At 64.5% G+C, this 54,888-nt stretch carries 58 protein-coding genes, 1 other RNA gene and 1 pseudogene (1 of these 60 only partly in view); 32 read left to right on the top strand and 28 right to left on the bottom strand.

Going from position 1 to position 54,888, the window contains the following annotated elements:
- Together QP996_RS08490 and QP996_RS08485 are read left to right on the top strand one after the other, a co-directional pair.
- On the top strand, nt 1-268 hold the 3' portion of the coding sequence (locus tag QP996_RS08490) for a DMT family transporter (protein WP_034666342.1). 62 nt of this gene lie to the left of the window's left edge; 268 of the gene's 330 nt are visible here — the last part of the coding sequence; its start codon lies off the left edge, out of view; it ends in the stop codon at nt 266-268.
- Between the two features lie 105 nt (nt 269-373).
- Nucleotides 374-688 carry an NIPSNAP family protein gene (locus tag QP996_RS08485; protein WP_230208643.1) on the top strand — a complete coding sequence of 105 codons (315 nt, stop codon included), beginning with the start codon at nt 374-376 and terminating at the stop codon, nt 686-688.
- A gap of 263 nt (nt 689-951) precedes the next feature.
- Here the strand turns inward: QP996_RS08485 and QP996_RS08480 are convergent.
- From QP996_RS08480 to merA, 6 genes and pseudogenes are all read right to left on the bottom strand, one after another.
- Nucleotides 952-1,102 (bottom strand): annotated as a pseudogene (locus QP996_RS08480) (IS481 family transposase); the annotation flags it as partial.
- A gap of 375 nt (nt 1,103-1,477) precedes the next feature.
- On the bottom strand, nt 1,478-2,434 hold the full coding sequence (locus tag QP996_RS08475) for a cytochrome c biogenesis CcdA family protein (RefSeq protein WP_034666335.1): 957 nt from the start codon (nt 2,432-2,434) through the stop codon (nt 1,478-1,480).
- A complete protein-coding gene (locus QP996_RS08470) occupies nt 2,431-2,913 on the bottom strand; it encodes a TlpA family protein disulfide reductase (protein WP_141745922.1) in 483 nt (160 codons plus the stop codon). Before QP996_RS08470 ends, QP996_RS08475 begins: the two co-directional genes overlap by 4 nt.
- Nucleotides 2,914-3,032: 119 nt before the next feature.
- Nucleotides 3,033-3,356: a mercuric ion transporter MerT gene (gene merT / locus QP996_RS08465; RefSeq protein WP_500683253.1), complete on the bottom strand. Its 324-nt coding sequence runs from the start codon at nt 3,354-3,356 to the stop codon at nt 3,033-3,035.
- Nucleotides 3,357-3,374: 18 nt separating this feature from the next.
- Complete coding sequence (gene merB, locus QP996_RS08460) at nt 3,375-4,028, bottom strand: organomercurial lyase MerB (RefSeq protein WP_101733959.1); 654 nt, start codon at nt 4,026-4,028, stop codon at nt 3,375-3,377.
- Between the two features lie 34 nt (nt 4,029-4,062).
- Nucleotides 4,063-5,487 (bottom strand): mercury(II) reductase, encoded by a 1,425-nt coding sequence (gene merA / locus QP996_RS08455; protein ID WP_284806782.1) that lies wholly within the window; start codon nt 5,485-5,487, stop codon nt 4,063-4,065.
- Between the two features lie 108 nt (nt 5,488-5,595).
- Between merA and QP996_RS08450 the strand changes: the two genes are divergently transcribed.
- From QP996_RS08450 to QP996_RS08440, 3 genes are all read left to right on the top strand, one after another.
- The gene (locus tag QP996_RS08450; protein WP_004601215.1) at nt 5,596-5,985 is read left to right on the top strand and encodes a heavy metal-responsive transcriptional regulator; all 390 of its coding nucleotides are present in this window, start codon (nt 5,596-5,598) and stop codon (nt 5,983-5,985) included.
- An 87-nt stretch (nt 5,986-6,072) separates the two neighbouring features.
- On the top strand, nt 6,073-6,783 hold the full coding sequence (locus QP996_RS08445; RefSeq protein ID WP_284872219.1) for an IS6-like element ISCef5 family transposase: 711 nt from the start codon (nt 6,073-6,075) through the stop codon (nt 6,781-6,783).
- 677 nt (nt 6,784-7,460) lie between these two features.
- Nucleotides 7,461-8,267, top strand: coding sequence for a hypothetical protein (locus QP996_RS08440; protein WP_284872218.1), 807 nt, complete (start codon nt 7,461-7,463; stop codon nt 8,265-8,267).
- A gap of 90 nt (nt 8,268-8,357) precedes the next feature.
- Here QP996_RS08440 and QP996_RS08435 read toward each other — a convergent pair whose 3' ends face one another.
- Nucleotides 8,358-9,041, bottom strand: a complete 684-nt coding sequence (locus tag QP996_RS08435; RefSeq protein ID WP_284872217.1) for a type 1 glutamine amidotransferase domain-containing protein — start codon at nt 9,039-9,041, stop codon at nt 8,358-8,360.
- Between the two features lie 41 nt (nt 9,042-9,082).
- Here QP996_RS08435 and QP996_RS08430 point away from each other — a divergent pair, with 41 nt between their 5' ends.
- Nucleotides 9,083-10,534, top strand: coding sequence for a purine-cytosine permease family protein (locus tag QP996_RS08430; protein WP_284872216.1), 1,452 nt, complete (start codon nt 9,083-9,085; stop codon nt 10,532-10,534).
- A gap of 24 nt (nt 10,535-10,558) precedes the next feature.
- On the opposite strand, the gene QP996_RS08425 is transcribed toward QP996_RS08430, so the two are convergent.
- The 7 genes from QP996_RS08425 to thiO all read right to left on the bottom strand — a co-directional run bounded on the left by QP996_RS08425 (nt 10,559) and on the right by thiO (nt 15,279).
- Nucleotides 10,559-11,029 carry a hypothetical protein gene (locus QP996_RS08425; RefSeq protein WP_284872215.1) on the bottom strand — a complete coding sequence of 157 codons (471 nt, stop codon included), beginning with the start codon at nt 11,027-11,029 and terminating at the stop codon, nt 10,559-10,561.
- 98 nt (nt 11,030-11,127) lie between these two features.
- The gene (locus QP996_RS08420; protein WP_284872214.1) at nt 11,128-11,682 is read right to left on the bottom strand and encodes a hypothetical protein; all 555 of its coding nucleotides are present in this window, start codon (nt 11,680-11,682) and stop codon (nt 11,128-11,130) included.
- Between the two features lie 9 nt (nt 11,683-11,691).
- Nucleotides 11,692-12,126: a hypothetical protein gene (locus tag QP996_RS08415; RefSeq protein ID WP_284872213.1), complete on the bottom strand. Its 435-nt coding sequence runs from the start codon at nt 12,124-12,126 to the stop codon at nt 11,692-11,694.
- 17 nt (nt 12,127-12,143) lie between these two features.
- A complete protein-coding gene (locus tag QP996_RS08410; protein ID WP_502870217.1) occupies nt 12,144-13,205 on the bottom strand; it encodes a ThiF family adenylyltransferase in 1,062 nt (353 codons plus the stop codon).
- A gap of 39 nt (nt 13,206-13,244) precedes the next feature.
- A complete protein-coding gene (locus QP996_RS08405; RefSeq protein ID WP_269951474.1) occupies nt 13,245-14,027 on the bottom strand; it encodes a thiazole synthase in 783 nt (260 codons plus the stop codon).
- Between the two features lie 2 nt (nt 14,028-14,029).
- A complete protein-coding gene (thiS, locus tag QP996_RS08400) occupies nt 14,030-14,224 on the bottom strand; it encodes a sulfur carrier protein ThiS (protein ID WP_284872211.1) in 195 nt (64 codons plus the stop codon).
- Nucleotides 14,221-15,279 (bottom strand): glycine oxidase ThiO, encoded by a 1,059-nt coding sequence (thiO, locus tag QP996_RS08395; RefSeq protein WP_284872210.1) that lies wholly within the window; start codon nt 15,277-15,279, stop codon nt 14,221-14,223. Before thiO ends, thiS begins: the two co-directional genes overlap by 4 nt.
- A 94-nt stretch (nt 15,280-15,373) precedes the next feature.
- On the opposite strand from thiO, the gene QP996_RS08390 reads away from it, so the two are divergent.
- The gene (locus QP996_RS08390; RefSeq protein WP_284872209.1) at nt 15,374-15,748 is read left to right on the top strand and encodes an ectoine synthase; all 375 of its coding nucleotides are present in this window, start codon (nt 15,374-15,376) and stop codon (nt 15,746-15,748) included.
- On the opposite strand, the gene QP996_RS08385 is transcribed toward QP996_RS08390, so the two are convergent.
- The 3 genes from QP996_RS08385 to QP996_RS08375 all read right to left on the bottom strand — a co-directional run bounded on the left by QP996_RS08385 (nt 15,745) and on the right by QP996_RS08375 (nt 17,791).
- Nucleotides 15,745-16,392, bottom strand: coding sequence for a thiamine phosphate synthase (locus QP996_RS08385; RefSeq protein ID WP_284872208.1), 648 nt, complete (start codon nt 16,390-16,392; stop codon nt 15,745-15,747). The two genes, QP996_RS08390 and QP996_RS08385, sit on opposite strands and share 4 nt — an antisense overlap.
- Complete coding sequence (locus QP996_RS08380; protein WP_284872207.1) at nt 16,385-16,636, bottom strand: DUF7218 family protein; 252 nt, start codon at nt 16,634-16,636, stop codon at nt 16,385-16,387. Before QP996_RS08380 ends, QP996_RS08385 begins: the two co-directional genes overlap by 8 nt.
- Nucleotides 16,637-16,864: 228 nt before the next feature.
- A complete protein-coding gene (locus QP996_RS08375) occupies nt 16,865-17,791 on the bottom strand; it encodes a cation diffusion facilitator family transporter (protein WP_502870212.1) in 927 nt (308 codons plus the stop codon).
- A 91-nt stretch (nt 17,792-17,882) separates the two neighbouring features.
- Between QP996_RS08375 and QP996_RS08370 the strand changes: the two genes are divergently transcribed.
- On the top strand, nt 17,883-18,050 hold the full coding sequence (locus QP996_RS08370) for a glycerol dehydrogenase (protein WP_284872206.1): 168 nt from the start codon (nt 17,883-17,885) through the stop codon (nt 18,048-18,050).
- Between the two features lie 29 nt (nt 18,051-18,079).
- A complete protein-coding gene (locus QP996_RS08365) occupies nt 18,080-19,822 on the top strand; it encodes a BCCT family transporter (RefSeq protein ID WP_284872205.1) in 1,743 nt (580 codons plus the stop codon).
- 32 nt (nt 19,823-19,854) lie between these two features.
- Here the strand turns inward: QP996_RS08365 and QP996_RS08360 are convergent, their stop codons facing one another.
- The 3 genes from QP996_RS08360 to QP996_RS08350 are packed head-to-tail and all read right to left on the bottom strand — an operon-like array spanning nt 19,855 to nt 22,746.
- Complete coding sequence (locus tag QP996_RS08360) at nt 19,855-20,286, bottom strand: GNAT family N-acetyltransferase (RefSeq protein WP_284872204.1); 432 nt, start codon at nt 20,284-20,286, stop codon at nt 19,855-19,857.
- Nucleotides 20,261-21,514 (bottom strand): DUF418 domain-containing protein, encoded by a 1,254-nt coding sequence (locus QP996_RS08355; RefSeq protein WP_284872203.1) that lies wholly within the window; start codon nt 21,512-21,514, stop codon nt 20,261-20,263. The genes QP996_RS08360 and QP996_RS08355 overlap by 26 nt, the downstream gene beginning before the upstream one ends.
- Before the next feature lie 17 nt (nt 21,515-21,531).
- Nucleotides 21,532-22,746, bottom strand: a complete 1,215-nt coding sequence (locus tag QP996_RS08350) for an amidohydrolase (protein WP_284872202.1) — start codon at nt 22,744-22,746, stop codon at nt 21,532-21,534.
- A 98-nt stretch (nt 22,747-22,844) separates the two neighbouring features.
- On the opposite strand from QP996_RS08350, the gene QP996_RS08345 reads away from it, so the two are divergent.
- Nucleotides 22,845-23,702 (top strand): chymotrypsin family serine protease, encoded by an 858-nt coding sequence (locus QP996_RS08345; RefSeq protein ID WP_070844848.1) that lies wholly within the window; start codon nt 22,845-22,847, stop codon nt 23,700-23,702.
- A 15-nt stretch (nt 23,703-23,717) separates the two neighbouring features.
- Here the strand turns inward: QP996_RS08345 and QP996_RS08340 are convergent, their stop codons facing one another.
- Nucleotides 23,718-24,518 (bottom strand): inositol monophosphatase family protein, encoded by an 801-nt coding sequence (locus QP996_RS08340; protein ID WP_284872201.1) that lies wholly within the window; start codon nt 24,516-24,518, stop codon nt 23,718-23,720.
- Nucleotides 24,519-24,525: 7 nt separating this feature from the next.
- Nucleotides 24,526-26,358, bottom strand: a complete 1,833-nt coding sequence (thiC, locus tag QP996_RS08335; RefSeq protein WP_284872200.1) for a phosphomethylpyrimidine synthase ThiC — start codon at nt 26,356-26,358, stop codon at nt 24,526-24,528.
- 163 nt (nt 26,359-26,521) lie between these two features.
- Between thiC and prfB the strand changes: the two genes are divergently transcribed.
- Nucleotides 26,522-27,622, top strand: a complete 1,101-nt coding sequence (gene prfB, locus QP996_RS08330) for a peptide chain release factor 2 (RefSeq protein WP_284872199.1) — start codon at nt 26,522-26,524, stop codon at nt 27,620-27,622.
- A 5-nt stretch (nt 27,623-27,627) separates the two neighbouring features.
- Here the strand turns inward: prfB and QP996_RS08325 are convergent, their stop codons facing one another.
- Nucleotides 27,628-28,932, bottom strand: a complete 1,305-nt coding sequence (locus QP996_RS08325; RefSeq protein WP_284872265.1) for an MFS transporter — start codon at nt 28,930-28,932, stop codon at nt 27,628-27,630.
- Nucleotides 28,933-29,322: 390 nt separating this feature from the next.
- On the opposite strand from QP996_RS08325, the gene QP996_RS08320 reads away from it, so the two are divergent.
- The 4 genes from QP996_RS08320 (at nt 29,323) to QP996_RS08305 (ending at nt 33,821) form a co-directional block, all read left to right on the top strand.
- Nucleotides 29,323-30,879 carry a pyruvate carboxylase subunit B gene (locus QP996_RS08320; protein ID WP_284872198.1) on the top strand — a complete coding sequence of 519 codons (1,557 nt, stop codon included), beginning with the start codon at nt 29,323-29,325 and terminating at the stop codon, nt 30,877-30,879.
- A 3-nt stretch (nt 30,880-30,882) separates the two neighbouring features.
- Nucleotides 30,883-31,428 (top strand): acetyl-CoA carboxylase biotin carboxyl carrier protein, encoded by a 546-nt coding sequence (gene accB / locus QP996_RS08315; protein ID WP_284872197.1) that lies wholly within the window; start codon nt 30,883-30,885, stop codon nt 31,426-31,428.
- A 7-nt stretch (nt 31,429-31,435) separates the two neighbouring features.
- Nucleotides 31,436-32,821, top strand: coding sequence for an acetyl-CoA carboxylase biotin carboxylase subunit (accC, locus tag QP996_RS08310; RefSeq protein ID WP_284872196.1), 1,386 nt, complete (start codon nt 31,436-31,438; stop codon nt 32,819-32,821).
- 76 nt (nt 32,822-32,897) lie between these two features.
- Nucleotides 32,898-33,821 carry a DMT family transporter gene (locus QP996_RS08305; RefSeq protein ID WP_284872195.1) on the top strand — a complete coding sequence of 308 codons (924 nt, stop codon included), beginning with the start codon at nt 32,898-32,900 and terminating at the stop codon, nt 33,819-33,821.
- Here the strand turns inward: QP996_RS08305 and QP996_RS08300 are convergent.
- Complete coding sequence (locus QP996_RS08300) at nt 33,818-34,939, bottom strand: PDR/VanB family oxidoreductase (RefSeq protein WP_284872194.1); 1,122 nt, start codon at nt 34,937-34,939, stop codon at nt 33,818-33,820. The genes QP996_RS08305 and QP996_RS08300 overlap by 4 nt on opposite strands.
- Nucleotides 34,940-35,185: 246 nt before the next feature.
- Between QP996_RS08300 and QP996_RS08295 the strand changes: the two genes are divergently transcribed.
- From QP996_RS08295 to ssrA, 8 genes are all read left to right on the top strand, one after another.
- Entirely contained in the window at nt 35,186-36,565 is a 1,380-nt protein-coding gene (locus QP996_RS08295) for an oxygenase MpaB family protein (protein ID WP_284872193.1), read from the top strand.
- Nucleotides 36,566-36,603: 38 nt separating this feature from the next.
- The gene (locus tag QP996_RS08290) at nt 36,604-37,830 is read left to right on the top strand and encodes an oxygenase MpaB family protein (protein ID WP_284872192.1); all 1,227 of its coding nucleotides are present in this window, start codon (nt 36,604-36,606) and stop codon (nt 37,828-37,830) included.
- Nucleotides 37,831-37,887: 57 nt separating this feature from the next.
- A complete protein-coding gene (locus QP996_RS08285; protein WP_284872191.1) occupies nt 37,888-39,261 on the top strand; it encodes an NAD-dependent succinate-semialdehyde dehydrogenase in 1,374 nt (457 codons plus the stop codon).
- Between the two features lie 224 nt (nt 39,262-39,485).
- A complete protein-coding gene (gene ftsE / locus QP996_RS08280) occupies nt 39,486-40,178 on the top strand; it encodes a cell division ATP-binding protein FtsE (protein WP_284872190.1) in 693 nt (230 codons plus the stop codon).
- A 2-nt stretch (nt 40,179-40,180) separates the two neighbouring features.
- Complete coding sequence (gene ftsX / locus QP996_RS08275; protein WP_284872189.1) at nt 40,181-41,083, top strand: permease-like cell division protein FtsX; 903 nt, start codon at nt 40,181-40,183, stop codon at nt 41,081-41,083.
- Nucleotides 41,084-41,099: 16 nt separating this feature from the next.
- The gene (gene smpB, locus QP996_RS08270) at nt 41,100-41,597 is read left to right on the top strand and encodes an SsrA-binding protein SmpB (protein ID WP_063937186.1); all 498 of its coding nucleotides are present in this window, start codon (nt 41,100-41,102) and stop codon (nt 41,595-41,597) included.
- A 27-nt stretch (nt 41,598-41,624) separates the two neighbouring features.
- Complete coding sequence (locus QP996_RS08265; protein ID WP_284872188.1) at nt 41,625-42,275, top strand: SDR family oxidoreductase; 651 nt, start codon at nt 41,625-41,627, stop codon at nt 42,273-42,275.
- A 65-nt stretch (nt 42,276-42,340) separates the two neighbouring features.
- Nucleotides 42,341-42,732, top strand: a transfer-messenger RNA (tmRNA) gene (gene ssrA / locus QP996_RS08260).
- Nucleotides 42,733-42,780: 48 nt separating this feature from the next.
- Here ssrA and rhuM read toward each other — a convergent pair.
- Both rhuM and QP996_RS08250 read right to left on the bottom strand, forming a co-directional pair.
- The gene (gene rhuM / locus QP996_RS08255; protein ID WP_284872187.1) at nt 42,781-43,848 is read right to left on the bottom strand and encodes a RhuM family protein; all 1,068 of its coding nucleotides are present in this window, start codon (nt 43,846-43,848) and stop codon (nt 42,781-42,783) included.
- Between the two features lie 107 nt (nt 43,849-43,955).
- Complete coding sequence (locus QP996_RS08250; protein ID WP_284872186.1) at nt 43,956-45,023, bottom strand: LLM class flavin-dependent oxidoreductase; 1,068 nt, start codon at nt 45,021-45,023, stop codon at nt 43,956-43,958.
- A 231-nt stretch (nt 45,024-45,254) separates the two neighbouring features.
- Between QP996_RS08250 and QP996_RS08245 the strand changes: the two genes are divergently transcribed.
- The 3 genes from QP996_RS08245 to QP996_RS08235 all read left to right on the top strand — a co-directional run bounded on the left by QP996_RS08245 (nt 45,255) and on the right by QP996_RS08235 (nt 47,351).
- Nucleotides 45,255-45,920: a hypothetical protein gene (locus QP996_RS08245; protein WP_284872185.1), complete on the top strand. Its 666-nt coding sequence runs from the start codon at nt 45,255-45,257 to the stop codon at nt 45,918-45,920.
- A gap of 105 nt (nt 45,921-46,025) precedes the next feature.
- Nucleotides 46,026-46,583 (top strand): META domain-containing protein, encoded by a 558-nt coding sequence (locus QP996_RS08240; protein WP_284872184.1) that lies wholly within the window; start codon nt 46,026-46,028, stop codon nt 46,581-46,583.
- A 171-nt stretch (nt 46,584-46,754) separates the two neighbouring features.
- Entirely contained in the window at nt 46,755-47,351 is a 597-nt protein-coding gene (locus tag QP996_RS08235; RefSeq protein ID WP_284872183.1) for an META domain-containing protein, read from the top strand.
- 77 nt (nt 47,352-47,428) lie between these two features.
- Here the strand turns inward: QP996_RS08235 and QP996_RS08230 are convergent, their stop codons facing one another.
- On the bottom strand, nt 47,429-48,067 hold the full coding sequence (locus tag QP996_RS08230) for a CoA transferase subunit B (RefSeq protein WP_284872182.1): 639 nt from the start codon (nt 48,065-48,067) through the stop codon (nt 47,429-47,431).
- A complete protein-coding gene (locus tag QP996_RS08225) occupies nt 48,067-48,810 on the bottom strand; it encodes a CoA transferase subunit A (protein WP_284872181.1) in 744 nt (247 codons plus the stop codon). The genes QP996_RS08230 and QP996_RS08225 overlap by 1 nt, the downstream gene beginning before the upstream one ends.
- 75 nt (nt 48,811-48,885) lie before the next feature.
- On the opposite strand from QP996_RS08225, the gene QP996_RS08220 reads away from it, so the two are divergent.
- From QP996_RS08220 to QP996_RS08195, 6 genes are all read left to right on the top strand, one after another.
- On the top strand, nt 48,886-49,668 hold the full coding sequence (locus QP996_RS08220) for an IclR family transcriptional regulator domain-containing protein (protein ID WP_284872180.1): 783 nt from the start codon (nt 48,886-48,888) through the stop codon (nt 49,666-49,668).
- Nucleotides 49,668-50,888, top strand: coding sequence for an acetyl-CoA C-acetyltransferase (locus QP996_RS08215; protein ID WP_284872179.1), 1,221 nt, complete (start codon nt 49,668-49,670; stop codon nt 50,886-50,888). Before QP996_RS08220 ends, QP996_RS08215 begins: the two co-directional genes overlap by 1 nt.
- Nucleotides 50,889-50,973: 85 nt before the next feature.
- Nucleotides 50,974-52,017 carry a siderophore ABC transporter substrate-binding protein gene (locus QP996_RS08210; RefSeq protein WP_284872178.1) on the top strand — a complete coding sequence of 348 codons (1,044 nt, stop codon included), beginning with the start codon at nt 50,974-50,976 and terminating at the stop codon, nt 52,015-52,017.
- Nucleotides 52,018-52,027: 10 nt separating this feature from the next.
- Nucleotides 52,028-53,002: an ABC transporter permease gene (locus QP996_RS08205; RefSeq protein WP_284872177.1), complete on the top strand. Its 975-nt coding sequence runs from the start codon at nt 52,028-52,030 to the stop codon at nt 53,000-53,002.
- Entirely contained in the window at nt 52,995-54,008 is a 1,014-nt protein-coding gene (locus QP996_RS08200; protein ID WP_284872176.1) for an iron chelate uptake ABC transporter family permease subunit, read from the top strand. The genes QP996_RS08205 and QP996_RS08200 overlap by 8 nt, the downstream gene beginning before the upstream one ends.
- Nucleotides 54,005-54,760 carry an iron ABC transporter ATP-binding protein gene (locus QP996_RS08195; RefSeq protein ID WP_284872175.1) on the top strand — a complete coding sequence of 252 codons (756 nt, stop codon included), beginning with the start codon at nt 54,005-54,007 and terminating at the stop codon, nt 54,758-54,760. Before QP996_RS08200 ends, QP996_RS08195 begins: the two co-directional genes overlap by 4 nt.
- The last annotated feature ends 128 nt before the right edge of the window (nt 54,761-54,888 follow it).

Genomic DNA, 54,888 nt, shown 5'->3' with positions numbered 1-54,888 from the left:
AGCCTCCGACGGTGGCCGGGTGAAGAAATGGTTCATCGGCGTCATCGCGGGGTATCTCGTGGCGTTCGTCGCCTTAAGTCTCGCCTTGGCCGACGGCATGGCCCTTGGCGTCGCCTACGGCATCTGGGCAGCATCCGGCGTAGCTCTCACCGCGATCCTCGCCCGGGTCATCTTCCACGAACCCCTCACCCGAACCATGGCCCTCGGCATCCTCTTCATCGCCGTCGGAGTTCTCACCGTTGAAATCGGCGCCAACTTGGCGAACTGACGCATTTCCGCAGGTAAACCAGGCAGATTGGTGTGCCCCAGGTGCACCACGAGGCGCACAGACAAAGGCTCCCCAATGAGCGCCTGTGGGCCTAGCGTTGTGGATGTGATCACCTGTGTCGTCCACTACACCATCGACCCCGACCAGATCGCGGCCTTTGAACAGTTCGCCCGCGCTTGGATGCGGCATGTCGACGAACACGGCGGCACCCACCACGGGTACTACCTACCCGCGGAAGGTGTGAGTGACCGTGCGGAATCCCTGTTCAGCTTCCCCAGCCTGGCTGCCTACGAGCAGTACCGCACCTTGTTCGGCACCCACCCGGACTTCATCGCCGCTGACCGGATTCGAGACGAGTCCGGGTGCGTCCTGCGGTACGAGCGCACCTTCATGCGGCCGCTCCTACCCCAGGGACACTGAAAGGGACTCCGGCAGCACGCTCGGCACAACCCACAACGCCGCAGGTCAGCGCGTACAGATGGGTGTACCCCAAAAGCCTCATGTCTCGATTATGCCTCACAAACCCCTACCGAGCACCACCCTGCGACAACTTAGGGCGAGACGCTTTAGTGAGACGGGGAGGAGGCCAATTGCCCCATGAAACGGTCTCACATTCCAGTTCCTGCCGGGTGTCTCATAAAACTTTAGGTTTTCAGGACGCTCCGCGACCGCTAGTGGGCCATATAAGCGAGTCGGGTGTGGTCATCGACAGCGGCATGGACGTGGTCGAACCCGATCGGGTCTTCCGGTCGCGGATCGGTCGTGGACTCGCCAACCGCCGCTGTCGGGGATGCGGCTGAGTTTCTTCACATCGATATGGATGAGCTTGCCTGGCCACCAGCAACGCTCTCGCATGCGTGGTCAAGCGGGCGTTACCGTTGGGCATAGAGGCCTCCGGCAGTGAAGAACTAGACAGCTCCACTAAGCCAGGAGGCCTAACTATTTCACAAGACCGAAAGTGCCACCAACGTCACGGTCGAGTACAACTAGTGGGTGTCACTGTGGCTTTCCGAAGTCCACCACACTGACGTTCCCGTCATTGCGGGGGCGGTACAGAGGGCTCCTGACGGATTGCCCGAAGTCCTCTGCACGAATTGACTTCCGGCCTGATGCCGCTGTACCAACCTGTCCTGATAGGCGGGCGCCTCGTTTGCCAGAAGATGGGGCACGGTTCCCTCTCCCCCTTGCTTTTTGGGAGTCCTCGGCCAGCTACGGGATCGTGCCTGGCCGGTCCTCGGTCGAGTTGTTGTCCGGAGTTGGTGCGCAGCAGTCGGGTTCCCCGCTTTGCCCGGGGCCCTCGCCTGTGGGCGGCGTTCCCTGTCTGATGCGCAGTCTCCTGCGCCGGTTGAGGGCGGCCAATGCCGATGCGAGCACCACGGCTGCGGCGAGGGCTGCGATCAGGGTGCTGTTGTCGCTGATCCAGGCGCTGGCGGCGGCTGACCATACGGCGAGGCTGTTGGCCTGTGCGGTTCCGCCGGTGGCGGCGGGATACCAATACCAGCTGAGGTAGGCGCCGGTTATGGTGAGGATGAAGGCGGCGATGCGGTTGCTGTGCTTGGCCAGGCCGGTGATTCTTCGCCCGAGGGCGGCCCCGGCGATGGACGTGCCTGCCGAAACGAGCACCAGGACAGTGGCCGAGCCTGCGGCGTAGGCGGCGAAGACCGCGAGCAGCCCGGCGTAGCTGGCGACGGCCTGGGCTTGGGCGATCACGGCCAGGAGCACCCCGAGGGTGCAGCCGAGGGATGCTGCGGCGTATCCGACCCCGAAGGCCACCATGCGCCCGGTTTTGTGCCCTGCCCCTGCGGCTTCTTGTGTGCGGGGTTTCGTGGCCCAGGCCGGCAGACGGAGCCGTGGTGTGAGTCCGGTGAGCATGGCCAGGCCCAGCAGGAGAAGGATCACCCCGGTGGCCATTCCCAGCCAGGGCGCTGCGCTGATCAGGGTCCTGGCGCCCGCGCTGACGATCAGCCCGAAGGCTGCCAGGGTCCCGGCGAAGCCGAGGCTGAGCGCGAGCCCGGCCCGGAGCCCGTGGGCCAGACGCAGCGCGAGCGGGCGCGTCCGGGCGTCCCCGATGGTCTGGGCTATCCAGGCGGGCAGGAGGGCGAAACCGCAGGGATTGACCGGGGCAATCATTCCAGCGGCGAAGGCCAGGGCAAGCAGGGCTGTCATTGGGCACCGGCCTTGGTGAGTTCTTCTTGGATCTTTTCCGCAGACGGGTCGGTGGCCCGGAAGGTAACGTCACCCTTCGCGTCGACCACCACCAGGGTGCTCATGGAGGTGACCTTGTACCGGGTGGTCAGTGTGGCCCCGGTGTCGATGACGGCAGGGAGCTCAGGGGCCTTGATGTAATCGCGGAATCCGTTGATGGTCTCCTTCGGTTCTCGGGGGTCCACGTCCACCAGGAGGTAGTCGGCCGAGCTTCCCAGGGCCGTGGAGGCCTTGTTCAGGGAATCGGCCCCTTCCACACACTCACCGCATCCGACAGAGAAGAAGAACAGTGCTGCGGGCTTACCGTCCGGGATGGTCCGGGTAGTGCCGTCAATGTCGGAGACCGTAACAGCAACGGCACCGGCCGCGTCGGGCGACGAACCGCCTGGCGCGGCCGACGGGCCGCTCGGTGAGCTGGCGCAGGCGGTTGTCAGTGCCATGACCGCTGTCAGAAACAGGGCGGAGGCGAGGTGCCTGGGCCGGGGAACGGACAGAGAACGGCGGGATCTCGGGTATGTCATGGTGTCTGGTGGTTCCTTCCAGGAATGGGGATGGGGACTCAGGCGGTGCCGTGGTCGGTGCGGTGGTGCTCGGGGGATGCGGGAGGGCAGCAGTCGTCGGACCTGCGGCGTTTTCGCTGCCTGGTGACGGCGATGATCCCGGCCAGGAGCACCGTGGCGGCCGCGAGTAACACGAGGGGATTTGAGAAGAATCCGGCGATCGCGCCGAGGGCTCCGGCGGCGATGAGGATGGGTCCTGCGCAGCACAGGATCATGGCCGCTGCTATGCCGATTCCTGCGGCCAGTGTGTGGTATCGCCCGGGGCGACCGGTCTGCCGGACGGGTTGATGGCCGGTGTCTGGCTGTTCTGGGTGCTGGGTCATGTCATGTCCTTTTAAAGCTCAGCAGCAGGAGTCCTGCGCCGCGGGGGCCCGCGTGGCGGCCGCGGCGAGGAGGGCGGCGGCCATGGCGGCACCGGCCCGGTGTGCCGCCTCGATGTCCAGGACTTCGCCGTCGGGATGGGAATCCAACCACGGCTGGGCGTCCTCGCGGGAGGCGAAGTAGTGGACCTGGTTGCAGAACGATGACCGCACCGGCCCCGTGCCCGGGTGGCTGATGATGGACACGACGGCGGTGGCCGGCTGCACGGAGGTCACCGTGCCGTCCGCGCCCGTCATCACCCGGATGAGGGTCCCGCTACCCGGGGAGGTCGACTCAATGGTTGCGGCCTTCCCGATCAGGGCCGGGAAGAAGAGGGTGTCCAGGGCGCACCAGGTGTAGAGCTGTTCCCCGGCCAGGGTGAAGCGATGCGGGGTGGGCCGCATCGTCAGGGCCAGGCCGATGATGCGGCCCTCGTCGTCGTACTCGGTGTCCGGGACGGCGGCCAGTCCCTGCCGGACCGTGTCTTCGCTCCGGCCACTGGCGGTGGCCAGTTCGGCGACCGTGACGGGCTCGCCCTCGGCCAGGAGCCGCAGCAGCGGCACGAACAAGTCCGGGTCTATTCCGGAGCGCGCGGGGGACAACAGATAGGTGAGGGCCTGGTCGGTGGCGGTCATGGCATTCCTTTGCTTCGGTAGTGGGGGCTGCAGCTCAGGCGCAGCAGGAGAGCTTGGAGACGTCGGTGGTGAAGGCCTTGGCGGCGATCCTGATGCCCTCGGCCATCGTCAGGTAGGGGCTCCAGGCGGCGGCGACCTGCGCGGTGGTCATGCCCGCTTCGAGGATGTAGACGCCGGCGGCGGCGATTTCCCCGGCGTCCTTGGCCACCGCGGAGAGGCCCAGGATCCGTCCGGTGTCGCGGTCCGCGACAACCTTGATGAAGCCGCGGGTGTCGCGGTTGACCACGGCTCGCGGCACGTACTCCAGGGGGAGGACCCCGCACTCGCAGCTGATCCCGGCGGCGACAGCTTCCTTTTCCGTCATCCCGACCGCCCCGATGGCGGGACTGGTGAAGGTGACCCGGGGCAGGTGCCGGTAGTCGACCTCGGCCAGGGCATCGGTGAACGCATTGTCCACGGCCAGGGCGCCGTGGGCCGCTGCGACGTAAACGAACTCCCGATGGCCGGTCGCGTCCCCGGCGGCCCAAACCCGCGGGTTGGACGTGGCCAGGCGGGAATCGACCACGATCTCGCCGGATGCGCCGGTCTTCACCCCGACGGCGTCAAGGTCCAGTCCCTCGGTCACTGGGCGGCGGCCCAGTGCCACGAGGATGTGGGAAGCGCGGAACACCTCCTCGTCCCCGGCCACGTTTGCCGTCACCGAGACCCCGTCCGGGCCGGAGGCCACGGAGTCGGCCATGGCCCGCCGGACCACCCGGATCCCCTCGTCGGCGAACACCCCCGCCAACGCCTTGGATGCCTCCGGTTCCTCCTGCGAGGCCAACCGGGAACGGACCAGCATGGTCACCCGGGAGCCCAGCCGGGAGAAAAGCTGTGCCATCTCCAGGGCAACATAGCCTCCGCCCAGGATCAGCATTGATTCGGGCACCTCGTCCAGTTCCATCGCCGTCGTCGAGGTCAGGTACCCGGCCTCGGCCAGTCCGGGAACGGGGGGCACGTAGGGTGCGGAGCCAGTGGCCACGAGGTAGTGCCCGGCCTCGATCGTTCTCACTGCACCATCCGGGGAGATCACCCGGAGCAGCGGTGCGTCCTGGGTTCCGGTGAACGACGCGTCCCCCGAGATCATCGTCCACCCGTAGTCCGCGGCCAGATCGACGTACTTCTCCGTGCGCATGCTTTCAACCAGCGCGGCCTTGCCCTGAATCAGGGCCGGCATGTCCACCGGGCCCGCCGAGGCCGCCACCCCAGGGAAGCGGGCCGAATCCAACGCCACGTGGCGGGCCTCCGCGGCAGCCAGGAGCGCCTTCGACGGGACGCAGCCCGTGTTCACGCATGTCCCGCCCACGGTGCCGCGCTCCACCATCACGACGCGCTTGCCCAGCCCGGTGGCCCGGATCGCGGCCGCAAACGCTCCGCCGCCGGAACCAATAATCGCCAGATCGAACTTTTCGTTTGTCATTCCAGATGTCTCTTCCCTGTGGTTCAAAAGTTCCTATGGAACCATTGTGAACCTTCCAGTACAATGGAAGGTCAAGTGTGGTGGCCATTGGAAGGGGAATCGGCGAACATGAGGATCGGACAGCTTGCGGAAGCAACCGGAACCACGACCAAGACCCTGCGGTTCTACGAGGAGTCGGGGCTGCTCCCTCCGGCCGAGCGATTGGCCTCCGGCTATCGGGACTACGCCGAGGATGCCGTGGGTCGGGTCGGGTTCATCCACCGGGGCCAGGCCGCCGGGCTGACCCTCGCCCAGATCCGCCAGATCCTCGACATCCGCGACGGCGGCCAGGCGCCCTGCGAGCACGTGCGCGACCTGCTTGACGTGCGCCTCGCTGAGATCGAGCAGCAGATCGCGCAGCTCTCCGTGCTGCGCGACACTATCGCGGACCTCAGACAGGACGCCGCACACCCGGACCCTGAAACGTGCAGCACCGATCAAGTGTGTAGGTACTTGTAATCCAATTGGGCACACCTCCTGGACCGCCAAAAGGGTGCTGTTGCAAAGTTCGGGCGACAGGAAGACCTGCGTGAAATAATCACAGCCATGGGCATCTTCTCCGGTCGTCATTTCCCCCGTGAAATCATCCTGTGGGCGGTCCGGTGGTACTGCCGCTACGGGCTCAGCTACCGCGATCTGGAAGAAATGATGACCGAACGCGGCGTACCGGTCGATCACAGCACCATCTACCGCTGGGTCCAGAAATATGCTCCTGAGCTGGACAAGCAGACCCGGTGGTACCGACAAGTCCCGGATTGGCAGGCCCGGTCCTGGCGGGTGGACGAGACCTATATCCGGGTCGGGGGAAAGTGGTGCTACCTCTATCGGGCCATCACCGCGGGTGGGCATACCCTGGATTTTTACCTGTCCCCAAAGCGTAATGTCGCCGCAGCGAAGCATTTCCTGGCCAAGACCCTGAGGTCGAACACGATAACCGGGTTCCCGCGGGTGATCAACACCGATAAAGCACCCTCGCTGGCCAGGGCAATCGCCGAGTTGAAGTCAGAGGGAATCTGCCCGCAGACCGTGGAACACCGGCAGGTGAAATACCTCAATAACGTCATTGAAGGAGATCATGGGCGGCTGAAACGGATCCTCGGACCGAAGGGGGCGTTCAAAAACCGGACCTCGGCGTACCGGACGTTGAAAGGGATGGAAGCGATGCACTCATTACGGAAAGGCCAGGGCGCGATGTTTGCCTACGAGCAACCGAACCCGGATGCGGTGATCGTCAGCCGGGTGTTCGAGGCTGCCTGAGAACGCCGACCCGCAGCGAGCATCAGAGGATGAAGACTGGGTCGTCACGGCTCTCCGCCTGAAGTTTGCAACAGCACCGAATGTGTCACGAACCCCGAATCCAAATCTCGTGGTTAATCGGAGCCATGACGGGTGTAATAACGCGCGGTGTCAAAAGTGCGGTAGAGGAGTGCACTATCGCGCGAAAAAAGAGGTTTTGAACAGGAGTTTTGCTGGTTCCGTGATGGATGTTGCGCGGTGACAAAAGGCGTTCCAAGAGATCCGCCTCAGTTCAGCGCTCTACGTCGTTGTCTTTAGTCTTCACGGTGTAGAAGCGTCCTTTAACCTGCATGGATACAGGGGTCCGTACGCTGACTTGATGTAGTTGTTGTTGGAGTAGTCATTCGCGTGCATCAGTTGCATCATCTCCTGGATCTCGTTGTAGGTAGAGGATGTTCTGCGCGTTGGGCTGGATGTGCGCACCGGCGCGGGCGAAGCGATGCGGGGTTGGGTGGGGCCAAAAGTGATTCCGACGAACAAGTGTGTCTTGGTCGCCTGCTAAGGTTACCTGAATTAAACTCGCCCATATCCTGAAGGAAGCCTTGAAAAATCGAAGAATTGCGGTCGCTCTTGTCCTGGGAGTGACTGTCGGTACTACCGGGACGGTTCAACCCCTCGCCTTGGGCGCCGATCGCACAATGGCAGAACGCTTCGATCCTGTGATTGAGGCCGCTCCGAAACCATTCGGTTTGAAAGATTCTGCCGAGTGGGTAACCGTCTCAGGTTTGCCTGAAGGAACCGTGTACGAGATTCACGACCAAAACAGGGGAAGCGGAATCAAGCAGGATGGTCTTCTTGTGCAACCTGCATGGGGGGCACGTTACGAAGAACTTCTGTTGCAGATTTTCCCAAAGGAGCACGCCTCGAAAGAGAATAATCCGTACTCGAAAGGGAAAAACTCTAACAAGGTCAGATTCCACGTCACCTATCCAGATGGGTCAGAAGAGATCTACACGCACAACTTCGTCGTGTACCCAGCGCAGCGATATGTGCATAACCCGCACCTTTACTCAAATTTGGTTGACACCAACTCGTGGAACTCTCTCACATTTAGTGATTTGCCTAGTGGCACCACTGTTGTGCCGATGGATGTTCCCAACGGATGGGAGGCACAGTCAGCCGTGACCTCTCTCGATGTAAAACCCTCCAAGGCTGGCAACGCAGAGATCGTGGTCCGTTTCGATTACTCTGACGGGAGCTCGGAGCTCTCCACACTTCAGCTGCAGGCTCGAAGTGTCACACCCGAAACGGCTCAGCCCCCCTCAATTGCTACCGAAACTTTGGCTCCTACAAAGACCCCGGCCATTTCTCAGACGCCGAAGCAGGATAGCGGAAGCTCCACGGGTGCGATCATCGCGATCGTGATCGGCCTTCTTGGCCTTATCGGTGGTATTGGCGCTGTGTTGGTCAGTAACCCGCAGCTGCAAGCGGCATTGCCGTTCTAGCACCTTATCTACCTTCCCCAGATTTTCCATGGGGAGGGTTCTTCATGCGTCGAACCGGGTCATTGAGTTCAATCAACAAGTGCTGAAGGCCTATTTGCCAAGCGCCTCCAGCACCGCCTCGCCCACACCGGCGGCCGATGTCGGGTTTTGTCCGGTGATGAGTTTGCCGTCCACGACGACGTGCTTGGTCATTGGGATCTTGGCGGTGGTGTATTCGCCGGCTTGGTCGCGGAGTTTCTCTTCCAGGCTGAAGGGGACTTCCTCGGTGCGGCGGGCGAGTTTCTCTTCGGTCCAGGAGTAGCCGGTAACGGTTCGGTCGTCGAGAAGCTTGCTCCCGTTAGCCAGCGTGACGTCGAGCAGGCCGCACGGGCCGTGGCAGACCGCGGCAACGATCTTGTCTGCGTTGGCGAAGTGTGCGACGGCCTGTTTCACCTCGTCAGCCGCGAAGTCGAACATGGTGCCGTGGCCGCCGATGAGGTAGGTGCCGGCGAATTCGTCGAGGTTCACATCCGTGATGGCCGGGGTGTCGTCGAGCTGGTCCATGAACTCTGGGTCCTCGTAACGCTTGTTCGTGCCGCCGAGCTGAATCACCGGGGTTTTCAGGCTCACCGGGTCGATGGGTACGGCGCCGCCGTCGACGCTGGCGAGGGTGACCTCGTGGCCGGCCTCGGTGAGCACGTCGTAGAAGTGCGTGTACTCGCCGAGCCACATGCCGGTGTGGATGCCGGAGTCGGTGTAGCGGTGGACGCTGGTGGAAAGCGCAAGAAATTTCATAAGACCATTATGCGGGCTTGGCTGCGACGTATAGTCCATGTATGTCACACAGCATACCCACAGCGAATAGTGCGCCAGTAGTAGAAACCCTGGGCATCGACATCGTTCCCGAATCCGAGCGCACCGCGAAACCCTCCGATTTGTTCTGGCCCTGGTTCGCTGCGAACATCTCAGTCTTCGGTATCTCCTACGGCTCGTTCGTGCTCTGGTTCGGGCTGTCGTTCTGGCAGGGCGCGCTTGTGACCGCGCTCGGGGTGACCTTCTCGTTCTTCCTCTGCGGGCTCATCGCCGTGGCAGGCAAGCGCGGGTCCGCGCCGACGATGGTGCTTTCGCGCGCGGCGTTCGGCGTGCAAGGGCAGAAGGTGCCTGGCATCGTCTCGTGGCTGACGTCGATTGGTTGGGAGACGTTCCTGTCGATTATGGCGGTGCTGGCCACCACTACAGTGATCCGCGAGCTCGGCGGCAACCCGGGCACCGCCACCAAGGTCATCGCTACCGCGATCGTTGCCGGGCTGATCGTGGCGGCGTCGGTGCTGGGCTATCACACGATTATGAAGCTGCAGTCGGTGCTGACCTGGATCACCGGCGCGGTGACCGTGCTGTACATGGCGCTGACTATCCCGCGCATCGACTGGGCCGCGGTCCAAGCCATCCCCGCCGGCTCCACTGGCAGCGTGGTCGGCGCACTGGTGATGGTGATGACGGGCTTCGGCCTGGGCTGGATCAACATCGCCGCCGACTGGTCGCGCTACCAGCGCCGCGACACCCCGGATTCCGCCATCATCTTCTGGAACACCTTCGGCGGCGCCATCGCTCCTGTGATTCTGGTGGTCTTCGGGCTGTTGCTCGCCGCGTCCGACGAGACGCTGGCGGAGGCGATCGCGGATGACCCGATCGGCGCGCTCGCCGTGGTGCTGCCCACCTGGGTGCTCGTGCCGTTTCTGATCACCGCGGTGCTCGCGCTGGTCTCTGGCGCGGTGCTGGGCATCTACTCCTCGGGCCTGACGCTGCTCACCCTGGGCATCAACATCCCGCGCCCCGCAGCCGCCGCCATCGACGGCGTCATCCTCACCCTCGGCACCATCTGGGTGGTATTCTTCGCCCAAAGCTTCCTCGGGCCGTTCCAATCCTTCCTGATCACCCTCGGGGTACCGTTGGCCAGCTGGGCGGGCATCCTCATCGCGGACATCTACTCCCGCACGCAGGATTATGACGAACCCGCGCTTTATCGCGCCGAAGGCCGCTACGGCGCCGTCGACTGGATCTCTATTGGCATCCTGGTGGGCTCCTCGATAATCGGTTGGGGCCTAGTGGCCAATCTCTTCGCGGAAGAAGCAGCTTGGAACAACTGGCAGGGTTACCTCCTGCCACTGGTCGGCGAACACTGGGCGGACGCGAACCTCGGTGTCCTCGTTGCGCTCGTGCTCTCGTTTGTGGCGGCGTGGTTTGCGCGCCGGGGCCGCATCCGCCGGCAGGAGGGGAGTGCGGCCTAGCGCGCTCGGGCCGGCGCAGCGGGCCTAGGTGGCCGGGTTGTGGACCAGCAGGCGGTCCACCTGGTCCGCCAGGTCCGGGACTTGCCCGTCGAAGTCGCCGGGCAGCTCCCGGTCGGCCTCCGCGATTCCGTCCGCATCTGGCTGGCCGGTGGCCATCGCTGCCTCAGCCGCGTCGAGCAGCCGCTGCAGGCGAGGCACGTTGAGCTGGTACGCGCCGTCGTGCTCCGGGCCTTCCACGGGTTGGATCCAGCCCGTGGCGGTGAAGATGAACATGCGAGTTTCCAGCAGGTTCGCCTTCAGCCCGAGTTTGTCCTTCGGATCTCCCAGGCCTCGCACGTAACCCCTGCGGGCCTCGCGCACGGTGCCGTCGGTGCCCAGGACGGGTCCTGAGTGATCGTCAGCGTTCCGCGCGATATCGGCCAACATATGCAGTTCTCGGGGGAAGAGCGACGGCGCTTTTGCGCAGTACACGGCGGCTCTCAAAATCTCGCCCAAGGGCGCCTCCTTTATGCGGTTGTGGGGGAACAGGCCGACATTATAATTTTCCGCCCGATCCCGGAGGCGACGGAATCGAACGGATGTGTGGGTGAGGGTTATATGGACGACATGGCCGGGATGGACGAGCCGCGCAGCTTCGAGTTGAACGCGATGATGCGGCCGCGGTCGGCGTAAATGTCGTTGATCTCGCCGACGCGGATGATGCGGCTGAGCTCCCGGTCGCCGATGAAAAAGTTGCCCTTGGTGTCACTGGCGACGAACGTGGTGCCGTAGCGGCGCAGCTGCAGATTGCCCATCTTTGGGGCGCCGGCGAAGGCGTTGGTGTCGGCACAGTCCCACGCGTCCCACTTGCCCAGGTTCATGGCGTTGGCCTTGCCCTGGCCGGCGCACATGTGACCCGGCATGGTGTCCACCAGGCTGAGGCAGTGGATGAAGTCCTGGCCGCCGATGGCGTAGACACCGCAGCGCACAGTGTTCTGTTGGTTGGCAAACGTAGCGTACGGCGGTTGCGCGGGCAGTGCGCCGTGGGCGGCGGGCCACTCCACGCCCCGGGGGTTGAAGCCCTCGTTGGCGGAGGCGGACGTTGCGCCGGCGGATAGGGCGGCGGTGGCGGTGAAAGCAGCGACGGCGCCGCGGAGAAGAGTGCGCATGAGATTCTTCTAGAGCTTGAACAGCACCTGGTTGGTGGCACCGGCGCGGATGACCGCGCGGGTGGCAATGTCCGCCACGTACAGGTTGCCGGAGAAATCCGGGGCGATGTACGCGGAGCCGAGCTGCTTGACCTGCAGCGGGTTCAACTTCTGGGGCGGGTTGGTAAAGCCCTGGTTCCAGCAGTGAACATCGGCGGACCCACCACCAACGCTTACGGCCGGGGCGAGCTGCTCCGGCGGGTTGCACTCCGGCTGTGCCTTGCGCGCGGGGTCGGACACACAGATGGTTTTCGTGGTGCCCTGGACCTGGTAGATCTCACAGCGGACGTCGCCTGCGGTGTTGGAGTAGGCGGCGCTGTTGGCGGATGCAGCCGGCGCGAGCGTGGCAGCGGCGACGATGAGAGTGGCGGTGGCAACAATGGGGGCGGGTTTTGTGATCTGCATGACAAGAGTATTGCAATTTATGCCCAGCGTTGCACGCCTCCGGGCAAAGATTTCAAAGAAATCCCCAATGTTTCGGCTAGTTCGGCGTGGTCGTTGACAAACCGATCCGAGCGCACACCACCAGCGCAATACACAACAACCTCGTCGCCGGGTGAGAACTGCTCGAGCGCCCTCGATACCGCCTCCGGGTCTCGCTCCACCTCGCTGAGCGGGAGGTTTATCCCCGGCGCGGGTAGATCCGCGATCGCCTTCTCGTGCGGTTCGCGGACGTCGAGGGAGGGGAGGCGGTGGGCCGTGAGGGCTCTGAAAAGCTCTTGCCCTTCGGTGCTTGCCGAACACGCTTTGGTGTAGGTGCCCAAGTGCGTGGCGAGCTCGCGCGCCGGGTCGCGGGTGACGGTGAAGCGGCGGATGGTGGCGGACAGTGCGTCGTACATGTGCAGACGGCCGATGTGCACCTCGCCGATGCCGGTGAGGAACTTCACCGCCTCGGTGGACATGAGCGAGCCGACCACCGACGTGGTCACGCCGAGCACGCCGGCGGTGGCGCAATCCGGCACGGAATCCGCGTCCGGCTGGGTGGGGTAGAGGTCGCGAAGCCCCACCCCGTCCGCGGGCGCGCCGGGGCCAGACCACCACAAAGCAATGTCGCCGCGGTAGCGCAGCACCGAACCCCACAGCAGCGGCGTGCCGGTGACCTCGGCGGCGTCGGCGGCGAGGAATTTGGTGGCAAACGTGTCGGAGCCGTCGATGAGCAGGTCGATGCCCTCGAGCGCCCCAATGAAGTTGTCGGGGGTGAGACGGTCGAACACGGTGTTCACTTCAATGTCCGGCTGGAGGGCGCGTAACCGCTCGGCGACCACGTCGATCTTCCTGCGGCCCACATCGTCCGCGCCGAAGAGGATCTGGCGGTGGATGTTGGTGATGTCCACCGTGTCGTCGTCCCACACCGTGATGTGGCCGACGCCGGTGGCCGCCAGCGTCTGCATGATCGGGCAGCCCAGGCCGCCCGCGCCGATGACCAGCACGTGGGCGTCGTAAAGCCGCTGCTGCTGCTCCGGGCCGAAGCCGGGCAGGTTCATCTGGCGCGCGGTGCGCTTAAGTTCTCGCTCGGGCAGCACTTACAAAACCTCGTCCGCCCAGCTGGCCAGGCCGTCGAAGGTGGAGGATGCCACGGCGTGCTCACGCTTCGGAATCCGCCCGGCGGCGCGGGCCAGTCTGCCGGCCTCCACCGCGTGCCGCATGGCCTGCGCCATCGCCACCGGGTCCTGGCAGCGGTTCACCGCACTCGCCAGCAGCACTCCGGAGCAGCCCAGCTCCATGGCGAGCGAGGCGTCGGAGGCGGTGCCCACGCCGGCGTCGATAAGCACTGGCACCTCCGCGCGCGAGCAGATCAGCTCGATGTTGTGCGGGTTGAGGATCCCAAGCCCGGTGCCGATCGGCGAGCCCAGCGGCATCACCGCAGCCGCGCCCAGGTCCTCGAGGCGCTTGGCGGCCACCGGGTCGTCGGAGGTGTAGGCCAGCACGGTAAAGCCCTCGTCGACGAGCATCTCGCAGGCGTCCACCGTCTCCACCACATCGGGAAGCAGGGTGCGGTCATCCGCGATGACCTCCAGTTTCACCCAATCGGTGCCCAGCGCCTCGCGCGCCAGCTTCGCGGTGATCACCGCGTCGCGCGCGGTGCGGCAGCCGGCGGTGTTCGGCAACGGCGCGATGTCCAGGCGCTTCAGCAGGTCGAACACGCTCTCGCCGCCGCCGGTTGTGGCGGAGTGGCGGCGCATCGCCACCGTGGTCAGCTCCGTGCCAGAGGCTTCAAGCGCCTGCTCCAGCATGTCAAAGGAGCTCGCCCCGCCCGTGCCCATGATCAGGTGCGAGCCGAACTGCTTTCCGGCAATCTCCAGCACGTTTAGCCTCCTTGCACTGCGGTGAGGATGTCGGCGGAGCAGCCGTCGATAAGCTTTTGTGTCCACTGTGATCGCGGCACGACCTCGCCGTCGATGGCCACCGCGGTGCCGTCCGCGGGCGCGCCGACCTCCGCCACCAGTTCCTCTACCGTCGTGGCGGCGGTGGTGGTCGCTTCTCCGTTGAGCGTGATGTTCATGAATGCCTCCTCGGGTCGCACGCAGTCAAGTCTATTGAGGGCTCATGCCTATCGACGAGCTCCGCCCCAACCCGCGCCCCCAACCCCGCAAGCAGAATCCCGTGCCGGAAGTAGCCGGTGGACACGACCGTGCGCTCGTCGATGCGGCCGAGGTAGGGCAAGTCGTCCGGCGTGCCCGGGCGCGCGCCCGCGGTGGCCTCGACGAAGTCGCACTCCTCCAGCGCCGGCACGAGCTCGATCGCGTCGCGCAGCAGCTGGTGGATGCCCTGGACCTGGGGCGTATCGCGGCCGTCCTCGCGGGTGGTCGCGCCGATGGTCAGCGTGCCGTCCTCTCTAGGGATGAGGTAGACGGGGCGGTCCTCCACGAACCCGCGGACCACGCGCGTGAGCAGCGGGTACTGGTGCTTCGGTACGCGGACGTGCAGCACGTCGCCGTAGACCGGGCGCAGGTCTAGGCCTGGGACGAGCTCTTGGGCGCCGAGCCCGTTGGCGACGACTACCTGGTCGGCATCGTCGAGCTGGTCAAGACTGTCGATGCGGTCGGTGGTGAAGGTGACGCCCGCGGACCGGCAGGCGTCGAGAAGCGCACGCGTAAACAGGCGGGGCTGCACCTGGTGGTCGCCGTCGATGCTGACCGCGCCGTTGATGGCGGGGGAGAGCGCCGGCTCGAGCTTCCGGGCTTCGCGCGTGGTGAGCTTGTCCACCGCCATGCCGTGGCGGGACTGGTAATCGCGCAGGTCGTCCAGGTGGGTCTTGTCCGCGATGTCGCGCGCGACCACGAGGGTGCCGTCCGTGCGGTAGCCCGTGGGTAAATCCGAGTACTTGGCGGTGAGTTTGATCAGGTCCGGGTACCACTCGGCGGAGGCGCGCATCAGCGGGAAGAGCGGGTCCTGCTTGTACACCACCTCCGCCGTCGGGGCGAGCATGCCGCCCGCGTGATGGGAGGCCCCGGAAGCGGGATCTGGGTCGTGGATGGTGACCGTGTGGCCGCGATCCGCGAGGGTAAGCGCGGTGGTCAAACCAATAATTCCTGCGCCGACGACCGAGATAATCACACCAAAGAGGGTAGCGCTTTCTCGGCGGTGATTCCGGGAATTTCGATACCGTGGCAGGTGAACATGTGAGAGACGAGATTCAAGGAGAGTGCAAATGTTCATCCGATCCCGCGAAGACGTAGAAACCGTCGAATGGGGCGGCGGCACCAGCGAACGCCTGCTCACCGCTCGCGACGACATGGGGTTCGCCGTCGCCCACACCGTGGTCCGTGCTGGCACCGAATCCAAGCTGGAATACCGCAACCACCTGGAAGCCTGCTACTGCATCGCCGGCTCCGGCGAGGTGGAAGACACCAACGGCAACGTCTACCCCATCACCCCGGGCACCATCTACGTGCTGGACAAGCATGACCCGCACTACCTGCGCGGCGGCAAGAACGAAGACCTCGTGCTCGTGTCCGTGTTCAACCCGGCCATTACCGGCGACGAGGTGCACGAACTGACCGGCGACGGGTTCAGCTCGTACTAGGTGGCGCGGTCGAATTCCGCGACGACGCGCTCGCAGTAGGTCTTCGGATCGTCGGCGTGCATGATGCCGCGGACGATCGCCAGGCCGTCCACGCCCGTCCGGGCCAGGTCGTAAGCGTCGTCGGAGGTGACGTCGCCGATGGCCACCAGCGGCAGCTCCGAGGCGGCGACCAGCTCCGGGTAGCCGTCCAGCCCGATGGGGGCGCGGCCGGAATCCTTCGTGGGCGTGGCGCGAAACGGCCCGCAGCCGATGTAATCGATAACGCCCTTGTGCTCGTTGGCGGCTTGGACCAGCTCCAGGGTGCCGGTGGTCAGGCCGATGATCGCGTCCGGGCCAAGCAGCTCGCGCACCACACGCACATCCAGGTCGTCCTGTCCGACGTGGACGCCGGAGATGCCCTGGTTGCGGAGGGCGGCGGCGACGTCGGCGCGGTCGTCGATAAGCACATGTGTTTGTGGGTTGACGGAGTGGACAGCCTCGGCGACGGCGCAGGAGAGCGCGTAGAGCTCGCGCGCCGTGATCGGTTTCGAGCGGACTTGGATCACGCCCGCGCCGCCGGCCGCAGCCTGGCGGGCGCGCTCCACGACGTCCGGGCCCTGGCCAGTGACAAAATAACAGCGCAGGTCGAGGGGCGGCTTAGTCACGAAGGGCCTCGATCAACTCATCTTTGGTCATCTCGGAGCGGCCCTCGATGTCGAGCTCCTTGGCGCGTTCGTACAGCTCGTCTTTGGTCCAGTCCTCGTAGGAGCCGGACTCGCCGCCGCGCTCGCCGACTGTGGAGCGGCCGTCGCGCGCCGCCGCATTCGCGATGGCGGCGGCCTTGGACTTGGAGTTGCCCTCGCGCAGCAGGGCCTCGTAGAGCTCGGGATCCTTAATCGAATCAGCCATGGCCGCCAGCCTATGCGTTTTCGAGGTCCAGGTGGGGCGGGTTGCGGGCGGTGATGTGAGGATCTGCTAGTTGCTCGAAAACGGAACTAGCAGATGATGCTGTTGCTGAAACCGGGTTCCAATATCACCTGGGGAAACGAAAAGTTGGACACTTGATCTGCTAGTTGCCCAAAAACGGAACTAGCAGATCCGCGCGGGGGCTGGAGGGGCACCCGGCAGAAGGGATCCCTAGACCGTCATCGGGCCGGTGCGGGTGGGATGCCCCAGCGGCTCCACGTGGACGATCGTCTCCGCGCCGCCGAGGGCTTCGGCCACGCCGACCTCCACCTCGTCGGCGTGGTCGTGGGCGCGGGCAACGGACCAGCCGCCGGGGACCTGCATGACCAGGTTGACCATGCGCTCGCGGCCGGCCGCGGTGGTGCGCACCGAGGTGAACTTCACGCCGTTGGCGGCGGCGTACTCGTCCAGGTAGGCGTGCACGATCTGGTTTTCTTCCTTCGGCAGCGACTCCGCCAGCAGGCCCAGGATTGCGCCCTTGAGCAGCTTGTAGCCGGTGAACATGATGTTCGCGCCCACCACCAGCGCCACGATCGGGTCCAGGGGCTGCCAGCCCGTCAGCCACACCAGCGCCATGCCGACGATGACTCCGACGGTGGTCCAGACGTCTGTAAGCACATGGTGCCCGTCAGCATCCAGCGTGGTGGAGCGGTACTTCTTGCCCGCGCGGATAAGTAGCACACCCACTGCGCCGTTGAGCACCATCGCGGCCACAGAAAACGCAAGGCCGATGCCGAGCTGCTCTACCGGCACGGGGTTGATCAACCTGCCGATGGCGGTGTAGATGATCGCTACAGACGCCAGCAGAATCAGCGAACCCTCCACCTGCGCCGAGAAATACTCAGCGCGGGCGTGGCCGAAGTGGTGGTTGGCGTCCGCAGGTTTGGCGGACAGTTTCAGTGCCCACAGGCCCACAGCGGCGGCGACGAGGTTGATTCCGGATTCGATGGCGTCTGAAAGGAAGCCCACGGAGCCCGTCACAAGCGCTGCAGTCGCTTTCAGCGCGATGGTCAGTGCTGCTGCGGCGATGGAAAGCCACATGAATCGCTCGAGGAGTTTTTGTTCGTTGTTTTCCACGGTGTTTGCCACGGTTTTCATTCCTTTCAAGCCCGCGTTGCAGAGGCTGAGCCTAGCAAATCGGTACCGTGGTGCGGACAGACCATCAAACGCTAAAGGGAAGGTTTTCACCATGGGCCGTTGGGTCGTCGCAATCGCGGGCGCCGTTATTGGCGCGCTGTTTTTCGGTTGGCTGCTGCAGATGCTGGGGGTGACCGGGATCCTCTACACCATCGGCGTGTTGGTGGGCTCCGCCGTCACGTCGTCCCTCGCCGGCACGCTGATCAAGCCCGGGCGTTAACGCTGCCAAAAATATAGTTAGGACTAAGCATGGCGCGCACACGCCGTTTGCAAACTGATCCCCTGATTTTCTTCTCCGCGCTGGGTTTCATCCTGGTGTTCGTCGCAGCCACCTTGGCGTTCGGCGATCGGGCTCGCCAAACCTACGCGGACATCTCCGGCTGGCTGATGGACCACTTCACGTGGCTTTACGTCGGCGGTGTGTCGGCCACGCTGGTATTCCTCATCGTGGTGTTCGTCTCCCGCTATGGCAACCTGCGCTTGGGCGATGATGACGACGAGCCGGAGTATTCCTACCCCGTCTGGTTCGCCATGCTGTTCGCCGCCGGCATGGGTGCCACGCTGATGTTCTGGGGTGCGGCCGAGCCGCTCAACCACGCCTACAACCCGCCGCGCGGAGGCTACGACTCCATGAGCCGCGAGGCGATTATCCAGGCGTTCCAGTTCACCTACTACCACTTCGGCATCCACATGTGGGTCATCTTCACGTTGCCGGGTCTGGCCGTGGGGTACTTCGTCTATAAGCGAAAGATGCCCGCACGTATGTCCTCGATGTTTTCGCCGCTGCTTGGCGGCAAGGTGTACGACACCCCGGGCAAGCTGCTGGACGCTCTGGGCATCATCGGCACCGTCTTCGGCCTCGCCGTGTCCGTGGGCTTGGGTGTACTGCAGATTTCTGCGGGCATGAACATTCTTTGGGACGTCCCACTGGTCACCCCCGTGCAGATCGCGGTCATCTGCGGCATCACCCTGGTCGCCTCGATCTCCGTGGCCACCGGCCTGGATAGAGGCGTGAAGATCCTGTCCAACCTGAACATCGTCGGCACGATCGCGTTGATGATCTTCGTGCTGCTCACCGGCCCCACGCTGAAGCTGCTTGGCCAGATCACCGAGTCCTTCGGCATCTACGCGCAGTCGCTGCCGGAGCTGATGTTCTGGGTGGACTCCTACAACGACAACCCGGGCTGGCACGCCACCTGGACCGCCTTCTACTGGGCGTGGACGATTTGCTGGTCGCCGTTTGTGGGCATGTTCTTCGCCCGCATCTCCCGCGGCCGCACCGTGCGCGAGTTCATCGGCGGCACGCTGCTTTTGCCCACCACCTTCGACCTGATCTGGTTTTCCATCTTCGGCCGCGCCGCCATCGACATGGAAGAGCAGGACCCGGGCGTATTGACCAAGCCAGTCGTCGAAGACGGCGACACCCCGCAGGCGCTGTTTACCCTGCTGGCGGACTACCCCCTCTACGCCGTCACCGGCACCGTGGCGCTTGTGGTGATCGTGTTCTACTTTGTCACCTCCATGGACTCCGCCGCGGTGGTTATGGATATGTTCGCCTCCGGCGAGGAGAACAAGTCGCCCACCTACTACCGGGTCGGCTGGGTCGTCGCCGTCGGTTTGGTCACAGGCGCCCTGCTGTTCATCAACGACTCCGGCATCGACGCGCTGCAGCAAGTCGTGATCATCATCGCGCTGCCGTTCTTCTTCATGTACTTCGTCATGATGTACTCGCTGACGAAGGCGATGAACGACGACTCCGCCGCGGCGCGCAAGACCCGCTCCCGCACCTGGGAGAAGACCGACACCGCGGAGAAGCTCGAGGAGGGCGAGAACAAGCCCGCGCCGGGCTACGACTCGGAAGGCAAAGAGGTCGAGCGCCCCGAGCTCGAGTACGACGCGGAGGACGATTCCTGGAAGTTCCCGGAGGGCTTCAGGTTGGATCGCAGAGGCGAGAACGACACGCTTGTCGACGACCGCAGGTCCGACACGTAGCAGTTTTACCTGCAACGATGCGGCTGATCCCCCTAGCGGGCCAGCCGCATTTTTCTGTGCGGGACGCCGGTGTCGAGGAACTCGTCGCCCTCTGCAACGAGCCCGAACTGCTCGTAGTAGCCCACCAGGCCGGACTGCGCCTCGACGATGAGGTCGCCGGGGAAGCGCTCGGTGTAGGCGATGCCGGTGCGCACGATCTCCGGGCCGAGGCCGGACCCGCGGTGGTCGGGGTGGACCACAAACCGGCCGAACCGGGAGCCGTCCTCGGTGGGGAAGACGCGGGCGCACCCGGCCAGCGTGTCGCCGTCGAAGGCGAGGATGTGGCGGGTGTCAGGGTTCGCGTCCTGGTCGTCGATCTCGTTGAAGGGGCAGTTTTGCTCCGCCACGAAGACGTCCACACGCAGCTTGTACAGCTGGTGGACTTGCAAAGGCGTCATCTCATGCAGTGATTTGAGGCTGATCATATTTCGGCTCAATCCTTCCCGTCTTGCCGTAGGAGAGGTGGCGGTGCGCCCACTCGAACGGGCCCTGCTTGCCCGCACGGTCCAGTGCAACCGCTAGCAGCAGCGTAATCAACCAGACCACGAAGCCAATGAGCAGCTTGCCGGTGACCGAGGTGTCCAGGCCGATGCCCAGAAACGCCGGGGTGCAGATCGCGATGAAGAGGAACGACTGCGCGAGATACCCCGACATCGAGCGCTTGCCTAGCGCCACGAACGCGCGCGCCCAACCCGGGACCTGGTTGTTTAGCTCGTGCGTGGCCAGCGCGAGCAGCGCCAGGATGCCCGGGCCGGTGAGGTAGCCCAGCGCCTGGTTGAGCACGAACAGTGGCAGCTCCCACTCGTCCGGCAGTACGCCGGCGGCGGCTAAGCCCCAGGGTAGGCCGACGCAGAGGACGATTAGCCCGGCGATGACACTCCAGGTGATGAGGGTGCGGCGGTGCGCGTGGACGTCGGTAAGCACCTGCTCCCGCGCCCACACGTACCCGATGATGGCAAGCGCTAACAGCTGCACCGCAGCGAACGGCTGCGCGACCAGCATCCCAAGCGCCATATCCAGGTTTGAGGCAAAGTACGCGCCGGGAGTGTCGAAGGTGGCGGTGGGGTCGGACTGGTTGAAGCCGCCGGAGGCGTCGAAGAAGAACGACGCGATGCCGCCGGCGACGCCGAAGGCCGTGAACAGGCCGAGGATGGTGTAGGCGATGATGCGCAGCGTTTTTGAACTGAGCGTGAGCATCGCGGCGAGCAGTATGCCCACCAGCCCGTAGTTGAACATGATGTCGCCGTAGAACAGCAGGAACATGTGCGCCACACCGAACAGCGCCAGCGCGCCGTAGCGGCGGTACAGCACGCGCCGGGCCTGCTTGGCGGGGTAGTGCTTGCGGTACAGGCTGGCCGCCACCAGCCCGAAGCCGAAGCCCAGCAGCGTGGAGAACATCGGCAGGCCGCGCACGTGGATGAACATGGCGGCGAAGACGGCGCTTACCTGGTCGATCACGCTGTCCGGGCGCACGCCGCCGACGGACCAGCCGACGCGGGACTGGTCCTCCGACCAGTCGTTGATCACCCAAGCCTGGGCGGCGTTGGCCATCGCGATGCCCAATAGGGCGGTGCCGCGCGCCAGATCCGGGACGATCAGGCGGGGGCGTTGCTGCTGGGGTTCGTGCTGTTCGGCGTTGACGGCTTCGTGCATGCGCTCAAGGTACCGCCTCAGCCGCGCATCAGCCACGGCGAGATGCCGGCGATGATCGCGCGGGTGGACAGGTCCAGCACAGGGTCGAGGTCGGGCGCGAACTTGGGGGAGTGGTTGTAGGGGGCGTCCGGGTCGGCGTTGCTGCCCACGACCCAGTAGAAATACGGCACACCCCACGCGTTGGCGATGGTGGGGAAGTCCTCCGAGCCGGACAGGCGCCCGAAGTCGCGCGCCTGGTCGCCGAACTGCTCCGTAAACGCCGCCATGACCGTTTCGGTGGTGTCCTCGTCGTTCCAGAACTCCGGTGCGGAACCGACGATCTCGAATTCCGGCTCGCGCTCGCAGCCGGCGATCTCGCACTCGCCGCGCACGATGCGCTCGATGTCCGCGTTGATCTTTTGGGACATCGCTTCGGTGTAGGTGCGGGTGGAGACCTTCAGCTCCACCGAATCCGGAATCGTGTTCGGAGAGTCGCCGCCGTGCACCGCACCGACGGTGAGCACCGCCATCTCCTGGGGGTCCACGTCGCGGGAGATGATGGTCTGCAGGCTCAGGATGATCTTGGCCGCAATCACTACCGGATCAATGCCGGTGTGGGGCATGGAACCGTGGGAGCCGGAGCCGTAGATCGTGATTTTCGTCTGCACGCACGTGGCCAGCACCGGGCCAGACAGAGCACCCACGCCGTAGCCGTCCATCATGGTGCCCACGTGCTGGCCCAGCACCACGTCGGGTGTCTGGATCTTGTCGGCCAGGCCGCTGTCCTTCATGTCTCGAGCTCCGGCGCCAGTTTCTTCGCCGGGCTGGAACAGCGCGATGAAGGTCCCGGACCACGCATCGCGGTGCTGCGCCAGCACCTCCGCCGCGCCCAAGAGTGCGGCGGTGTGCATGTCGTGCCCGCAGGCGTGCATGCGGCCTATCGACGGGTCCGCAGAGTAGTCCAGGCCCGTGGCCTCGGCAATCGGCAGCGCGTCGAAGTCCGCGCGGAAGCACAGTGTCGGGCCGTCGCCGTTTTCCAGCACGCCGACCTGGCCGGTTGCACCCACCGGCGTGACGTCGAAGCCGATGGCGGCGAGCTCATCCGCAATCCGCTTGGATGTCTCCACTTCCTGCATCGCCAGCTCCGGGTGCTGGTGAAACCACTTGTAGAGCTCTTCGCGCTTCTCGCGGGTGGCGTCGATGGCGGGTTCAAATTTTGCGAGGTGTCCAGTTAGTTTCGGGGATTGCGTCATGCGTTCACTCTAACTGCGCGCAATGCTTACCGCGGGCGAAAAAGATGTGATTGAATATCTCTGTTGATACTCATGTTGCCAATGTGATTGGGGTTGCTATGCGCCGCTCGTCCGCCGCCCGCCTGCTTACCGCCGCGTTTTTGCTCGTCACCTCGGCGGTTGTGGGCAGCCCTGCGGCGCACGCGCAAAACGCGGAGGCGCCGGTAGGCGACCTGGTCAACTACGTCTGGCGCACCGACCCAGTATCCAAAGCTCTGGCGGGAAAGCCCATGGCGGACAAGGTCCTGCACCGCGTCCCCGGCTCCTTCTTCGATGCCCCGCGCACTCCGGCCGAATCCGACGAAGCGATGCGTCGCGGCCGCGCCCTCTACGGCCCGAGCACCCCGCTCTACGTCGGGTCCGAGCCCGGCAAGGAAGTGATGTGTACCACCACCGCCGCAGGTTTCAACGACCGCGGCGAGAAGATCGCCGTCACCGCCGGCCACTGCGGCAACGTGGGCGACGCGGTGCGCTCCGCGGATTCCTGGCAGCTCGGCCGCACCGGCACGATCACCCACGTCAACCGTGAGCTGGACTACGCGGTGATCACGCTCGCAGACAACACCGAGGTCACCCGCTCCTACAACGGCGTGACCGTCAACCACCTGGGCGGCGCGCCGGTCAAGCCCGGCGGTGTGGTGTGCAAGACCGGCGTGGCCTCCGGCACCACTTGCGGCTACACCTACTCCGACTGGGAGGCGCGCAACACCAACCAGGTCTGCGCCATGCAGGGCGACTCGGGCGCGCCGCTGATGGTGGGCGACCGCGTGATCGGCATGATCAACGGCGGCATCTGGGGCCCGCCGTTCAACGTGGCCTGCCGCACCCCGCTGCAGGGCCCGCTGCACGCGCCGACGGGCGCGCTGCGCATGGACGCCGTGCTCGGCGACATCCCGGGCGGGTTCCGCTTGCCGTAGGGAAGGCTAGCCCCGCTACCCCCGCAGGCGCTCGGCGATCTCGCCCACGATCTGCGGATTTCCGGCGACGCACCAGGTCACCCCACCGGCGTCGACCTTGACGCAGCGCCCGCCGGCGGCCTCGACCAGCGCCTTGCCCGGCAGCCAATCCCAATCCGGCACGGTGTGCTGCAGCCACGCGCCCATCTGCCCGGAGGCGAGATTCGACAGGTCCACAGACCCCGCACCCATCATGCGCATCGTCGCTGCGCCCGACACCACGCGCAGCCACGACTCGCGCACATCGTCGTTAGCCATAAACGTTGGGTGCAGGTAGGTCACCACTGCGCTTTCGCCTAGCGACGACTCCGCCAACCCCCCAAGCTCCACCCCGTCACGCGTGGCCACACCGTCCGCCGCGATCCACGTGGTGTCCGTGGCGGGGCGGTGCACGGCGCCGATGGCGGGGGAGTGGGCGGAGTTGTCGTCTACAAGCGCGAGCGCCGAGCAGAAGTAATCCGAACCCTGCGAGAAGTTGTAGGTGCCGTCGACCGGGTCGATCACCCACGTGCGGCCGGTAGAAGAGGCGCGGGAGGCGCCCTCCTCGCCGATCACGCCGTCGTCGCCGCGCAGCGCCTCGAGCACGTCTGCCACGAACTTCTCGGTCGCGCGGTCCGCCTCCGTGACCACGTCGGAGACGGAGGTTTTCACCTCCGCGTCCAGGCCGCTCGCGCGCATACGCAGCGCCAGCTGGCCGGCGTGGCGCACGAGCGCCGCGGCGAGCTCGGCGTCGGAATCGTTGCGGTGGTCGGAAATAAACGCTTGGGTGTCAGTCACGCGGCCATTATTGCGCAGACGGGGCGTCCGTGCCGGAGCCTGCGGCCGCGGCGCCGGAGACCGTGTCCTCGCTTTCCTGCAGATACACGTTCGAGCCCAAGTCGCGGAATTCGCGCGCCATCTCCTGTTCGCCCTCGCGCGCGTCGGAGGGAGCGGCATCCACGTCGAAGTCGAAGGACGGCATGCCAAGGTCCGCGATCTGGTCGCCGAACTCGTCGCGGATGTCCTGCGAGATGCGCATGGAGCAGAACTTCGGGCCGCACATCGAGCAGAAGTGCGCCGTCTTTGCGGGCTCCGCCGGCAGCGTCTCGTCGTGGTAAGACTGCGCCGTCTCCGGGTCGAGAGAGAGCGCGAACTGGTCGTGCCAGCGGAACTCGAAGCGGGCCTTACTCATCGCGTCGTCCCAGTCGCGCGCGCCCGGGTGGCCCTTGGCCACATCGGCGGCGTGGGCGGCGACCTTGTAGGTGATCACGCCGGTTTTCACGTCGTCGCGGTTGGGAAGCCCCAGGTGCTCTTTCGGGGTGACGTAGCACAGCATCGCCGTGCCGCCGGCCGCGATGTTGGCCGCGCCGATGGCAGACGTGATGTGGTCGTAGCCCGGCGCAATGTCGGTGACCAGGGGGCCGAGCGTGTAAAACGGCGCCCCGCCGCACCACTCCTGCTCTTTGTCGTTGTTCACCTGGATCATGTTCAGCGGCACATGCCCCGGGCCTTCGATCATGACCTGGACGTCGTAGTCCCAGGCGCGCTTGCACAGCTCGCCGATGGTTTTCAGTTCCGCGAACTGCGCGGCGTCGTTGGCGTCGGCCACGGAGCCGGGGCGGAGCCCGTCGCCAAGCGAGAATGCGACGTCGTACTGGGAGAAGATCTCGCACAGCTCGTCGAAGTTCTCGTACAGGAAGGATTCCTTGTGGTGGGCGAGGCACCAGCCGGCCATGATCGAGCCGCCGCGGGAGACGATGCCGGTGACGCGCTTGGAGGTCAGCGGCACGTACGGCAAGCGCACGCCGGCGTGCACGGTCATGTAGTCCACGCCCTGCTCGCACTGCTCGATCACGGTGTCGCGGAAGATCTCCCAGGTCAGGTCCTCTGCGATGCCGCCCACCTTCTCCAGCGCCTGGTAGATCGGCACGGTGCCGATGGGGACGGGGGAGTTGCGCAGGATCCACTCGCGGGTGGCGTGGATGTCGTCGCCGGTGGACAGGTCCATCACGGTGTCCGCGCCCCAGCGGGTGGCCCAGCGCAGCTTGTCCACCTCCTCGCGGATGGAAGATGTCACCGCGGAGTTGCCGATGTTGGCGTTGATCTTGGTCAAAAATGCGTTGCCGATGATCATCGGCTCGCTTTCCGGGTGGTTGACGTTGTTCGGGATGATGGCGCGGCCTGCGGCGACCTCTTCGCGCACCTTCTCCACGTCGCAGTGCTCGCGCAGCGCCACGAACTCCATCTCGCGGGTGATTTCCCCGCGGCGCGCGTAGGCCATCTGGGTCACGCGCTGGCCGTCTTTCGCCCGCAGCGGTGTGCGGGACTCGCCGCGCCACTCCTCGCTGGCGGCGCCGCGTTTGACGGCCGCGCGGCCGTCGTCAAGCAAATTGCGCTCGCGGCCTGTGTACTCCTGAACATCGCCGCGTTCCGCGATCCACTCGCCTCGCAGGCTGGGCAGGCCCACCTCCGGCTCCGCGTGCGGGCCGCGGGTGCGGTAGATCTTGAACGGCTCGTTCGGCCCTGTGGGGGAATCATCCAGCTGGATCGCGGTCTCCGGAACCTCCAGGCCATCCTTCACAATGGGGGCGTAGGAGTGCTTCGGGTGGATTTCATGTGCATAGATGTCGTGAGCCACGACCTTCTCCTTCCTTCGCTGGTGCTAACCAGACAGGTTCGAACGGTGCTCGCGCGGGCATAAGCGCGATCTCAGCCCGGTGCCCCGGGCGCCCGTGTGGGGTCGCAGGCCACTGTATCCCGTCTTGGTGGCCGCGTCAGGCGGTTCGCTAGACTTTGCCCCTATGCAGCCGGAAACTCAGACGCGGATCAAGGACTTAAGCTCCACACTTTCCACCATTGAGAAGGTGATGGACCTGGACGTCCTGCGCGAGCGCGCCCGCGAGCTGGAGGCGCAAGCCGGGGACCCGTCGCTTTGGGACGACCCGGCGCACGCGCAAAAGGTCACCACCGAGCTGTCGAATGTGCAGGGGCGTTTAAAGAAGGTCGCCTCGCTTCGCTCGCGTATCGACGACCTGCCGGTGATGTACGAACTCGCCGAAGAAGAAGGCGATTCCTCCATGGCCGACGAGGAGCTGGAGGACGTGGCCGCGCAGATCGACTCGCTGGAGGTGCAGACCATGCTCTCCGGCGAGTACGACCAGCGCGAGGCCGTGGTGCATATCCGCTCCGGCGCAGGTGGCGTGGACGCCGCGGACTGGGCCGAGATGCTCATGCGCATGTATGTGCGCTGGGCGGAAAAAGCAGGCCACAAGGTGGATATTTACGACATTTCCTACGCAGAAGAGGCCGGCATCAAGTCCGCCACCTTCGTGGTGCACGGCGAGTACCTCTACGGCCAGCTGTCGGTGGAGCAGGGCGCGCACCGCCTGGTGCGTATCTCGCCCTTTGACAACCAGGCGCGGCGCCAGACCTCGTTCGCCGAGGTGGAGGTGCTGCCGGTGGTGGAGCAGACCGACCACATCGACATCCCGGACTCCGACATCCGCGTCGATGTCTACCGCTCCTCCGGCCCCGGCGGGCAATCGGTGAACACCACCGACTCGGCGGTGCGCATCACCCACATTCCCACTGGCATTGTGGTGACCTGCCAAAACGAGAAGTCCCAGATTCAGAACAAGGCCTCGGCGCTCAACGTCTTGCAGTCCAAGCTGCTGGAGAAGAAGCGCCAGGAGGAAAAGGCCGAGATGGATGCCCTCGGCGCCGGCGGCAACGCCAGCTGGGGCAACCAGATGCGCTCGTACGTGCTGCACCCGTACCAGATGGTCAAGGACCTGCGCACCGACTTTGAGGTCGGCGACCCGCAGAAGGTCCTCGACGGCGACATCGACGGTTTTTTGGAGGCCGGCATCCGCTGGCGCATGGCGCAGCAGCAGGAGGCGTAAAGCCCTTAGGCGTCGCGGAGGTCGATGCCCTTGGTCTCCGGGAGGATCTTCATGCTGATCAGGGTGAGCACGCACAGCACCACCACGTAGATGCCGGAGACGTGCGTTAGGCCCTGGGACGTGAACCACTGGAAGATGTACGGCGCGGTGCCGCCGAAGACGGCGACGGACAGCGAGTAGGCGAAGCCGATGCTGCTGGTGCGCTGGGAGGTGGGGAAGACCTCCGCCATCACCGGGGCCAGCAGCGCGCCGCCGGCGGCGACGGCCACCACGGCGATGGTGGCGGCCACCAGCATGGTCCACGGGCGGGAATCGATCATGCCCATCAGCGGGATCTGCAGCAGGCCCACCGCAATGGCGAAGGTGTACATCACGGGTTTACGGCCGATGCGGTCAGACAGCGCACCCCACAGCGGCAGAGCGATCAGGCCACAGGTCTGCGCGAACACGGACACCCAGTACGCGCCCTGGGTGGACATGCCGGCGTGGGTGATCGCGTAGGTGGACACGTAGGAGGTCCAGGTGTAGTGCGCGGCAGTGACACCGGAGACCATGCCGATGACCAGCAGGATGTTCATCCAGTTGGAGCGGACCGGGGTCTGCGGGCGGGTGGCCGAGAGGTCGTCGTAGGACTCGGCGCCGCCTTCCTGGATCTCGTTGAAGTGCTCGGACTCCTGCATGTGGCGGCGCAGGTACAGGGCCACGAACGCGGCAGCGGCGCCCAGCCAGAACGGGATGCGCCAGCCCCACGCGCCGATTTGCTCGTCGGTAAGCGCAAGCGAAATGATCCCGCCGAGGGTGTAGGCGATCACTGAGCCGCCGAAGATGGACATGTAGACCATGGAGCCCCACTTGCCGCGGCGGTCGCGCGGGGCGATCTCCGGGATGTAGCTGTTGGCGGTGGCGGATTCGCCGCCGTGGGCGAAGCCCTGGATCACACGCACCAGCAGGAGGCCAATGGACGCCCAGATGCCGATCTGCTCGTATGTGGGCATCACGCCGATGACCACGGCGGACAGCGCCATGATGATGATCGTGATCATCAGCACGTTCTTGCGGCCCACGCGGTCTGCGATGCGGCCGAAGATGATGCCGCCGAGCGGGCGGACCAAAAAGCCGACGGCGAAGACACCGAAAGTGGCCAGCAGTGCTGAGGTGGGATCGGATTTGTCGAAGAAGGCGGCCGCGATGAACGGCGCGAACACGGCGTAGGAGCTCCACTCGAACCATTCGAGCAGCTGGCCGATGAGGCTGGCGCCGAGCGACTTCCTGTCTGCCGGGCGTTCGGCCTCGATATGGGTCGTGCCCATTGTGAAGCGTTGTTTCGTACTCAAGGGTCCTCCTTCAGAGACGGCTGTTTGACGGAAAATGTATTGCCTAGATCACGTTGTTGGGTGCGGAATGATCCGAAACACGTCGTCTTCGGCGCGCTTTGCGTGAAGTGTCGGAGAGAAACTGCAGCTCGTTGCGGGTTTCCGGGGCGGTCGGCACCAGCGTTGTGTTCGGTATGCGAACGCTCGTGCTTTCTGCGCACCCCAGAACGGGGGGAGTGGTTTGTCACGCATAAGTGCCCTCAAGGTGCGGTTTCACAAGTTTGGGATTAAATGAGTCGCGCGCCACACTTTTCCGGGCGTACATTGAGCGCAACGGTGGCTAGCCACTCGGCAGTTGCCACGGTCTGGCGTTTCTAAGGAGGAACAATGGCACTTAGCCCAGAAGAGCTGAGCACAGAGAGCCTCGCTGAAATCTTCGCCGCGGGTGGTCGACCGGCGGACAGTGAGCGAGAGATCAAGATCATCGACACCACGCTGCGCGACGCGCACCAGTCCATCTGGGCGACCCGCATGCGCACCGAGCACATCATGGATCTGCTCGACGACGTGACCAACGCCGGCTTCGAGCATGTGGACCTGGTCGCCCCGATCCAGTTCGACGTGCCGGTGCGCTACCTCAGGGAGGACCCCTGGGAGCGCGTGCGCAAGGTGCACGAGGCTGCGCCGAACACGAAGTTCCGCTCCATGGTTCGCTCCCGCAACCTCGCGTCTTTCGACTTTTTGCCTGACGACGTCATCCACGCGTGGGTTGAGCGCCTCTACGCCAACGGCTTCCGCGTCATCGGCGCCTTCGACGGCCTCAACGACATTGACAACATCGCCGATACCCTCATCCTGGCAAAGGAGCTCGGTGCCGAGACCTATGGCTGCCTGTCCTACTGCCTGAGCCCGGTGCATACCGACCAGCTCTACATCGACAAGGCTCAGGAGCTGGTGGAGCGCACCGACGTGGACCGCATCATGCTCAAGGATGCCGGCGGCCTGCTCACCCCGGACCGCATGAAGACGCTGGTCCCGGCGATCCGCAGCGCCATCGGCAACGACCTCCCGTTGGAGGTCCACACTCACTCCCTGACCGGCCTGTCCCCGCTGACCTACATCTACGCGGCGGAGCTCGGCGTGGACTCCATCCACACCTCGATCGCCCCGCTGGCCAACGGCCAGGGCCAGCCCGCCACCCAGGCACTCGCCCGCGACCTGCGCGCACTGGGCTACACCGTCAACATCGACGACGAGCGCGTGGACAACGCCAGCCAGAAGCTCCAGGAAATCGCCGACCGCGAGGACAAGCCGGTGGGCAAGCCCCGCGCATTCGACGGCGTGCACTACATGCACCAGCTGCCGGGCGGCATGCTCACCAACTTCGAATCCCAGCTGGCCACCGCGGGCCTGTCGGACCGTTTCGAAGACCTCCTCTACGAAACCGCCCGCGTGCGCGAGGAGCTGGCCTACCCGATCATGATCACCCCGTTCGCACAGTTCGTGGGCACCCAGGCTGTGATGAACGTGATCTCCGGCGAGCGCTACTCCGTGGTGCCGAACGAGATTAAGAAGTACGCGCTCGGCCACTACGGTGAGCCGCTCGCGCCGATCGATCCGGACGCGCTGGAGAAGATCAAGGCTAACGGCTCCTCCGAAATCAAGGAGGGCCGCCCGGAACTCGAGCCGCGCCTGCCGGGCCTGAAAGAGCAGTACCCGGACGACGACATCGACACGCTGCTGCTGCGCGCCAACATCCCGGGCAACAACGTTGACGAGATGCGCCGCTTCGTCGCCGAAGGCCGCGCAGGCCAGGGCGAAGGCGTGCCGGGCGGCGAGCTGACCAAGCTCGTGCAGAAGATCTACGAGACCACCACTTCCGGCGAATTCCACCTCAAGACCGACGACCTCGAAATCAATCTGACCAAAAAAGGAGAGCAGTAAACCATGTCTGACACCACCAACTTCAACGAACTGAAGTCCCTGCTTGAGTGGGTTAACCAGTCCGGCGACATCGAAGAGCTGAGCATCAAGTACGGAGACATTGAGCTCGCCCTGTCCAAGACCCCGGGTGGCTTGAGCCATCTCAAGGCAGCCCCGGCGGCCGCACCGGCCCCGGCACCTGTAGCACCGGAAGCGCCGAAGGCTGAGTCCCCGGCACCGTCACAGGCCGAAGCTCCGACGCCTGCGCCCGCCGAGGCGCCGAAGGAAGAGGCGCCCAAGCCTGAGGCCGCTCCGGCGTCCTCCGGCAACGGCGTGGAGGTCAAGTCCCCGATGGTGGGCACCTTCTACGCCGCCCCGAAGCCGGGCGCGGACCCGTTTGTGAAGGTCGGCGACACCGTCGAGGTCGGCCAGGTGCTCTGCATCGTCGAAGTGATGAAGCTGATGAACAACATCGAAGCGAAGACCGCAGGCACCGTCACCGAGATCCTCGTGGACAACGAGGACGCCGTCGAACACGGCCAGCCGCTGATGGTCATCGAGCCGAAGTAGGTACCCCATGGCTGAATCTGAAAAGCTGCTGGACAGCGTCCTCATTGCCAACCGCGGCGAGATCGCGCTGCGCGTCATCCGCGCCTGCAAGGAGCTCGGCATCAAGAGCATCCTCGCGTACTCGGAGGGCGACCGCGACTCCCTGCCGGTCAAAGAAGCCGACCAGGCTGTGTGCATCGGCCCTGCCAACGCCGCGAAGAGCTACAACAGCCCCGAGCTGATCGTCTCCGCCGCGATGGCGTTCAAAGCCGACGCCATCCACCCCGGCTACGGCTTCCTCTCCGAGAAGTCCGACTTTGTCAAGATGGTCGAAGACGAAAACATCGGCTTCGTCGGCCCGTCGTCGGAGCACATCCGCCGCATGGGCGACAAGATCGAGGCGAAGAAGATCGCGCAGGCGGCCGGCGTGCCCACGGTGCCCGGCTCCGATGGTGTGGTGACTGAGTTCGGGGAAGCTTTAGACGTCGCTAAGCAAACTGGCTTCCCGCTTCTGATCAAGGCCGCCGCTGGTGGCGGTGGCCGCGGCATGCGAGTGGTGGAGTCCGAGGACACGCTGGAAAAAGACCTCAACGAGATCATGAACGAGGCGCAGTCCGCGTTCAACGACTCGTCCGTCTACATCGAGCGCTACCTCACCGATATCCGCCACATTGAGATCCAGGTGCTCGCGGACGGCGAGAACGCCATCGCCCTCGGCGAGCGCGACTGCACCTCGCAGCGCCGCAACCAGAAGCTCATCGAGGAAGCGCCCTCGCCCGCGATTGACGATGAGCTCCGCGCCGGCCTCCAAGAAGCCGCCATCAACCTCTGTAAAGAGGTGGGCTACAAAAACGCCGGCACCGTCGAGTTCGTCTTCGACAACATCGAGCGCAAGTACTACTTCATCGAGATGAACACGCGCATCCAGGTGGAGCACCCGGTCACCGAGATGATCACGGGTGTGGACCTGATCCAGGAGCAGCTGCGCATCGCCTCCGGGCAGAAGCTGCGCTTGACCCAGGAAGACATCCAGATCCGCGGTCACGCCATCGAGTGCCGCATCAACGCCGAGGACCCGAACGAGAACTTCGCTCCGCGCCCCGGCAAGATCGAGCACTACCGCGCACCCGGCGGTTTCGGCGTGCGCATGGACACTCACATCGAGACCGGCTACACCATCCCGCCGTTCTACGACTCCATGGTGGGCAAGCTCATCTGTTGGGCGGACACCCGCGACGAGGCCATCGAGCGCACCCTGCGCGCGCTCGACGAGCTGAAGGTCGACGGTGTGGTCACCACCGCGCCGTTCCAGGCCCAGCTGATCAACAGTGACAAGTTCCGCTCCGGCGAGTTCAACACCGGTTACGTAGCCAAGATGCTGGAGAACATGGACACGATCCCGACGGACGAGTAGCCGTCGCAACGTGTAGGGCAGGCAGCCGGGCGCATTTCGCCCCGGCTGCCTGTTCAGCTTGAGGGAGGAGAACACAGTGCTGCTGCTCATGGCCATGCTGGTGGGGGCGATCGTGCCCGTCCAGACCGCGATTAACACCCGGCTGCGACAAAGCGTCGGCTCGCCGATCGCCGCGACGTTTGTGTCCTTCATCGTCGCGGTGGTGGTCGCCTCCGTCATCGCCTGGGGTGCCAGTGGGGCACTGGTGCCAGACTTAGCGACGGCCACCGCGCAGCCGTGGTGGGCATGGCTCGGCGGGTTCATGGGCGTGATGTTCATCGCCGGCAACATCGTCCTGTTCCCCAAACTCGGCCCGGTGCAGACCGTGATCCTGCCGATTCTGGGCCAGGTGATCATGGGACTTCTGATCGACCGGTTCGGGCTGTTCCAGTCCCCGCAGGTTGCCGTGGGGCCGCTGCGCCTTCTGGGCGCGCTGATCGTGGTCGGCGGCATCGCCATGGTGCTGGAAATCGGCCGCACACCAACCATCCACGGCACCGCCGAAGGCGCCACACTGTGGCTCTTGCGTGCCTTCGGCGTGGTCATGGGCATGGGCTCGGCCACCCAAACCGCAGTCAACGGCCACCTCGGCCGCGCGCTGGGCAGTTCGCTACAAGCGGGCCAAATTTCCCTCGTAGTGGGCCTTGCGCTGCTGGCGGTCATGTCCGTGGTGCTGCCCGGTCCGCGCCGGGCGCTGGCCACCGGTATCGCGCCGGGGCCGTGGTGGATGTGGCTAGGCGGCATGCTCGGCGCGTTCTTCGTGTTCGGCGGCGCAGCGTTGTCGCCGATCCTTGGCACCGGCACCACCGTGATTGCGGCGCTGGTGGGCAACATCATCTGTGGCCAGGTGCTTGAATCCCTCGGCGTGGGCACCGGCGGGCGCCGCAGCGTGCCCACGCCCTACCGCCTCACCGGGCTTGCCATTGTGCTGGCGGGTGTGGTGATGGTGCGCATGCTTTAGCCGCGCAAGTTCTTCCACCGCTCCAGGGTAAGGGTGGGCGACAGTGAGCGGGAGACGCACGTAGCAAAGGCGCCGTTTTCGTGCTGCTCCTCCGTGAAAATGCTGTCGCGGTGGTCCGGGGTGCCGTCCACGACGCGCATGATGCAGGTACCGCATGTGCCCTCCGAACACTGCGACAAAATCGGCACGTCCTCGTCTTCGAAGACATCCAGGACGCTCTCGCCCTCCGGCACCGCGTAGGTCTCGCCGTTGAGCACGACCTCGAACGGGCCGTCCGCGTCGTGGTTGCCGGCAAGGGTTTCCTCCGCGGCGCGGAAGGCCTCGAAGTGGATGTTGGCTTTTGGCAGGTGTTGGGATGCGACCTCCATGACGCCGTCCATGAACCCCTGCGGCCCGCACACGTACAGGTGGGTGTCCTCCGGGGCGCTGTCGGATGCGGCGAGGGCTTCCTCGATGTAGCCGGACTGCTTGTCGCGCTCGCCGGTGGCGAAGATGCTCTTGGTCTGTCCATGGAGGTAGGTGTCAATGAGGTGACGCATCAGCGCCCGCTCCTGGCTGGATGCGAAATACAGCACGGAGTAGTCCGCCTGCTGGATCTGCAGCTCGCGCGCCAGCGAGAAAATCGGCGCTATGCCCACGCCTGCGCCCACTAGGATCGAGCGCTTCGCGCCGGGGGCGAGGCCGAAGTTGTTGCGGGGTGGCAGGATGCGCACCGTGTCTCCCGGCTCGATGTTGTGGGCGGCGATGGAGCCGCCCCGCGAATCCGTCTCCAGCTTCACCTCGATGCCGTAGATGGCGCGCTGACCGGAGTCTTCGGCGCTGAGGTGGTGCATGGGAAACAGGGAGAACTGTCGGACCAGCTCCTCGCCTTCGGGGGAGCGGAGCAAAAAATCCGCGTGGCAGCCCGGCTCGTAGCCGGGGATGGGGGAGCCGTCGTGGGTCTCCAGCGTGATCAGCGCGATGCCGTGGGCGCGCTCGACGTCGACGGCGGTGAGCTCGATGACGCCGGAGGGTGAGTCGGGGTGCTCTTGGCGCGCTTGCCGGCTGGCAAAAACCTCTTCGCGGTCGAGTGCGTTCGGGTCCTTCTCCTTGCTTCTGCCTCCAAAAAGCGTAGCCAAGCTGCTTAATCCCTTGCCGTTTCTCACGTCAACCTCCGTTGCAAAATTTCGCCGCAAAACTGGTTGCCGGCCTTCTGTGTAATCGATAGTATAAGACCACGCAAAAGTGATCGACACCACAAAAATGTTCGCATATCGCACAAGCAACACTTTTAGTGGTCGACAAGGTTGTCGGCGCTTGTTTGCGGCAAGGCCCAAAATCGGTCGCCCTGAGCCAGGGCCCTAAGTCAAAGGGAAGTGACACGCATGACTACCAGCACCGATGCTCGCAAGGAGCATCAATACCAACATCCAGTGCATCCCGAAATCCTGCCGATGTCGGACAATCCCTTCGAGGATTTCCGCTACTTCTACCGGGATGGCATGCCGCTTCGCCCGGCCCCGAAGCGTCGTACACGCCGACCGGGTTGGGCCACGCTACGCCACAACTTGTTCGACCGCTGGCACACCGTCGCTGACGAGTGGGAGGGCTACACCAGCTTCCAAACAAAGCTTCTGGACGATCACATGTGGCAGACCGACGAAACCGGAGCCAAGCTCGCCGAGGCTTTCAAGCGCGACGGTGCGGAGAAGTCCCGCGCCGACTTTGAAACGGCACTCAACGAGGGCATAGATAAGGTCGCCGACCCGTCGCCGGAACTGGTGGAGTTCTTCGCCGAGGTGGACAACATTCCGGACTGGATCGACCTTGAAGCCGCCGAACGCGGCCGCATTGCGTACTACAACGTCACGCCGTCTGCGGAGTTGCTCTCCATCGGCTTCGCCTACTGGGCCACGACGATGGAGGACCGCACCTCCGCGGCTACCGGCGAGACCGCCATGTTCGAGATTGAGTCGTTCACCCGCATCATCGAGACGGTGAAGTTCTTCGTGGACCTGGGCAAGAAGGGAGTGTTCGACCGTTACAGCGACGGGCTGAAGGCCGCCGTGCGCGTGCGCCTGCTGCACGCCCAGGCCAATCGCGGCCTGGAAAAGCTGTGGGGCCCGGAGCACTACAACGAGTTCGGCCGCCCCATTGGCTCGTCCTTCCTCGTCTCCGGCGAGGGCTGGTTCGCGCTCATGCCGATCGGCGTGGACGAGTTCTTCGGCCGCCCGCACACCGGGGAGGAGTGGGACGACGTCGCAATGTATTGGGCGTGGGTGCTCTACCTCATGGGCGCAGAGGAGCGCTTGATCCCGAAGACCGGCGACGAGATGCGCAAGATGACGGACTTCATCTACGCCAACGGCGGCTACTCCTCGGACTACCACGTGCGAGTGGCAACCGCTCTGATGGGCATCTTGGAGGACCTGGACCCGAAGATGCCAGCGCAGGTGCTCGGAGCGCTGTCTCTGATCATCGGCGACGAGGACACCAAGTTCATGGTCAAGGGCTCCCGGTTCGAGGGCACGCCGTACCTGCACTGGAAGATCGCTTTCCTGCTCAAGGCGAAAGCCGAGGCCGTGATCTACCGGGTGCGCGACACGCTGCCCGGCGCGCAGGCCGCGAAGGTGAAGAAAGCCGCGGACGGCAAGCCGCCGTGGTCCGACGTGTTTAAGCAGATCGAGGACTACATCGCCGAGAAAGCCCCGCACGTCAAGGCCGAGTACAAGCTGCACGACACATCCAAGGAAGGCCTGCGCTAGAGCGCGCGAGCCGACCCCAACACTCAAGGAGCACAACCATGACTCAGACTTTCGTTGACAACCCGCTCGCGCAGGATCACTACAGCCGCTCGGATTGGCCGCAGGCGCGTGGGAGCCGCGAAGCTTTCGTCGAGAAGTTTGGCGAAGAGCGCGCGAAGCGATTCGAGCAGGCGTTTTGGGCGATGGACCCCATCGCCGACGCGCTGTACACCAGCGGCAATAAGAGTAAGGACATCATGCCGAACCTGCGTGCGGCGCTCGCGCGCGGCGAAGCGGACGCAGATACGCTGCCCGAGGTCAAGGCGCTTATCGACGACATGAATGCCGCCCTCGATGGTGTGGACTGGGAACGGCTCGAGCGCGGCCAGAAAGCTGCGCTGGCGATCCCGGTGCTTGCTCAGAACCTCTCGCTCGGACCGGGCGCGCTGATCCACACCTACTCCACGCCGTCGATCGCCGACATCCTGGTCAACACCGGCGAACTCACCGAGGGCGCTGTGCACCGCCTCGCCTACACCACCAACTGGATCTACTCGGTGTATCTGAAGGACGGGCTGAAGCCGGGCAACGTCAGCTACATCCACACCGGCATGGTCCGCGCGATGCACGCGCATGTGCGCCGCGTGCAGACGCAGCTTGGCCTGGACTACTCCGAGTGGGGCGCGCCGATTTCCGAGCTGGACATGTTCCGCACCTGGTTCGACTTCACCTACATCGCGTTTACCTACCTGCGAAACCTTGGCTACCGCCTCACCCTGGAGGAGGAGCAGGACCTGTTCTACCTCTGGAAGGTCGTGGGCCTGATGCTGGGTATTCCGGGCGACCTCCTTGAACCGGAGACGGACATCGACGCATCCCAGGAGACGATCGACGCGATCCATTTCGTCGACGGCGAGCCGAACGACGCGTCCCGCGCGCTGGTGGAGGCGCTGTTCAACGGCTTCCGCACCAACGTTAAGCAGCTGCTGCCGTTCCCGGACGAGTCCATCGACGATTGGATGTACACCGCCACCCGCATCATGCACGGCGACGAGGTGGCCGACGTCTACGACGTGCCGCACGCTGTGTCCCGCCCGTTTGCTGAGCTGGATCTCCCGCTCGTGCAGCAGCGTTTTGACCTGCTGCGCGCCAACCCGGAGGCACTCGCACAAGTCGTGGAGGAAAACCACAAGACGCTTCTCGACGCGCTGACGCAGGAAACCTCCTACATGGGCCAAGACGAAGGCATCAAAATGAGCGACGGGGCTTACAGGCCCGGAGCGTAGTGATAGAGTTCACAAACGTCGGTGAAAAACAGAAACAACATTCCAGAAAGGACCATCATGTCTAACCAGTACCGCGTGCAAAACCCTGCAACCAACGAGGTCATTGAAACCTTCGACTTTGCCACTGACCAGGAAATCCAGGACATCCTGGAACGCTCCGCAGAAGCGTTCAAGACCTGGCGCAAGACGTCCTACGAGGAGCGCGCTGAGATCGTGGGCAAGGCGGCGCAGCTGCTCAAGGAGCGCTCGAACGAGCTGGCGCAGATCATGGCCTCGGAGATGGGTAAGTCTGTGCCGGAAGGTGAGTGGGAGGCCGACTTTTCCGGCGACATCCTGCAGTTCTACGCAGACAACGCTGCTGAGCACTCGGCCGACAAGAAGGTCGACGTCCCGGGTGGCAAGGCTGTTGTGCGCCGCCTGCCGCTGGGCACGCTGCTCGGCATCATGCCGTGGAACTTCCCGATCTACCAGGTTGCTCGCTTCGCGGGCCCGAACCTGATGAACGGCAACTGCATCATCTTGAAGCACGCCGAGATCACCCCGAAGTCCGGTGCGGCCTTTGAGGAGATCCTCAAGGAGGCGGGCTTGCCGGACGGCGTGTTCATTAACGTCTACGCCACCCACGAGCAGATCGAGACCATCATCGCCGACCCGCGCGTGCAGGGTGTTTCCCTCACCGGCTCCGAGCGCGCCGGTGCGAAGGTGGCGGAGACCGCCGGCAAGAACCTCAAGAAGGTTGTCCTCGAGCTCGGAGGCACCGACCCGTACGTCATCCTGGACTCCTCGGACATCAAGACCGCGGCGCAGGACGCTTGGGCAAAGCGCGTGCAGAACGCAGGCCAGGTGTGCACCTCCAACAAGCGCATCATCGTGATGGACGACATCTACGACGAGTTTGTTGACGAGATGGTGGCCATCGCCGATTCCTTTAAGAAGGGCGATCCGTCCAACCCGGGCGAGAATGAGTACTACCCGATGTCCTCCCGTCGCGCGGCAGAGCTGCTGGATGACCAGGTCAAGCGAGCTGTGGAGAAGGGTGCGAAGCTGCGCACTGGCGGTGTGTTGGAGGACAACTCGGCCTACTACTCCCCGGCGGTGCTGACCGATCTTCCGGTCGGCTCCGACGAGTACTACGAGGAGTTCTTCGGCCCGGTTGCCGAGATTTACAAGGTATCTTCCGAGGAAGAGGCCGTCGAGCTGGCAAACAACTCTTACCAGGGCCTCGGCGGCGCGGTCTTCTCCGACGATACCGAGCGCGCCATCAAGGTTGCGGACCAGATCGACACCGGCATGATCCACGTCAATCTCGGCCAGTACTTCTCCGCAGTCCTGCCGTTCGGCGGCGTGAAGCGCTCCGGCTTCGGCCGCGAGCTGTCCGTGTTCGCGCTCGACGAGTTTGTGAACAAGCAGTACCTCTACGTCAACGACTAAGACACTGCCTTATCGGCGCCGGGAAATCCCACCTGTTTTTGCAGGTGGGTTTTCCCATGGGGCCGGTTCCTGACAGATTACGTCAGGCTCTTGCACCGACCTGGGGCGATGGGGCCTGACTGACAGATTCCGCCGCGATGTGTCCTGGGGCGCGCGCGTCCCCGTCTGCCGGCCCGCCGCCAACATTCACTACAGTCACATCAGTAACAGGTAAGGTGTGTCACGTGATCCGATTCGACCATGTGACCAAGGCGTACCCGACGTCGACGCGCCCCGCGCTCGACGATGTCACGCTCGACATCCCCGACGGCGAGTTCGTGTTCCTCATCGGCGCGTCCGGCTCCGGCAAGTCCACCTTCCTGCAGCTTTTAATCCGCGAGGAAAACGTCTCTTCGGGCGACATCTTCTTCAACGACTTCCACGTCAACGCCCTGGGCGGCAAGCAAGTGAACAAGCTGCGCCAGTCCATCGGCTACGTGTTCCAGGACTTCCGCCTGCTGCCGAACTTGAGCGTCTACGACAACGTCGCGTTCGCGCTCGAGGTCATTGGCAAGCCGAAAAACCGCATCACCAAACTCGTCCCCGACGCCCTCGAGCTGGTCGGCCTCGGCGCCAAGGCGAACCGCATGCCGCGGGAGCTGTCCGGTGGTGAGCAGCAGCGCGTGGCTATTGCGAGAGCTTTCGTCGATAAGCCAAAGCTCATGCTTTGCGACGAACCAACGGGCAACCTCGACCCCGGCACCGCCGACGAAATCATGGCCCTGCTCGCACGCATTAACCGCATGGGCACCACTGTGGTCATGTCCACGCACAACGCGCGAGCGGTGGACGAGATGCGCAAACGCGTGGTGGAGCTGCAGCTGGGCAAGATCGTGCGCGACGAGGACAACGGCGTGTACGGGGACGTGAGGAGGTAGCCGTGAACTGGGAGTTTATTTTCCGTGAGGGTGTCAAAGGCCTGGGCCGCAACCTCACTATGACCATCGCGCTGATCATCACCACTGCGCTGTCGCTGGTGCTGGTGGGCACCGGCGTGCTGATTTCCAAGGCCACCACGCAGACGAAGGACCTGTACTTAGACCGCGTCGAGGTGATGGTGGAGCTGGACGAGGACATCTCCGCAAACGACCAGGATTGCTCTACGGACCGCTGCAAGCAGGTGCGCGACACCCTGCAGGCCGACGACCGCGTGGAGCAGGTGACCTTCCGCTCCCGCGAGCAGTCCTACGAGCGCTTCAAGGAACTGTTCCAGGAATCCGAGCCGGAGCTGGTGCGCGAGACCGCCCCAGACGCACTGCCGGCCGCGTTGCACGTGCGCCTGGCGGACCCGACGGACACCTCGCCGCTGGACACAATCCGCGACATGGAGCAAGTGGAGGTGATCTCCGACCAGGCAGACACGGTGCGCTCGGCGGCCGGGACGCTGAACACATTCCGCAACGTGGCGTTCGCCGTGGCGGCGGCGCAGGCGCTGGCCGCGGTGTTCTTGATCTCCAACATGGTGCAGCTGGCGGCGTACAACCGCCGCGAGCAGATCGGCATCATGCGCATGGTGGGTGCCTCGCGCTGGTTCACCCAAGCACCGTTCGTTCTGGAGGCGGTGCTGTCCGTGCTCATCGGCGCGGTGCTGGCCACCGTCGGCGTGTGGGCCGGCAAGCAGCTCATCGTGGACCCGCTGCTGGGCGACCTCTACGCCAACCAGCTCATCGCACGCGTGCCGGACAGCACCGTGTGGGCGGTCATGCCGCTGGTCGGCATCGTCGCCATGGTGCTCGGTGGGCTGGCCGCGCAGGTGGCGCTTCGCTCTTACGTGCGCAAGTAGTAGACTCATCTGCCTTATGTCCAAGAAGAACAAGAAGCAGAAGCTTTCCAACACCGGTGTGCTTGCCACCAACCGGAAAGCTCGCCATGACTACCACATCTTGGACACCTGGGAGTGCGGGCTGGTGCTGCAGGGCACCGAGATCAAGGCGCTGCGCGAGGGCAAGGTGTCGCTGGTGGAGGCGTTCGCCACCATCGACAACGGCGAGGTCTGGCTGCGCAACATGCACATCCCGGAGTACTCCCGCGGCCACTGGACCAACCACCCGCCGCGCCGCACCCGCAAGCTGCTTTTGCACCGCCGCGAGATCGACTCGCTCGAAGGCAAGGTCCGCGACGGCAACCGCACCCTGATCCCGCTGTCGCTCTACCTCAAGGACGGCCGCGCGAAGGTCGAGCTGGGCCTTGCCCAGGGCAAGCAGGACTACGACAAGCGCCGCGACATCAAGCGCCGCACCGAGGACCGCGAGATCACCCGCGATCTGGGCCGCAAGCTCAAGGGCATCAAGGCTTAAGCTTCGGATTCGCTACGGTGGGTGCCTATGAAGAAGGCACTGATTACTGGAGCATCCCGCGGCATCGGCCGCGCCATCGCCGAGGACCTGGGCAAGGACCACCACATTTACGCGGGCGCGTCGAAGGACGCCTCCGACATCGTCGCGGCGCTGCCCAGCGCCGAGCCGTTCGAGGCGGACCTCACCGATACTGACGCCATCCTGGAAGCGGCCTCCAATATCGAGGAGCTGGACGTCCTCGTGCTCGCCGCCGGCGTGATGGACCATGGCCCGCTGGAGGAGCTCACCGACGACACCTGGCGCGAGATGATGGAGGTCAACCTCTTCGCCCCCGTCACGCTCACCCGCGCGTTGCTTCCTGCCTTGCGACGCTCCTCCGGCCTCATCATCACCATCAACTCCGGCGCAGGATTCCACGGCATCGCCGAAAATTCCGCCTATTGCGCGTCCAAGTTCGCCCTCCGCGGATTCACGGAGTCCCTGGCGCAAGAGGAAGCCGGCAAGGTGCGCGTGACCTCCCTGCACCCGGGCCGCACCGACACGGACATGCTCGCCGGCGACAACGGCAGGCCGAAGATGGCAGCCAACGAGGTGGCCAAGGCGGCGCGCCTCGCCGTCAACGCCGGCCCGGATGCCGTCGTGGAGTTCCTCCGGGTGCGTCCAGCGTTTACGTCGTAAAGCCTCTTGTACATCTTGGGGCCAATGCGGTAAAGTTTTGTCTCCTACGTTTCTTCGTAGTTGAAGGGGTCGATTCTGGTTTCGACTTCATCTACTTAGCCAGGGGAAGCGTGCCGGTGCAGACAGGAGACCACCGTAAGCGTCGCTGTAACTAATAAACGCAGAGAAGAACTCTCAGCGTGACTACGCCCTCGCTGCCTAATTAGAAAGGTCCAGCGACCTGCGTGTCCGTCAGGCCGGGGATGTCCCCGACCCGGTACCTGGCGTCGACTTAGGGGACTTGCCTTCCGGCTCTGTCAGTGGGGCCTTGGAAGGGACACCTTTCACTGACTGGGCCCGTCATCCGGACATGTTCGCCTGATCCGGAGGGTCGATGAGAGACAACGTGCGAACTGCGCACGGAGAAGCCCTGGCGCGGTGATGAAGGACCCGGGTTCAATTCCCGGCGGCTCCACCGAAAGCGGACGTTTTACTAGGTAGAACGTCCGCTTTTCCGTTTCGTGGCTCAGTCAGACTTTCTGCGGGGTTGGAGACGTTTTCTTTGGGAGATCAGTTTCCGATCCGCTTCTTGAAGTGCCTCGACGAGGTTGCGGTCTGCTTCGCGGAACTCGATTTCTTTGCGCCCCTGGTCATAGAGACCGTAGCGGTCCTCGGCGAGCTTGTCCGCGTCCTTTCGCGAAATGCGACCGTGGTCGTTCAGAGGTTCGTAGTCGTTGAACTCGATGAACTGGTCTGCTTTGGTCAGCCAGTCCGACATGTGAACAACCTTGCGGCGTTCGGCTTGGTCCTGGGCATAGTTCAGGAAACCAGACACGAGGTAATTCAGCCTCCGCAGTTCATCATCCGTGAGGTAGTTCTTCGCAGTGGTCACGTCACCTTTGCGGACCACTTCGCCTTTCCAGCTGGTCAGACCGAGATTGTCAGCAGACGGATCGCAGCGCGTGGCGATGATTTCGGCTGCCGTGTTGCCTGTGATGGCGTAGTGCAGCTTGTCCTGGATCTTCGCGAAAAGGCGGTGAGTGGTCTTGCTGCTGGCGTCGTAGTCATCGGCCAGGGCAATGATGTTGCGCAGCTCCAAGTAGAGTCGCGCCTCGCTGGAGCGGATATCCCGGATGCGTGCGAGGAGCTCGTCAAAGTAATCCGTGCCGAGGGGGTCTTTCAGCTTCTCGTCGTTTAGGGCGAAGCCTTTAACAAGATATTCCTTGAGGACGGTAGTTGCCCAAGTGCGGAACTGGTTGCCGCGTGGGCCACGTACGCGGAATCCGACGGCCATGATGGTGTCGAGATTGTAATGGTCTAGGGTGCGTCCATACCCTGCGTGACCTGGCTCCTTTCGGAATTTCCGAACAACCTCATCACGATTAAGCTCACCAGTGTTGAAGATAGATTTAAGGTGCTCACTAACACCGGAACGGCTGATGTCGAAAAGCTCTGACATTTCGGCCTGGGTCATCCAGACTGAGTCATCAATGAGGCGTAATTGGACCTCGGTCCGTCCGTCCTCCGTGTTGTAGATGACGAACTCGCCGGTCGAGTCGGTGTGCGTCGTGAGGGGTGCGCTTGGATCCTGCATTACGGTTTAGGTCCTTGGAGGAGAGCTTTCGGCGGTCGGGGGCGTCGGAAGATCTAGAGATCGTCCTTATGGGCCGTCATGGTAGTCATGCCGCCGAGGCCCGAGACTTAGTCGATCGGGTAACCGGTGACCGGGCCCTCGGTGTTCGGCTGCCAGCCCAGCGCGGGGGCGACATGGGTGGCGAAGTTTTCCAGGATCTTCACGTTGACGTCCACGCCCATGCCGGTGGGGATGGTGATCAGTAGCGTGTCGGCGGCCATGACGGCCGGGTCGGCCTTGAGCTGCTCGATCAATTTGTCTGGCTCGGCGGCGTAGGTGCGGCCGAAGGTGGAAGCGCCCACGTCGGGCAGCAAGCCAACCTGGTCGGAGCCGGAGGCCTGCATGCCGAAGCGCTGCATGTCTGCGCCGTCGACGATGGGGAAGATGGAGCGGGAGACGGACACGCGTGGGGTCCAGTCGTGGCCCGCTTCCTTCCAGGCTGCGCGGTAGCGGCTGATCTGGTCCGCCTGGATCTCGCCCAAGGTCTCGGCGGTGGTCTCGGAGACCAGGGTGGAAGACATCAGGTTCAGCCCGTCCTTGGCGGTCTGCTCCGCCGAAGTGTGGGTGCCTGAGCCGTAGAAGATGTGCTTGCGCAGCTCGGGTGCCATGGGGAAGACCGGCAGGGCGGAGCCGGGCTGGAACATGTTGGGGTACTGCCGTTCCAGCGGTGCTGCGGTGGCGAACCCGTTACCGTCCACCGCGGCCATGAATGCCTCGAGATGGGCGCGCGCTACGTCCGCGCCGTTGGGGGCCTCGCCCTTGTAGCCGAAGGCCTCCCAGCCGCGCTCGGCAACCTCGGGGGCGCCGCGCGAGACGCCCAGGGCCACGCGGCCGCCGGAGAGCTGGTACAGGGATGCGGCCTCTTCGGCGAGGTAGAGCGGGTTTTCGTAGCGCATGTCGATCACGCCGGTGCCCACCTCGATGTGTTTAGTGGTGGCGGCGACAGCGCCGAGCAGCGGCATCGGGGCGGATGCCTGCGGCACGAAGTGGTGGACGCGGAAGGACGCGTTGTTCACGCCGATCTCGTCGGCCGCCTGGGCGATCTCCAGGTGGATCTTGGCGACCTTCTCCGCGGACGGGCCGCGCTGGCCGCCGAAGGCGTAATGCCCGAAGCTCAAGAAACCGAAGGCTTTCATTGCTAAACACTCCTTTTGGTGACGTATCAACAAGTAGGGTAGTGCCTCGTCCGTAGATTGTCACGGCCTCAGACAGGCCGCACCACAAACCCCGAGTGAAGGACCCCTAGTACGGCCCAAAATCGCGCATACTCGGGAGGGCTTACTTGGGGTTTGTGAGGCTAAGGGTGGCAGGAACTTTTACGCCTGTGCAAATTCGGTCCGAAGTATTGGGCTTTAGCCTCCGGTGGCATGAACCGCAACGCTATTGCAGCATTCACGGCCACGACCTTCCTGGTTGTCGGCTGCAGTGGCGCGCCCGAGGCCGAGCACGTCACGGTGACCGAGACTGTGGAGACGTCAGAGGCTGGCGCGCCGGAAGTTCAGGAGCCTGAGGAGCCGACGAAACAGGCTGATGCTGTGGCGTCGGGGGAGGCGGAGCACGTCGATAGGCAGGGCATCCCGGGCGCACCGCTGGCGTACCCGGGTGCTGGCGGCCCCGTCCCGGACAACGCGCGGCCGATCCAGACGATCAAGAGCATCGGCGATGTGCAAAACGCGCTGTTTGTCACCCCGTCCGGCAACATCGGCTGTATGATGAACCTGGCGGACGAGCCGATGTTCGACTGCGGCGTGAAGTCCTTCCTGGAAAGCGAGAAGTTCGGCATTGGTGAGCTAGGCACGCCGCGATGGATGATGGAGATCCTCGGCGGCTACCCACGTGAGCAATCTGAGCCTCCGCTTTACGACGACTCCGTGTGGCCCCCTGGCGGCGAACCCGCCGAAGTTGTGCAGTACGGCGAAGTGGTCAACCACGGACCGTTCGTGTGCGCAGTGGAGGAAACTGGGGTGACCTGTTGGGACTCCGAAAGTGGCAAGGGGGCGTGGCTGGAGCGCGACGAGGTGGTGTTTTTCTAAGCCGCCCTAGCGTGCGCTGGCCGTTGGGTTAAAGGAGCGTCCAGGTTGCGTAAAAGCTTCGTAGGGGCCCTTGAATGCTGCGAAATGCCAGGTAGGTTGGCGCTCATGACCTCCAAGACTGTAAAGACATTGTCCGCTGCAACCGCGCTCGCCGCCCTCGCCGGTGGCTTTTTCGGCGCAGGCACCGCCAATGCGCAGATGTCTTCCAACGGCCCGGACGACATCGAGGGCTGGACGCAGATGGGGTGGTCTGCCTTTAGCGGCTCGGTGATTAACAAGGGCGGCTCCCACATGCTGCTGAAGAACCTGCCGGAGGGCGCGAAGCCGTTGCCGGCAGAGAAGGCGAAGGCTGCTCTGCAGGGGACGCTGCCGTTGAAGGGCGACGCGTCCATGACGGTCACCTTTGGGGCCGACGGCAAGCTTTCGTTTTTCGACGGCTGCAACGCCGGCAGCGCCGGGTACTCCATCGACGGCACCGGTGCCGTGAAGGTCGGGACCATCGCCGAGACGCAGCGCCTGTGTGACCCGACCAAGATGAACAAGGCGGACGAGCTGAAGTCCATTCTGCGTTCGAACCCGTCGGTGTACCGCATCGATGACGAGACCATTGCACTTGCGGCCCAGGGCAAGGCCATCGAATTCTCAAAGGCAGCTGCGAACTAATCGACGTCGCTTCCGCCACCCGCTGCTCCCACCTGAGCAGCGGGTTTTCGTTTTTCTGGGGAAATCATTGAATGCGTCAAGTCTATGCGCTGGGTCAACACAAGTTTGGAGTTGCGTTGAAGTTCCTTTGAGCCCCTTGTTTGCCCGTAGTCGCTCGGTAGCGTGAGGGCCATGGTTACTTCAACCAAGACTCTCAGAAAGTTGTCCACAGCAACAGCAGCAGTCGCCCTCACGGGCGGCCTTATCGGCGTCGGAACTGCCGACGCCCAGGAGCAGAACGAAACCTCAAGCATCGATCAGTTCGTGCAGATGAGCTCGAACCTGTTCGCCGACCTCGGCGGCAAACCCGCACCAGCCCCGGCCCCGGCACCCGAGACCCCGGTCGGCTCCGAGCTGATCCAGCAGATCCCGGAAGGCGCAGACCAGCTCAAGGCCGAGCGTCTCACTGGTGCGCTGGATTCGACGCTGCGGGCAAAGAAGAACACCACCATCACCGTCGACTTCCGTGAGAACGGGCTGCTGAACTTCAACGACGGCTGCAACACCGGCACGGCCAACTACCAGATCGACAACACCGGTGCCCTGCGCATCAGCGACCTGGCTGAGACGAGGATGGCATGCGCGCCGGACGCGCAGAAGGACGCCGACGACCTGAAATCGGTGCTGCTGTCTAACCCGCAGCTGTACCAGCTCGACGCGTCCACCCTGTTCCTGTCGGGCCAGGGCCACGGCATTGAGCTGGAGAAGATGCACGGTCGCGCCTACTAGTAGCGCGCTCGAGTGATGCGAAAGCCCCGGACCGTAATGACGGTCTGGGGCTTTCGCGCTGTTCTAAGCGGCGCGCCTTAGACAGCAGCCTCGAACGGGGCTTCGGTGGCCTCGCGCACGGATTCGATGGTCTCGCCCGGCGCAACCTCGGTCAGGGTCAGCCCCTGCTTCTCGTCCACGGTGAACACGGCCAGGTTGGTGATGATCTGGTCCACGCACTTCGCGCCAGTCAGCGGCAGGCGGCACTCCGGCAGAACCTTCGAGGCGCCCTTCTTGGTGGTGTGCTCCATGAGCAGGATGACCTTTTTGGCGCCGTGCACCAGGTCCATCGCGCCGCCCATACCCTTGACCATCTTGCCCGGGATCATCCAGTTGGCCAGGTCGCCGTACTGGGAGACCTCCATGGCGCCGAGCACGGCGACGTCGATCGCGCGGGAGCGGATCATGCCAAAGGACGTCGAGGAGCCGAAGAATGACCCGCCCGGCGCCACGGTGATGGTTTCCTTGCCGGCGTTGATCAGCTCCGGGTCGACGGCGTCGTCGGTGGGGTAGGGGCCCACGCCGAGGATGCCGTTTTCGGAGTGGAGCACCACCTCAACGTCCTTGGGCAGGTAGCCCGGGATGAGGGTGGGCATGCCGATGCCCAGGTTGACGTACTGGCCGTTTTCCAGCTCTTGGGCTGCACGCGCCGCCATTTCTTGCCTGGTCCAAGCCATTACTCGCTCACCGTCCTAAATTCGATTCCGGTCTCCTGCGGGCCCACTTCGACCACGCGGTCGACGTAGATGCCGGGCAGGTTCACCTCGGCCGCGGGGATCTCGTCCACCACTTCCTCCGCCTGCACGATGGTGATCTTGCCGGCCACGGCCGCGTCCGGGTTGAAGTTCTGCGCGGTCTTGGAGAAGACGAGGTTGCCAAAGCGGTCCGCCTTGTGCGCGTGCACGAACGCGAAATCCGGGGTCAGCGCGGTTTCCATGACGTACTGTTCGCCGTTGAACTCGCGTAGTTCTTTCGGGCGGGAGTACTCGGCGATGGTGCCGTCCGGGTTGTAGCGGGTGGGGATTTCCCCTGTGGCCAGCGGGGTGCCCACGCCGGCCTTGGTGTAGAACGCTGGGATGCCCGCGCCGCCGGCGCGCATACGCTCGGCCAGGGTGCCTTGTGGGGTGAACTCCACGGTCAGTTCGCCCTCCAGGTACTGGCGCGCGTACTCCTTGTTCGTGCCCAGGTAGGAGCCGATGGAACGGGAGATCCGCTTGTCCGCGAGTAGAAGGCCGAGTCCGAAGCCGTCGGTGCCCAGGTTGTTGGAAATGATCGTGAGATCGCCGGCGCCTTGGGCGCGCAGGGCGTCGATGAGCCGGGCGGGGATGCCCACCAGGCCGAAGCCGCCCACGGCGATGGAGGCGCCGTCGTGAATGTCGGCGACTGCCTCCTTCGCTGAAGAAACCACCTTGTTAATCATGTGTGCATCCTAACTGTTGTTCGGCTACTGCACAAGGGTTCACAAAGCGAACCTTGATCGTCTAGGATCACACCCATGTCTAGTAGTGACGTGCAACTCGTGCAGAGCCTCTCCCGGGGCCTAGCGGTCATCCGTGCGTTCAGCGGTGCCCGCCCGCGTCAAACGCTTGCCCAGGTCGCGGAATCCACGGGGTTGCCGCGCGCGACGGTGCGCCGGTTCCTGCACACGCTCGTCGCTGAGGGGTACGCCGCCAGCGACGGCACCGTTTTTTGGCTCACCCCGAAAACGCTCCAGTTGGGCTTTTCGTACCTGTCCAGCCTCGGCCTTCCGGCGATCGCGCAGCCGCACTTGGACGCGCTGTCGCGCTCGCTCAACGAGTCGTGCTCACTGACCGTCCTCGACGGCCCCGACGTCGTCTACGTCGCCCGCGCCGCCGCTGACCGCATCATGAGCGTCAACATCACCATCGGCACGCGCTTTCCCGCATACGCAACGTCGATGGGCCGCGTGCTGCTCGCCGACCTCCCGCCCGCGCAGCTGGACGCCTTCCTCGCCGGCACCGCGCTCGAGCCCATCACACCGGAGACAGTCACCAGCGAGGACGCGTTCAGGCAATTGCTTATCGACGTCCAAAGGCAGGGCTACTGCATCGTCGACCAAGAACTCGAACTGGGCCTGCGCTCCGTGGCGTGCCCGGTCCGCGGCAGCGACGGCAAGGTCGTCGCCGCGGTGAATCTGTCGGCCCATGCTGGGGCGGTGGGGCACCGGGAGGTCGTCGATAGGCTGCTGCCCCCGCTGCAGGCGACGGCGAGCGCGATCGAGCGTGACCTGCAAACAACCACTTTGAAGGAGACATAATGAGCGACCCGAAAGATATTGTCATCTGCAACCCCAAGCGCACCGCGGTGGGGCGCTACGGCGGCGCATTCGTCGGCGTGCCGGTGCAGGAGCTGGCCGCGACCGTGGTCAAGGCCGTGATTGAGGACGCCGGGATCTCCGGCCAGGTGATCGACGACATCATCCTCGGCCAGGCTTCTCCCAACGGTGCCGCGCCCGCGCTGGGGCGCGTCGTCGGACTCGACGCTGAGCTGGGCGTAGACGTGCCCGGCATGCAGCTGGACCGCCGCTGCGGCTCCGGCCTGCAGGCGATTGCCACCGCCGCCGCACACGTTGCCGCCGGTGCCGCAGACCTGATCGTCGCCGGCGGTGCGGAATCAATGTCCAACACCGAGTACACCGTGGACGGAAAGATCCGTTGGGGTGCCAAGGGCGGCACGATGGAGCTCAAGGACCGCCTGCAGGAGGGCCGCGAGCAGGCTGGCGGCAAGCACCACCCGATCCCGGGCGGAATGATCGAGACCGCGGAGAACCTGCGCGAGGAGTACTCAATCGCGCGCGACCGCCAGGACAAGCTAGCGGTGGCGTCGCACGCCCGCGCCGCGGCGGCGCAGGAGGCCGGAGACTTCGACGCCGAGATCGTGCCGGTTGCGGTACCGCAGCGCAAGGGTGATCCGGTGGTGGTGGACAAGGACGAGCACATCCGCCCCGGCACCTCCGAGGAATCGCTGGCCAAGCTGCGGCCGGTTATGGGCAAAACGTTGGAGGCGGCCACGGTGACTGCCGGCAACGCCTCCGGCCAGAACGACGGCGCCGCCGCGATGATCGTGACCACCCGTGCCAAGGCCGAAGAGCTGGGGCTGGACGCATTCGCCGTGTTGCGCGGCTGGGCTGTGGCGGGGGTTGCGCCGGAGACCATGGGCATCGGGCCTGTCGACGCCACGAAGAAGGTGTTCGACCGCCTCGGCCTGACCTTCGACGACATCGACCTGATCGAACTGAACGAGGCGTTTGCCGCCCAGGCACTCGCAGTGCTCGACGCGTGGGGGATCGCCGAGGACGACCCGCGCGTGAACCCGGTGGGCTCCGGCATCTCGCTGGGCCACCCGGTGGGTGCGACCGGCGCGCGCATGGTGGTCACCGCCGCGCATCGGATGCGCCGCACCGACGCCAAGCGCGCCCTCGTGACGATGTGTATCGGGGGTGGTCAGGGGCTCGCAGCGGTGATCGAGAGGGCTTAAGGGGGCGGACAGTTTGGCTCCCAAGTTTGGTTAGCCTAATATGGGTCAGGTAACCCTTACCTTACGACTGAATGGAAGGACGACCGTGACCCGTTTCTCGCGTACCTCTCTCATCGCCCTCGCGGCCGCCGGCGCTCTCACTCTGGGCGCATGCTCCACCTCTGAATCTGGCACGGAGTCTGCCACTGAATCCGCCGCTGGTTCGGAAACGGCGGCGACCGAAGGTGCGTCGCAAAGCAATGATGCTTCCGACGGCACCGTGACCGTCACCGACAACTACGGCGAGAAGACCGTGCCCAGCCCGCCGAAGCGCGTGGTCGCCCTGGACAATCGCTCCTTCGAGCTGTTGGATTCCTGGGGTATTAAGCCCGTCGCCGCGGCGCGCCAGCTCGTGCCCAACTCCATCCCGGGCCTCGCCGATGACGAGGAGATCATCGACATCGGCAACCACCGCGAGCCGAATCTGGAAGCGATCGTCGCCGCCGACCCGGACGTGATCGTCTCCGGTCAGCGCTTCGAGCAATACGACGAAGAGATTGAGAAGCTGGTCCCGGACGCCACGCTGCTGGACTTCGAGCCGCGCGACGGCGAGCCGTTCGACCGCGAGGTGATCCGCCAGACCCTGGAGCTGGGCGAGGTCTTTGGCAAGCAGGCCGAGGCTGAGCAGGCAGTCCAGGAATTCACCGAGGCTGTCCAGCGCGCCCGCAGCGCCTACGACCCGGAGCAGAAGGTCATGGCCCTGAATGTTTCCGGCGGCGAGATCGGCTACGTCGCACCGGGCGTGGGCCGCGTGTGGGGCCCGCTGTTCGATCTGATTGGTTTCACCCCGGCGCTTGAGGTGGACAACGCCTCCGACGACCACCAGGGTGACGACATCTCCGTCGAAGCTATCGCCAGCGCCAACCCGGACTGGCTGCTCGTGCTGGACCGCGACGCGGGCGTGAAGTCCATCACCGACTCCCCGGAAGCGCTGTCCGTGATCAACGATTCCGCGCCGCTGAAGAACGTTGCCGCGGTGAAGGACGGCCACGTCTACGTCGCCCCGGCGGACACCTACACCAACGAGTCCATCATCACCTACACCGAGATTCTCAACCAGATCTCCGAGCAACTCGAGGCTGCCAAGTAGTCTGTCCCCGATGACTGATGCAACGACCACCACCCGCCCCAAGCTTCTGGACTGGAAGCTCGGGGTGGGTGTCGTCCTTGTTTGCGCCCTGCTCGCAGCATCGTTGATGGTGGGGCAGTACGACATCCTGGGCACCGAGGACGGCTGGGAGATGTTCCGCGCCACCCGTGTGCCGCGCACAATCGCGCTGGTGCTGGCCGGCGCGGCCATGGCGATGAGTGGGCTGATCATGCAGATGCTCACCCAAAACCGCTTCGTCGAACCCACCACCACCGGCACCACCGAGTGGGCCGGGCTGGGGCTGCTCGCGTCGTTTCTGCTGTTCCCGGACGGCTCCGTGATGACGCGCATGCTGCTCGCCGTCGGCGCCGCCTTCATCGGCACCATGGTGTTCTTCGCGTTCCTGCGGCGCGTGACGCTCCGCTCCAGCCTGGTGGTGCCCATCGTCGGCATCATGCTCGGCGCGGTGGTCAGTGCGGTGTCCACATTCATTGCCCTGCAGACTGATCTGCTGCAGTCCCTCGGCGTCTGGTTCGCCGGTTCGTTCACCAGCGTGATCGCGGGCCAGTACGAGATCCTCTGGGTCGTGCTGCTCGTGGTCATCGCCGTGTTCTTCTACGCCGACCGCCTCACCGCCGCCGGCCTGGGCGAAGACATCGCGACCAACATCGGGCTGAACTACAACCGCATCGTGCTCGTGGGCACCAGCCTCGTCGCGGTGGCCACCGGCGTGGTCACAGTTGTCGTGGGCAACCTGCCGTTTCTCGGGCTCATCGTCCCCAACATTGTGAGCATGGTGCGTGGCGACGACCTCCGGTCCAACCTGCCCTGGGTCTGCCTCACCGGCATTGGCGTGGTGACACTGTGCGACCTGCTCGGACGCATCGTCATCGCGCCGTTCGAGATGCCGGTGTCCGTGATCCTCGGCGTGGTCGGCGCCGCCGTCTTCATCGCCCTGATTGTGAAGAGGAGCCGGAATGCGTGAGGCAATGCGTGAAGTCGGGGCGTTTCAGACGTCGCAAAGCAAGAGGCGCTACTGGCTGCTCGTGGCGGCGCTGGCGGTGGCCGCGTTGCTGTTCACCGCAGGCCTGCTGTCCTGGGGGAACCCCATGGAGTTCGGCACCCGCGGCTACTGGCTGATCGCGCAGCGCCGCCTGAACTCCGTCATCGCGATGGCGGTGGTGGCGGTGTGCCAGGCCGTGGCGACGGTGGCGTTCCAAACGGTGACGAACAACCGCATCATCACCCCGTCGATCATGGGGTTCGAGTCGCTGTATGTGGCCATTCACACCTCAACTGTGTACTTCCTCGGCGCCGCGGGGCTGAATAACGCCCGCACGCTGGAGATGTTCGTGATCCAGCTCGTGCTCATGGTGGGCTTAAGCCTGATCCTGTACACCTGGCTGCTCGCCGGCGACAACCCGAACATGCACGCCATGCTGCTCGTCGGCATCGTGCTCGGAGGGGGACTGGGCAGCGTATCGACGTTCATGCAGCGCCTGCTCACACCCAGCGAGTTCGACGTGCTCACCGCTCGGCTGTTCGGCTCCGTGAACAACGCGGACCCGGCCTACTACCCGCTGGCCGTGCCCCTGGTGTTGGTGGCAGTCGGGCTGATGTATGCGAATTCGCGCCGACTCAACGTGCTCGGCCTCGGCCGCGACGTGGCGGTGAACTTGGGCGTCAGCCACAAAAAACACGCGGTGTATACCCTCGTGCTGGTCTCGGTACTGATGGCGGTCTCGACTGCACTGGTCGGCCCGATGACCTTCCTCGGTTTCCTGGTGGCCACTCTCGCGTACCAGTTCGCGGACACCTACGACCACCGCTACGTGTTCCCCATGGCGGCGCTGCTCGGCTACTGCATCCTGGCGGGCGCGTACTTCGTCATGAACCACATCTTTTACGCCCAGGGCGTCGTCTCCATCATCATCGAGCTGGTCGGCGGCCTGACGTTCCTCATCGTTGTCCTACGGAAGGGGAGACTGTGATCGAGCTCAACGAGGTGAGCAAGGCCTACGGCGACGACACCGCCATCGGGCCGGTCTCACTGAACATCCCGGCCGGCGGCATTACTGCGTTGGTGGGGCCGAACGGCGCCGGCAAGTCGACACTTCTGACCATGATCGGCCGGCTTTTGGCGCTGGATTCCGGCTCCGTGCGCATCGGGCAGATGGACGTGTCCTCTTCGAATCCGAAAGACCTGGCCAAAGTGGTCTCCATCCTGCGGCAGGAAAACCACTTTGTTACCCGCCTGACCGTGCGCCAGCTCGTCGGCTTCGGCCGCTTCCCCTACTCGGGAGGGCGCTTGACCGAAGGGGACGAGGAGATCATCTCCCGCTACATCGACTTCTTCGGCCTGCGCGAACTCGAGCATCGCTACCTGGACCAGCTTTCCGGTGGTCAACGCCAGCGCGCATACGTTGCGATGGTGCTTTGCCAGGAGACGGACTACGTGCTTCTCGACGAGCCCCTGAACAACCTGGACATCTCCCACTCCGTGGAAATGATGCAGCACCTGCACTCCGCGGCCCGCGAGTTCGGCCGCACCATCGTGATCGTGCTGCACGACATCAACTTCGCGGCCCGCTACGCGGACTACATCTGCGCGGCGAAGGACGGGCAGGTCTTCGCCTTCGGCACCGTGGAGGAGATCATGCGCGACGACTTGCTCACCGAGATCTTCAATACCCCGGTGCAAGTGATCGATGGCCCGCATGGGCCGATTGCCGCGTATCATTAAAACGCCTGCTGCGCTGCTGATTTGTGTGCTTTTTGGCTTCGTGGTTATATATCCATCCGTTGCTTCCGAGCGGTTCGGCCGCCTGGAGGGAACGGATAAAGTGAATAGGGGTTACGTTCTGGTTAACC

Origin of the sequence: Corynebacterium sp. MSK008, from assembly GCF_030232585.1 — a bacterium.
Taxonomy (GTDB): domain Bacteria; phylum Actinomycetota; class Actinomycetes; order Mycobacteriales; family Mycobacteriaceae; genus Corynebacterium.
Note: the sequence above shows the minus strand (reverse complement) of the source record. Positions and strands in the feature narration are given on the sequence as shown.

Coding starts and splice junctions, on each gene's coding strand:
- QP996_RS08475 (WP_034666335.1), bottom strand. CDS start 2,434: ATGACAGCCCTGCTTGCCCTGGCCTTCGCCGCTGGAATGATTGCCCCG.
- QP996_RS08470 (WP_141745922.1), bottom strand. CDS start 2,913: ATGGCACTGACAACCGCCTGCGCCAGCTCACCGAGCGGCCCGTCGGCC.
- merT (WP_500683253.1), bottom strand. CDS start 3,356: ATGACCCAGCACCCAGAACAGCCAGACACCGGCCATCAACCCGTCCGG.
- merB (WP_101733959.1), bottom strand. CDS start 4,028: ATGACCGCCACCGACCAGGCCCTCACCTATCTGTTGTCCCCCGCGCGC.
- merA (WP_284806782.1), bottom strand. CDS start 5,487: ATGACAAACGAAAAGTTCGATCTGGCGATTATTGGTTCCGGCGGCGGA.
- QP996_RS08450 (WP_004601215.1), top strand. CDS start 5,596: ATGAGGATCGGACAGCTTGCGGAAGCAACCGGAACCACGACCAAGACC.
- QP996_RS08445 (WP_284872219.1), top strand. CDS start 6,073: ATGGGCATCTTCTCCGGTCGTCATTTCCCCCGTGAAATCATCCTGTGG.
- QP996_RS08440 (WP_284872218.1), top strand. CDS start 7,461: ATGGCAGAACGCTTCGATCCTGTGATTGAGGCCGCTCCGAAACCATTC.
- QP996_RS08435 (WP_284872217.1), bottom strand. CDS start 9,041: ATGAAATTTCTTGCGCTTTCCACCAGCGTCCACCGCTACACCGACTCC.
- QP996_RS08430 (WP_284872216.1), top strand. CDS start 9,083: ATGTCACACAGCATACCCACAGCGAATAGTGCGCCAGTAGTAGAAACC.
- QP996_RS08420 (WP_284872214.1), bottom strand. CDS start 11,682: ATGCGCACTCTTCTCCGCGGCGCCGTCGCTGCTTTCACCGCCACCGCC.
- QP996_RS08415 (WP_284872213.1), bottom strand. CDS start 12,126: ATGCAGATCACAAAACCCGCCCCCATTGTTGCCACCGCCACTCTCATC.
- QP996_RS08410 (WP_502870217.1), bottom strand. CDS start 13,205: ATGAACCTGCCCGGCTTCGGCCCGGAGCAGCAGCAGCGGCTTTACGAC.
- thiS (WP_284872211.1), bottom strand. CDS start 14,224: ATGAACATCACGCTCAACGGAGAAGCGACCACCACCGCCGCCACGACG.
- QP996_RS08390 (WP_284872209.1), top strand. CDS start 15,374: ATGTTCATCCGATCCCGCGAAGACGTAGAAACCGTCGAATGGGGCGGC.
- QP996_RS08380 (WP_284872207.1), bottom strand. CDS start 16,636: ATGGCTGATTCGATTAAGGATCCCGAGCTCTACGAGGCCCTGCTGCGC.
- QP996_RS08375 (WP_502870212.1), bottom strand. CDS start 17,791: ATGAAAACCGTGGCAAACACCGTGGAAAACAACGAACAAAAACTCCTC.
- QP996_RS08370 (WP_284872206.1), top strand. CDS start 17,883: ATGGGCCGTTGGGTCGTCGCAATCGCGGGCGCCGTTATTGGCGCGCTG.
- QP996_RS08365 (WP_284872205.1), top strand. CDS start 18,080: ATGGCGCGCACACGCCGTTTGCAAACTGATCCCCTGATTTTCTTCTCC.
- QP996_RS08360 (WP_284872204.1), bottom strand. CDS start 20,286: ATGATCAGCCTCAAATCACTGCATGAGATGACGCCTTTGCAAGTCCAC.
- QP996_RS08355 (WP_284872203.1), bottom strand. CDS start 21,514: ATGCACGAAGCCGTCAACGCCGAACAGCACGAACCCCAGCAGCAACGC.
- QP996_RS08350 (WP_284872202.1), bottom strand. CDS start 22,746: ATGACGCAATCCCCGAAACTAACTGGACACCTCGCAAAATTTGAACCC.
- QP996_RS08345 (WP_070844848.1), top strand. CDS start 22,845: ATGCGCCGCTCGTCCGCCGCCCGCCTGCTTACCGCCGCGTTTTTGCTC.
- prfB (WP_284872199.1), top strand. CDS start 26,522: ATGCAGCCGGAAACTCAGACGCGGATCAAGGACTTAAGCTCCACACTT.
- QP996_RS08325 (WP_284872265.1), bottom strand. CDS start 28,932: ATGGGCACGACCCATATCGAGGCCGAACGCCCGGCAGACAGGAAGTCG.
- QP996_RS08320 (WP_284872198.1), top strand. CDS start 29,323: ATGGCACTTAGCCCAGAAGAGCTGAGCACAGAGAGCCTCGCTGAAATC.
- accB (WP_284872197.1), top strand. CDS start 30,883: ATGTCTGACACCACCAACTTCAACGAACTGAAGTCCCTGCTTGAGTGG.
- accC (WP_284872196.1), top strand. CDS start 31,436: ATGGCTGAATCTGAAAAGCTGCTGGACAGCGTCCTCATTGCCAACCGC.
- QP996_RS08295 (WP_284872193.1), top strand. CDS start 35,186: ATGACTACCAGCACCGATGCTCGCAAGGAGCATCAATACCAACATCCA.
- QP996_RS08290 (WP_284872192.1), top strand. CDS start 36,604: ATGACTCAGACTTTCGTTGACAACCCGCTCGCGCAGGATCACTACAGC.
- QP996_RS08285 (WP_284872191.1), top strand. CDS start 37,888: ATGTCTAACCAGTACCGCGTGCAAAACCCTGCAACCAACGAGGTCATT.
- smpB (WP_063937186.1), top strand. CDS start 41,100: ATGTCCAAGAAGAACAAGAAGCAGAAGCTTTCCAACACCGGTGTGCTT.
- QP996_RS08265 (WP_284872188.1), top strand. CDS start 41,625: ATGAAGAAGGCACTGATTACTGGAGCATCCCGCGGCATCGGCCGCGCC.
- rhuM (WP_284872187.1), bottom strand. CDS start 43,848: ATGCAGGATCCAAGCGCACCCCTCACGACGCACACCGACTCGACCGGC.
- QP996_RS08250 (WP_284872186.1), bottom strand. CDS start 45,023: ATGAAAGCCTTCGGTTTCTTGAGCTTCGGGCATTACGCCTTCGGCGGC.
- QP996_RS08245 (WP_284872185.1), top strand. CDS start 45,255: ATGAACCGCAACGCTATTGCAGCATTCACGGCCACGACCTTCCTGGTT.
- QP996_RS08240 (WP_284872184.1), top strand. CDS start 46,026: ATGACCTCCAAGACTGTAAAGACATTGTCCGCTGCAACCGCGCTCGCC.
- QP996_RS08235 (WP_284872183.1), top strand. CDS start 46,755: ATGGTTACTTCAACCAAGACTCTCAGAAAGTTGTCCACAGCAACAGCA.
- QP996_RS08230 (WP_284872182.1), bottom strand. CDS start 48,067: ATGGCTTGGACCAGGCAAGAAATGGCGGCGCGTGCAGCCCAAGAGCTG.
- QP996_RS08225 (WP_284872181.1), bottom strand. CDS start 48,810: ATGATTAACAAGGTGGTTTCTTCAGCGAAGGAGGCAGTCGCCGACATT.
- QP996_RS08220 (WP_284872180.1), top strand. CDS start 48,886: ATGTCTAGTAGTGACGTGCAACTCGTGCAGAGCCTCTCCCGGGGCCTA.
- QP996_RS08215 (WP_284872179.1), top strand. CDS start 49,668: ATGAGCGACCCGAAAGATATTGTCATCTGCAACCCCAAGCGCACCGCG.
- QP996_RS08205 (WP_284872177.1), top strand. CDS start 52,028: ATGACTGATGCAACGACCACCACCCGCCCCAAGCTTCTGGACTGGAAG.
- QP996_RS08200 (WP_284872176.1), top strand. CDS start 52,995: ATGCGTGAGGCAATGCGTGAAGTCGGGGCGTTTCAGACGTCGCAAAGC.